This window comes from Bacteroides sp. (genome assembly GCF_028690125.1).
Taxonomy (GTDB): domain Bacteria; phylum Bacteroidota; class Bacteroidia; order Bacteroidales; family Bacteroidaceae; genus Bacteroides.
Genome location: NZ_JAQVBV010000013.1, coordinates 1 through 57,671, shown reverse-complemented (window position 1 = coordinate 57,671; position 57,671 = coordinate 1). Strand labels below are relative to the sequence as shown.

Annotated in this window: 37 protein-coding genes (1 of these 37 running past the window's edge); 7 read left to right on the top strand and 30 right to left on the bottom strand. The window is 38.1% G+C overall.

Annotation, left to right across the window (positions count from 1 at the left end; all coding sequences use genetic code 11):
• Both PHO71_RS10565 and PHO71_RS10560 read left to right on the top strand, forming a co-directional pair.
• On the top strand, nt 1–285 hold the final stretch of the coding sequence (locus PHO71_RS10565; RefSeq protein ID WP_300202823.1) for a M20 family metallo-hydrolase. The gene continues 783 nt to the left of window position 1, outside the view; only the last 285 of its 1,068 coding nucleotides appear in the window; its start codon lies off the left edge, out of view; the stop codon is at nt 283–285.
• Between the two features lie 159 nt (nt 286–444).
• Nucleotides 445–915 carry a hypothetical protein gene (locus tag PHO71_RS10560; protein ID WP_300202820.1) on the top strand — a complete coding sequence of 157 codons (471 nt, stop codon included), beginning with the start codon at nt 445–447 and terminating at the stop codon, nt 913–915.
• A 1,265-nt stretch (nt 916–2,180) separates the two neighbouring features.
• On the opposite strand, the gene PHO71_RS10555 is transcribed toward PHO71_RS10560, so the two are convergent.
• The 7 genes from PHO71_RS10555 to PHO71_RS10525 form a co-directional block, all read right to left on the bottom strand.
• The gene (locus PHO71_RS10555; protein WP_300202818.1) at nt 2,181–2,783 is read right to left on the bottom strand and encodes a hypothetical protein; all 603 of its coding nucleotides are present in this window, start codon (nt 2,781–2,783) and stop codon (nt 2,181–2,183) included.
• A gap of 128 nt (nt 2,784–2,911) precedes the next feature.
• Nucleotides 2,912–5,785: a glutaminase family protein gene (locus tag PHO71_RS10550; protein WP_300202815.1), complete on the bottom strand. Its 2,874-nt coding sequence runs from the start codon at nt 5,783–5,785 to the stop codon at nt 2,912–2,914.
• Nucleotides 5,786–6,121: 336 nt separating this feature from the next.
• Nucleotides 6,122–6,286 (bottom strand): hypothetical protein, encoded by a 165-nt coding sequence (locus tag PHO71_RS10545; RefSeq protein ID WP_300202812.1) that lies wholly within the window; start codon nt 6,284–6,286, stop codon nt 6,122–6,124.
• 93 nt (nt 6,287–6,379) lie between these two features.
• On the bottom strand, nt 6,380–7,339 hold the full coding sequence (locus PHO71_RS10540; protein WP_300202810.1) for a DUF1573 domain-containing protein: 960 nt from the start codon (nt 7,337–7,339) through the stop codon (nt 6,380–6,382).
• Nucleotides 7,340–7,404: 65 nt separating this feature from the next.
• The gene (locus PHO71_RS10535; RefSeq protein WP_300202807.1) at nt 7,405–9,009 is read right to left on the bottom strand and encodes an O-antigen ligase family protein; all 1,605 of its coding nucleotides are present in this window, start codon (nt 9,007–9,009) and stop codon (nt 7,405–7,407) included.
• Between the two features lie 150 nt (nt 9,010–9,159).
• Nucleotides 9,160–9,387 carry a hypothetical protein gene (locus PHO71_RS10530; protein WP_300202804.1) on the bottom strand — a complete coding sequence of 76 codons (228 nt, stop codon included), beginning with the start codon at nt 9,385–9,387 and terminating at the stop codon, nt 9,160–9,162.
• Nucleotides 9,388–9,580: 193 nt separating this feature from the next.
• Nucleotides 9,581–11,602, bottom strand: a complete 2,022-nt coding sequence (locus tag PHO71_RS10525) for a transglutaminase domain-containing protein (protein ID WP_300202802.1) — start codon at nt 11,600–11,602, stop codon at nt 9,581–9,583.
• A 948-nt stretch (nt 11,603–12,550) separates the two neighbouring features.
• Here PHO71_RS10525 and PHO71_RS10520 point away from each other — a divergent pair.
• Nucleotides 12,551–13,258, top strand: a complete 708-nt coding sequence (locus tag PHO71_RS10520) for a hypothetical protein (RefSeq protein WP_300202799.1) — start codon at nt 12,551–12,553, stop codon at nt 13,256–13,258.
• 288 nt (nt 13,259–13,546) lie between these two features.
• On the opposite strand, the gene PHO71_RS10515 is transcribed toward PHO71_RS10520, so the two are convergent.
• Nucleotides 13,547–14,344 (bottom strand): hypothetical protein, encoded by a 798-nt coding sequence (locus PHO71_RS10515; protein WP_300202797.1) that lies wholly within the window; start codon nt 14,342–14,344, stop codon nt 13,547–13,549.
• Between the two features lie 305 nt (nt 14,345–14,649).
• Between PHO71_RS10515 and PHO71_RS10510 the strand changes: the two genes are divergently transcribed.
• The gene (locus tag PHO71_RS10510) at nt 14,650–15,078 is read left to right on the top strand and encodes a DUF2231 domain-containing protein (RefSeq protein ID WP_300202795.1); all 429 of its coding nucleotides are present in this window, start codon (nt 14,650–14,652) and stop codon (nt 15,076–15,078) included.
• An 866-nt stretch (nt 15,079–15,944) separates the two neighbouring features.
• Nucleotides 15,945–16,658 (top strand): hypothetical protein, encoded by a 714-nt coding sequence (locus tag PHO71_RS10505; protein WP_300202792.1) that lies wholly within the window; start codon nt 15,945–15,947, stop codon nt 16,656–16,658.
• 292 nt (nt 16,659–16,950) lie between these two features.
• Here the strand turns inward: PHO71_RS10505 and PHO71_RS10500 are convergent, their stop codons facing one another.
• From PHO71_RS10500 to PHO71_RS10440, 13 genes are all read right to left on the bottom strand, one after another.
• Nucleotides 16,951–17,754: a hypothetical protein gene (locus PHO71_RS10500; protein WP_300202789.1), complete on the bottom strand. Its 804-nt coding sequence runs from the start codon at nt 17,752–17,754 to the stop codon at nt 16,951–16,953.
• 1,386 nt (nt 17,755–19,140) lie between these two features.
• Nucleotides 19,141–21,141, bottom strand: a complete 2,001-nt coding sequence (locus PHO71_RS10495; RefSeq protein ID WP_300202786.1) for a hypothetical protein — start codon at nt 21,139–21,141, stop codon at nt 19,141–19,143.
• Nucleotides 21,142–22,182: 1,041 nt separating this feature from the next.
• Nucleotides 22,183–24,246: a beta-L-arabinofuranosidase domain-containing protein gene (locus PHO71_RS10490; protein ID WP_300202923.1), complete on the bottom strand. Its 2,064-nt coding sequence runs from the start codon at nt 24,244–24,246 to the stop codon at nt 22,183–22,185.
• A gap of 39 nt (nt 24,247–24,285) precedes the next feature.
• Nucleotides 24,286–26,289: a glycoside hydrolase domain-containing protein gene (locus PHO71_RS10485; protein WP_300202783.1), complete on the bottom strand. Its 2,004-nt coding sequence runs from the start codon at nt 26,287–26,289 to the stop codon at nt 24,286–24,288.
• 10 nt (nt 26,290–26,299) lie between these two features.
• Nucleotides 26,300–27,433, bottom strand: coding sequence for an aldose epimerase family protein (locus PHO71_RS10480; protein ID WP_300202780.1), 1,134 nt, complete (start codon nt 27,431–27,433; stop codon nt 26,300–26,302).
• A 9-nt stretch (nt 27,434–27,442) separates the two neighbouring features.
• Complete coding sequence (locus PHO71_RS10475) at nt 27,443–28,906, bottom strand: glycoside hydrolase family 125 protein (protein ID WP_300202777.1); 1,464 nt, start codon at nt 28,904–28,906, stop codon at nt 27,443–27,445.
• Nucleotides 28,907–28,912: 6 nt separating this feature from the next.
• Nucleotides 28,913–31,399, bottom strand: a complete 2,487-nt coding sequence (locus tag PHO71_RS10470) for a DUF4965 domain-containing protein (RefSeq protein WP_300202774.1) — start codon at nt 31,397–31,399, stop codon at nt 28,913–28,915.
• 28 nt (nt 31,400–31,427) lie between these two features.
• Nucleotides 31,428–33,593, bottom strand: a complete 2,166-nt coding sequence (locus PHO71_RS10465) for a hypothetical protein (RefSeq protein ID WP_300202771.1) — start codon at nt 33,591–33,593, stop codon at nt 31,428–31,430.
• Between the two features lie 34 nt (nt 33,594–33,627).
• Nucleotides 33,628–34,887, bottom strand: a complete 1,260-nt coding sequence (locus PHO71_RS10460) for a glycoside hydrolase family 76 protein (protein ID WP_300202769.1) — start codon at nt 34,885–34,887, stop codon at nt 33,628–33,630.
• 205 nt (nt 34,888–35,092) lie between these two features.
• Entirely contained in the window at nt 35,093–36,097 is a 1,005-nt protein-coding gene (locus PHO71_RS10455) for a family 43 glycosylhydrolase (RefSeq protein WP_300202766.1), read from the bottom strand.
• A gap of 474 nt (nt 36,098–36,571) precedes the next feature.
• Nucleotides 36,572–37,690, bottom strand: coding sequence for a peptidoglycan bridge formation glycyltransferase FemA/FemB family protein (locus PHO71_RS10450; protein ID WP_300202763.1), 1,119 nt, complete (start codon nt 37,688–37,690; stop codon nt 36,572–36,574).
• A 492-nt stretch (nt 37,691–38,182) separates the two neighbouring features.
• On the bottom strand, nt 38,183–40,000 hold the full coding sequence (locus PHO71_RS10445) for a glycoside hydrolase family 2 protein (RefSeq protein ID WP_300202761.1): 1,818 nt from the start codon (nt 39,998–40,000) through the stop codon (nt 38,183–38,185).
• A 98-nt stretch (nt 40,001–40,098) separates the two neighbouring features.
• Nucleotides 40,099–41,199: a glycoside hydrolase family 43 protein gene (locus PHO71_RS10440; RefSeq protein WP_300202759.1), complete on the bottom strand. Its 1,101-nt coding sequence runs from the start codon at nt 41,197–41,199 to the stop codon at nt 40,099–40,101.
• Between the two features lie 329 nt (nt 41,200–41,528).
• On the opposite strand from PHO71_RS10440, the gene PHO71_RS10435 reads away from it, so the two are divergent.
• Nucleotides 41,529–43,598, top strand: a complete 2,070-nt coding sequence (locus PHO71_RS10435; RefSeq protein ID WP_300202755.1) for an alpha-glucuronidase family glycosyl hydrolase — start codon at nt 41,529–41,531, stop codon at nt 43,596–43,598.
• Between the two features lie 457 nt (nt 43,599–44,055).
• Here PHO71_RS10435 and PHO71_RS10430 read toward each other — a convergent pair whose 3' ends face one another.
• The 4 genes from PHO71_RS10430 to PHO71_RS10415 all read right to left on the bottom strand — a co-directional run bounded on the left by PHO71_RS10430 (nt 44,056) and on the right by PHO71_RS10415 (nt 48,940).
• Nucleotides 44,056–45,738 carry an arylsulfatase gene (locus PHO71_RS10430; protein WP_300202752.1) on the bottom strand — a complete coding sequence of 561 codons (1,683 nt, stop codon included), beginning with the start codon at nt 45,736–45,738 and terminating at the stop codon, nt 44,056–44,058.
• 298 nt (nt 45,739–46,036) lie between these two features.
• Nucleotides 46,037–46,885 (bottom strand): FAD:protein FMN transferase, encoded by an 849-nt coding sequence (locus tag PHO71_RS10425; RefSeq protein ID WP_300202749.1) that lies wholly within the window; start codon nt 46,883–46,885, stop codon nt 46,037–46,039.
• 176 nt (nt 46,886–47,061) lie between these two features.
• Complete coding sequence (locus PHO71_RS10420; RefSeq protein WP_300202746.1) at nt 47,062–48,411, bottom strand: DUF1080 domain-containing protein; 1,350 nt, start codon at nt 48,409–48,411, stop codon at nt 47,062–47,064.
• A 274-nt stretch (nt 48,412–48,685) separates the two neighbouring features.
• Nucleotides 48,686–48,940 (bottom strand): hypothetical protein, encoded by a 255-nt coding sequence (locus tag PHO71_RS10415; protein WP_300202743.1) that lies wholly within the window; start codon nt 48,938–48,940, stop codon nt 48,686–48,688.
• On the opposite strand from PHO71_RS10415, the gene PHO71_RS26195 reads away from it, so the two are divergent.
• Nucleotides 48,930–49,067 (top strand): transposase, encoded by a 138-nt coding sequence (locus PHO71_RS26195; RefSeq protein WP_367279894.1) that lies wholly within the window; start codon nt 48,930–48,932, stop codon nt 49,065–49,067. The genes PHO71_RS10415 and PHO71_RS26195 overlap by 11 nt on opposite strands.
• Before the next feature lie 72 nt (nt 49,068–49,139).
• Here PHO71_RS26195 and PHO71_RS10410 read toward each other — a convergent pair whose 3' ends face one another.
• The 5 genes from PHO71_RS10410 to PHO71_RS10390 form a co-directional block, all read right to left on the bottom strand.
• Nucleotides 49,140–50,201: a DUF4973 domain-containing protein gene (locus PHO71_RS10410; protein ID WP_300202741.1), complete on the bottom strand. Its 1,062-nt coding sequence runs from the start codon at nt 50,199–50,201 to the stop codon at nt 49,140–49,142.
• Nucleotides 50,202–50,223: 22 nt separating this feature from the next.
• Nucleotides 50,224–52,335 (bottom strand): RagB/SusD family nutrient uptake outer membrane protein, encoded by a 2,112-nt coding sequence (locus tag PHO71_RS10405; protein ID WP_300202739.1) that lies wholly within the window; start codon nt 52,333–52,335, stop codon nt 50,224–50,226.
• Between the two features lie 16 nt (nt 52,336–52,351).
• On the bottom strand, nt 52,352–55,447 hold the full coding sequence (locus PHO71_RS10400) for a TonB-dependent receptor (protein WP_300202737.1): 3,096 nt from the start codon (nt 55,445–55,447) through the stop codon (nt 52,352–52,354).
• 16 nt (nt 55,448–55,463) lie between these two features.
• Nucleotides 55,464–57,005, bottom strand: coding sequence for an IPT/TIG domain-containing protein (locus PHO71_RS10395; RefSeq protein ID WP_300202735.1), 1,542 nt, complete (start codon nt 57,003–57,005; stop codon nt 55,464–55,466).
• Nucleotides 57,006–57,063: 58 nt separating this feature from the next.
• The coding region (locus PHO71_RS10390; RefSeq protein ID WP_300202733.1) for a DUF1793 domain-containing protein at nt 57,064–57,671 on the bottom strand (608 nt) is incomplete at its 5' end.

Here is a 57,671-nt window from a genome sequence, read left to right as displayed (position 1 = left end):
CAAATCAAGAAAAACATCTCTTGTGAAGCCAAAGCACGTTCTTTCCGCCTCAACTCTTCACGAATTGACGAACAACATCCTTTTGTGCAAAAAGCAGTGAAGCAGGGACGTGTGCCGTTTGGTTCCCCTACCCTGTCCGACCAAGCATTAATGCCCTTTCCATCGGTAAAAATCGGTCCTGGACGTTCCTCTCGTTCGCATACAGCCGAAGAATATATTATGCTGAAAGAAATAGAAGAAGCAATCGGAATCTATCTTGAATTACTTGACGGACTAAAGTTATAAATCTACCGGACAAAAAACAGGAATTACCAGATTCCTACTACCGGTTACAATCAGAAAAGCCGTGTACAAATGCCCTGCCATGCAATTTGTACACGGTTAAGATATTGGTTTTTACATTCTCACACTCTATATTTGCCCAATAATAAGATCAATTAAATTATGGGATTTATTTATTGTACTTTTATCATACTATTTGCATTCTTCGTCAATAGAAGAGTTATACAACGTGCTTTGGCAAAATCAGAACGTGCAGCCCAATCTGTAGCGTTTGATGCTTATATGAATTCTCTCCGTGAGAAGAGCAATAGTATTATAGACAAAAATGAAATAGATCAGTTACTTCATTCTGCATCAAGATTAACAAAAGGCAACTGGAACCATCTGGAAATATACATAAACCAGTCTCAAGATTACTTTGCCGCAAAATTACGCCAAAACTACTCTTCACTTACTGAAGACGATATCCATATCATTTTATTAATGAGAATGGGGTTGGATCATAAAGAGATTTCAATATTCTGTAATATATTACTTAGTTCATTGCGAACAAGACGTAGTCGCCTAAAAAAGAAAATGAGGGTGAATTGCGACTCTATCTCAGAATTCATTAGAGAACTTTATAAAAACTAACAAGATATACTTTCAAAATACCATAAAAAAACAAATATGAAAAGTTTCTTTTTATTTATGTCAATGCTCATAATAGAAGTTGGCGGAATGTTGCTCATACAGTTTCTTTGTCCCATAAATATGTATATTACAAATTTTGCTATTGCAGGAATTTTATTACTTGCAATCTTTTTACTATATATGTACATTATAGACAAAACACTCATTCCCAAAATAAAAAAAGTTCTTTTGATTACCTTTATGACGATTATAACTACGGTCCTTTTCTACTTAGTTTTTAAGTATGCAGTAAAAAGAGAACTAAATACATTTGCTGTATTATATTTCGCAACAACATCAATGGTTGCCAATTTTTTTCATAAATACATTTATGCACCCAAAAAATAAAATCATATATGAATGCCTAAACCTGGAAGAAAAGAAATGAAGAGTAAAAAACTAAATCTGAAATTGTTATTTAAACTGAAGAAATAGAATATAACAGAACTGCTTCCAGTTTTATATGAAAAGTGCAAAATAAAAAGGCTGGCAGGAACTACAACTGTGAAAAATACCCTTCTCGACGGACAGAGATAAGCAAATGACTTACGACTCCAATTCGAAAAGAAAGAAAAATCTCACAACATTGAACATGTCTCCCCCATGTTGTTCCTGCCAAACCTTAATATCAAACATATATTATACAATATATTTTCTACTATCAAGAAGTGAGTGCCTTTTTTATTTCAAGCCATTCTACAAATAACTTGATTTGGAACTGACAAAATAACGATGAATCAGCACGATCAATGCTCTCATCTAGTTATTTTAATCTTTTGCAAAGATAGGGCTGTTTTTTCTACCAAACAAGATACTGTTACAACACATATCCCAATACATATCTGATTATAAACAAATTAGCAAACAAACAATTTACGCTTTAAACTATATTGTAACATTCAAAAAGCATCCTCAGTTTACCTTTGAACAAATATTGTTATTTTTGAGTAATTATTTCCATTAGAAATCTGTTCGCGCCTTGTTTTAATAGCCAAATAAAAATAGAAGTCATAAACAAATATATTAAATACCCATTTATGACTCTCTGCAAAAGTTCTTATTTTATAGGCTATGTACTAAACTTCTAGTAGAACCGGTAGATACTCCCAAATTGGTAAAGCCAGTTCCTCCCATTCCAATAATACAAAAAGAAGATAAGTATATAGATATCCCCATGCGAATTAATGGAACTTTAAACGAACCATATGATCTGTGTTCGAAAAATATTACTGTCTTTTATTGGTAAAATTCCGGCTATTTATAATCGTTTTACCGCCTGTGCGCAACCCCGAGGTAATAGGATCGACAGGAATACCATCATTCGGTATGATACCCAGAGAGCGGTATTTCTTCCCTTTATAGCTCCAATCCATTTCCAGATAACCGTCGCCAATTCCGACATTTTTGTAGAGCCGTTTTTTGAGCATCGCAATAGAATCTTCGGTGAGTTTACCCCCATCCACCATCTGGCGGACTGTAACTATTTCAAAATTGGGATATATTTTCTGTTGAATCTTAATATCGGTATCCGTAAACGTTGTGTCACTTATAACCAAGTCTGACAACACCGAAACGAAAGGTGCCTTGTCAGAATAGATAGCCTCTATCACTCGGGACTTATTCTTTTCAGACTTTATTTCACCTTTGTAAGTGTAGTTCACCAGCTTCAAATGATTTAAATCGCCCACGCAATTTGAAGTCCAATCATTCAAATATTCCAGAAATTTCTGGCAAGTAGTCTGTGAGTTTTGTGTATGACTTACGGGTACAAACAGGAACAAACTCGCCAAAAGAAATATGGATATAGTGGAAACATCTTTCTTATTCATATTTATCATGTTTATTAATATTAAAAAGCTTTTTTAAAAACAAGAGTGCAACATAACACATTAAATGTCGGTTTATTAATTGAGTATCATTTGCAAATTTACACTTATATAACATAAGTTATGAGTAGTTATTCCAATAACCGAATAAAATACCCTCCCACTACCGAACGTCCACGAAAGTCCACCACCGTAGCACGGTCCGTATTGATTAAATCTGCCATCGGAACACGATCCCCGGTCTCATTCATAAACTTGTGGAGCGGCAAAATAAACTTGCGGAAGGTCATACGATCCCTACTCATAGCACCGGTCCATACTGTCCAATCAGTTTTCGTATAACTATGTCTGCTATCCAATGGACAGCCAAACTCATTCATCTTAGTAAGATAGAAATTCACATCCTTACGAGTAACCCTTTCCGGGAAAACATTCAAGTCAAGCAATCTATCCCACACTAAATTATACTTCATCCCCCAACTATCCGGTTGATCAAAAGCCAATCGGTAATGATCTCCGTCAAAAACGGCAACCTCCCACTCTTTGGCCATTCCATGAGCTAAATCCATGTACTTTATTGCTTCTTCTTTTTTATTCAGCATTTCAGCCAATTTTGCATAAGAGGCAATACCTAAAATAACCTTAACCGATAGATTTGCATGATGATCACACCTTCCGGCGAAATTATCCGTTGTCAATTGATCTTCCGTATCCGGCCCGGTTTCCCATAAATACTCAACCCACTGTGTCAGAGTATTCCAATGTTTTTCTGCATAAGAGGCATTCTTCTCCATTATTGCAATAGCAGCAGTCATTATCAGTCCGTTTCCCGCTTCTTCAGCAGGCATATCACCACCGATTGTTTGTCCGTTCACTATCGGGTAACCACCCAAATCATGTACAGGATACGGTTTTCCCCATTTCCCACTTTCACTATAATAAAAGAAAGGATTCAACATTGCTTCCACTAACTTCGGATTGTAATGAAGAAATAGCGGAGAAGCCGGATAATACTCGTCCAACGGACCAACCTGAGGAGTGAAATAAAGCAATTCACCTTCCGATGACTCCGACATCTGAAAAGCAGAAACTGACTGTCTATAAGCCAAAGCGCACAGTTCAGCATATTCTTTTCCACCTGCAAGGTAAGCATCCGTCATCAATTGACGGTCAAACGCATAACACCTTGCCATTACTTCTTTATACTCTTTTTCGGCTTCCTCATATACATCTTCGATAGTCTTTTCTCCATCCTTATTCCAATAAGGACGTAAGTCCTCACCAAAATAAGCCATTGTGTACAGACCGTCGAAAGCCGCAGTCAGATGCTGAGGGAAATTGCTATTCACATCCAACTTCTGTGCGAATGCGGCATAACGTTTTTCATTCGATTTTCTCATCTGTTTCAGATCACCTTCCTTCATAAAGCAAGCACGCATCTCAGCAGCATCTCCCTGTGCACAAGTGACATTATCCTTTGTTCCCAAATAGAAATATCCCCATGCACGATCTTCTCTATCCTTATCGACCCATAGTTTCTGATTCTCTTTTCCGGTTTTCATCAATACCAATCCATCTTTTTCATACATCTGTGTAGATTGTCCGGCATCAAATGCTTCGTGCGGATCCATTTCAAAATAGATGGCAACATCGTGTTCTTTATCATCCAGTGCCTTCACCTGATAAGAGATGTAATTGACCGGACGAGCAAGTGTCTCTAAATCATCCAGTAAATAAGGAGCGGTAAAACTAAGTTTCAGCTCCACATCTCCACATCCAAAAGTATAGTGCGTCTGGGTAGCTTGTACATCTACCGTTTTTTGTCTGGCTTCCTTCAATTCGGCATACAAACCGAAATCTACCAATGCACCTCCCATCCGATTCTCACAATGGACGGCAATCACCGCCTTCCCGTCTTTCATGGTTTCAGCTATCGAATCCGGAATATCCACTCGCAGGTCACTCTTCCATTCATATCCGGTACTGACCAATCGCTTGCCATTGACGTACAACTGGAATACATCATCATGAGAATAGCGTAAATAGAGCTGTTTATTCTTTACTAGTGCCGGATCGAACGTAAGCGTTCTCCTTACCCAAATATTGGGTGAAAACCATGAAGTATGAACATTCCGCTGGTCATCTGTGCCGAAAGCTGCCTGTCCTTCAGTCCACGCAGCATCATCAAAGTCTGCTGCTTCACATTTTTCTTTAGGTTGTTCCATTGTATATTTTCCGGTCCATTCCTTTTCATAAGAAATCGGAGCCAACGTTTCCACAGGAATAGTCGATTCTTCGGCAAAAAGTCCGAAGTCTACCAGTCCTCCCCCCTCACGATTCTCACAATGAACCGCAATTACAGCCTTCCCACCTTTCATGGTTTGCAAAATAGAGTCAGGAACTTCCACTTTAAAATTCGCTCCCCAATTATATCCGGTGCTTACCAATTGTTTTCCATTGATGTATAATTGAAATACATCATCGTGGGAATAACGCAAATAAATCTTCTTATGCTCCAACAAAAACGGGTCTACATTTACTTCTCTGCGTACCCAAATATCTGATGAAACCCATTGTGTCTTTGCCTCCCACATACCGGGAGTGCCGAATGCACCTTGAGCTACCTGCCAACGCTTATCATCGAATCCGGGCTGTTCCCAACCATCATCAGGAATCAGACAGGTAAATTTTCCTTCCCATTTTTCATGATCGAGTGCCATCGGAGCAATAGCTTGCATCGGTAATTCTTTGCTTCCCATAAACCGATACATTACACCGTCTACCCGCAAAAATCCAATAAAAGGAAACTGTTTGCTTCCGCCAAAAGTTACATTCTGTTTATTCAATTGATCTGTCATAGACCAAAGTTTCATCTGCGGATGCAAGGTCAGTAGTGGATAAGCCGGTGCACGAAGGTCGCTTTTCGTTGTTTCATCGGAGTAAGGTGTGTTTTTACAAGCCACTAAGAGGATGCAAAATAAACAAATAGTAATGTATCTCTTCATATAAACAATGAGTTATAATTTAATTAATCGATATCAGATATTTGATCAATCATAGTGTTATACAAAAAATTAATAATACGAAATAGACAAACTTTATAAAAGTCTCAATATAAGAAACAAAATTATATTTTATTTTTTTTATCCATATCCCATTTAGAAATGTTCCAATACCTAGAAGTGCACACACTCCCATAAGCAAAAAAATTCCTAACCTAGTCCAATAAAGATGGGTCACAATATTCTCACCTCTATAAATATATACAGCTAACAAGAGAATCGCAACTATATATGCCAGATCAAAAAAAACATTACTTTTAATTTCCATAAACAAATCCATTAAATATCTATGCACAAAAATACAACAACATCTCTTTCTAAATTAGTCTCTTGATTAGACATTTCATCCATTTTTACTTCATCCGAAATAAAATTGTCATTACCACACGCACCCATAATAACAGAAGCAAATAATGCTCCACAAAAACTAAAAAATGATTTCATAATTGTAGTCAATAATAAAATTATACATTAATTTTATATTGATTTAACGATTTCCCATATTTACTTCACCTAAAATACTCAAAACCAAATTATTTACTTGTGAATTTGAATTAATTCGAATCTGTTTATTAAAGAATCCTGTAGATAATGCTTTATAGAATCTTTTCTCCCAGGTAGAATAGGATAATGAGGCCAACTAACCGCAGTACACCCACACGTTGTTTCTACATTATAAATAATAGATGTAACTTTGGACTTATTTAATAAATAAAAAGTACGTTCAATTGAATCATTAAATTCAATTTTCCCTAAATTAGCAATATTATTATCAAAAACAAGATTAGATTTCTCATTAGAACCAATATGACACCGCTTCATTTGTAATTCCTTTACATATAAATCATATAAACTTCTTTCCCACCTATTTAAACTATCCAACCAAGTATAATCTAGGTCAGTAGATTCATTTATTTTCAGATACAAATATCTGTTATAAAAATATGGAAACTTTTTTATACATTTCAGCAAATTATCTTTATGTTTTTGAACTGAAATCATATTCTTTTGAAATAAATTTTGCGTCCTAAATATTTGATTTATAATAATACTTTTCACTAAGTCATCACCTTTTAATAAAGATATATCTTTTACACATTTTTTTAATGGATAATTTTTGTAGTTGCTAATTCTCTCATTTATAGAATCACAAGAATTAGATTGTACTATAACTGATGCTATAGAGCCTTTATCAATTATAATAAAACAATTCTTAGCAAAAGAATAAAACAGATGATTAAAATACTGATTATCAATAATATTTTCTTCTACTAGTTGAAAATTTTGCAGTATTTTCTTTGACTCTTTGGTATTGAGCAATTCTTTTGTTCTTCGATAATTAATCGAAGAAGTGTCAGAAAGGAATAACAAAGTCGGTCTGTCATATTCAACATCTTCACCCAACAAATAAGATATTGGAATTTCTGGTTTTTTATTACATCCAATTAACAAAAAAGCTAGTATCCACAAAGAAAATATTTCAAAATCAATATACATAAAAAGACAAATTAAATTATGTGAGAAAAACAAGAATTTAAATAGCAACTTAATATTGCTTATAGTCATGGGCTTGAAACAAATTCCCTATATCCTGCACCAAGTAATGTTTTCTTTGCATTTCGTTTCATCATTAAAATAGAAGAGGTCCTAATTTTCACAGGTTTATTAACTATTAATTCTGCAATATCATACATCTGCTTCTTTTTTCCATTTTCTTTATATAAAGTAAATAGTTTATAAAAAGGCAAGAAGCGAGATGGACACATCAAAGCAGCATTATTATAATACGCTTCTGCTCGTCTGTCCTCTCTTAGTTGCTGATAAGTCTCTCCGATAATTAACTCCAAATCATAATCAGCCCAATACTGACGGCATTTCAAAGAAACCTCCAAACTCTTTTCATATTGCTTATCTTCCAATAAAACAGCGGCATAGTTATAAAGAAAATAAGGATTGTCTGCAAAAAACTTTTCCAGTTTTTCATAAGCAGGAAGAGCTTCACTATGTGCCCCACAGAGCGCAAGCTTAGAGATTTTTCCCCACTTCAATTCAGCCTGTATACGTTCTACCAATTTATAAATGCCCACAATTGAACATCCTAGCACCAGAATACATATCAGATTCCTTCTCCATGACATAGCAAGAAAAGCTTCAATATATTCCCTGATTATTATAAAGACGGACAAGAAAACAATAATCCACGTAAAAGGATAAGTAAACGGATAAGAGAATAATGAAAATGTACCTATCGAGATTAGCGCATAGAGGGCTATTCTCTTTTCATTAGTGACATTCTTTTTATAGCAATAAAACAGTAAGAATATGATTGCAGCCAAAACCAGCAAACCAATGATCCCAAAATTCAAAAGAACTCCCAGATATTCATTAAAGGGTTGCTTTACATTATCAGCTAACATAGCATAGTTATTCTGTTGCCCGTGCATACTGAAATATTCAGCCTGATAATCCATATAATGAGCTTCAAAGCTACCCATTCCATGCCCGATCCATGGAGAATCTTTTACCATATTTATACCACATTGCCAAATCAATAATCTTCCATCGGCAGAGTCCTTCTTCATCCAATAGCAACCTACTATAACGAGAACCACACTGCCCAACAATATATATTTCCATATTCGTTTTCGAATAAATCTCGAATATAGAAAAAGAGCACAAATTACAATTACACTAACAATTCCGGCCCTCGAATATGAGAGAATGATTGCTGTTAAAAGAATAATTCCCGTAGCCCATCCTACATACTGAAAATATTTAGAATTACCTTTCTGTATTAAGAACCCAATAAAAGGCAATCCGGCAGAAAGAGTAATTGCAAATCCGGCAGGATTATCAAAGCTGCCTGTTATTCCATAAACGGAATTAGAAGGCAACAGAGAAAAATATTGTAACAGACCATACAACGCTTGAAAGCAACAAATGATAGCCATACTTTTTCCAACCAAAGATGTATTCATTGTTACTGATTTACCCAATAAAGTTGCGACAGAGAAATATATCCCCATCCCTAAAATGATTAATATTGCAAACAGCCATTTAGGAACTATATAAGGATCCGTAAACAGTGATGAATGTAGAAATATGCTTATCAAAAATAGTATAGCGAAACCACTTTGAATAACTGTTTCTTTAAAACTTGTTATCATATCATCTTACTTTATTATAATGCACTCAACACAATATCTATTCCTTTACTATAAGATTCTCATCCTCCAATATTTTTTTCAATCGCCGATAAGTTTCAAGTTTACGATTCCACATCTCCGGAGTATCATTCCTAAGTTTAAATGCTTTCTTTAACATAGACTTATCACTTTCCCCTTATCTGTCTCGACAATTCTTACCAAGACTTTATCGCCCTTTACCGGTCCCCAATCAAACCAAGTAAGCATACGCAGATCATCACTTCCTATAACCGAAACTTCATCACATGAATATCCATGTGACAAAGCTATAAAGGTAAGACCATCAGAAGCGGCAATTATGGGCTCCTGATCGTTTATTATTATTCCTAAGCCTATCATAATAGTCTAATTCTAAGATTTAATTAGGTATAGGACAATACCTGTACTTATTCAAATTCCATTTTGACAAACATACGCTAAATATAGTAGTCCCCCATCCTCCAGAATTTTCTTTACCCCACTCATTATCTTTCATTATACATTGTAATTTATTATAAAATAATACTCAATATACATATATTAAAAATAACTCTTACTTCCAGTATTGAATACCTTTTTCATATTTAAAAATCCGTTCCTGTATCCCCCGTGAATGATTTTTCAACAACAATAACGTATTAGCAGGAACATTTTTATACGCCAATGAATCAGCTTTGGAAATTTGCTTCCCAAGAGATTTCCATCGATTTCTTTTTGTACAATAAAATAATTCATACTCATCTCCCGGACGAATATAGTTATCATAACTTCGGGGAGTATAAAGAATCTTCTCAATTCGTTTTGGAGTGCCCAGATCAAGTCCGGACCATCCACCGGAAGGTTCAATATAATCATAAGAAGTACTCACATCACCATCGAAAACATTCGTATATTCATGTGAACCATCTTTCTGAAAACATCCGGGAGTACCTATAATCCTCCCTTTTAAAGGAATCGTATCTCCTGATGTATAAAACGCAACTTCCGCAATATTGCAATGCGAATCTTTCGGTCCGATGTATCTTACGTAACGATAAGTCTTTGAAGAATAAGGTTGAACCACCGTTTGCAAACGTTCAGGTCTGCGATCTATCTGATACAAAATATCTTTCTCACGAAAAGCGGGATCATTACTTCCCTCAAATGTTCCACCTATCATACGATTACGAAACATTTCCTCCGTTCTTAGATTATATTTAGCGAATAGAGTAACATCCTGCACACTATCCGACGGAGTGAAGAAATGAAAATCACTAGAGACATTGATCTCAAACGGATCTGTCCAGAAACGAAGTCGTCCCCGTTCGTAAGTAGCAACTCTCATAACAGCCCCCTTTTGTATATCAGTAAAAACAAGATTCCTTCCATCGAATTTCGTCCATGCCACAGGCTCCCACTCCATCAGTCTGCTTGCACACAGATAAGCTATTCTTGAACCTGGTTTACCTTTATAAATAGCAGATTCAGGTATTTTCAATTCTTTCTTAAAATCTTTTGTATAAAAGGAAGTGACATCTGCTAAATGAGGATTCTTAAAAAGAGGTACAATGACTGTATCCAGCTTCTGCAATTCTTCTTGCATGGAGTGATTCAGACTAAACGTATTACGGTAAACCTTTATCTTAGGCATTTCGCATATCCCATCTTTCCTAACCTCACTTACGCCGTTAGGAAATTCATGATAATAAAGTGTACCGTATTTATCGATGAATGATATCCATTGATGGCTGTCATTCTCGTCACCGCGAATTGGCATAAAATCTATTGCACAAGGAATACCTAATGCGCGGCAAACGTAAACAACGAAATCTGAACTCTCGCGACAACTGCCGGTTTTAAATTGAGCAACTTCAGGGCCTACATGGGGAAGGTCGGCAGGAGTCACAGTCGTGAAAACTGTTCCATCTTTACGTATTGAGTCGAGCAAACAACGTGCAGCTACAATCGGGTCTCTTTTATCAAGCACTGCGGATGCCCGCAAAGAATCAAGCAAAGGATTGTACTTCTTATAAATGTTTTCCCGCCAGCTACTCAACGTCTCATCTCCAATACGATATGGAAGCATATATTCACAAAAGACTGCAAACGAAACATGACTCCCCCATGGTTGTTCCTGCCAAACCTTAAATGCCCATTCAATATTATTACATAGATAAGTAGAATCTATTGTCTCTATATCTTTATAAGATTGCAAAGAATCTGATTGAAACGTTCCATACATATGGCGAACAGAATCAGCTATTAAATTAGGAGAGATCCCCATACCACGTGTTTCCTGCAATATAGTATAATAGGTAAGATACTGTTCTAATTGTTTCCCCTTATAATAAGTATAATAAGGCATATTCTCTATCAAAAAGCATGCCGCACGATATTTCAAACTGTCTGCCGGATCAGCTTGATAACGGCACAATACTTTTTCCAGTTCCGTACGATTTTCACCAGCTTGCTGAAGGGCATTTTCTAATAAAGAAACTACCGGAATATTCTTTTCTACCTTTGAACAAGAGAAAAAAAGGAAATCTCCAATAACAGCTAACAAGCAAACAAGAAATAATTTTATCAATGCTTTCATTGTACCTGAAATATTTAATCATACCTTATTTTGTAACCATGAAGTGTTTATGGCAACAACTGTTAAGTTTCCTAACGGTTGTATAACATTCGCAAAGATACAGACAATCTTATCATCACGCAATAGTCCGTTACATTATCATTTATCCATATCAATTGTGTATTAGCACATTAGAACCGTCTAAAATAGATTTTAAATATATATTGTAACATTACAGAGAGAGAGTATCAATTCATCTCTGAAGCTGCTGCTTTCTTGAGCTTAAAACAATAACATCTATAAAACAGAATGTTACGTGTATAAGTGTGAATTACAATACAGAAAGAAAAGAAGTTATTTTATTAATCTTTCTAAAAATAGTTTGATGAACAATCTATAAACCGAAAATATCGAACATTTATTGTTTTAATACTATATTAGAAATAAAAGGTTGGCGGGAACAGCAGTTGTGAAAACATTTCTCCTGATTTAAATAGAGCCTGGTAAACAACAAGCATCACATTTGTTACTCTATGTTTTGTCTCTAAGACAAAGGAGAAAAAGCGATTCACAAAATGCATAATGAACATTTCCCCCATGTACGTTCCCGCCAAACCTTAAATTATCGTTCAATATATACAATAAACATAATAAAACTATTATTTCATAAAACAAGACAATTCATATTGATGTTATCAGTTATCTTTGTTCTGATCAAGTTTTGTTTCTTTCCGCTAAAGTACTATACATTTTAACACGGTGCAACAGTCCGTTACAGGCAGCAAAGATATACCTTACTGATTATAAAACAATTAGCAAATAAAAATAATCATTTTACACTTATATTGTAACAATTGCAATATATGTTTGATATACATAAGAATTGATTTTTTCATTTTTAGAACAAATATTATCCTTCCAAATTCTTTTATTTCGCTTACTTTGCATCAAATTTAAAATTAAAAAATCATGACTGGAAAAAAAATGAGAAACATCTCCTATGTAATAGTACTTACCTGTGGACTATTATCCACTTTCTTTATCTATAGCTGTAGTACAGATGAATATTATACGGACGAAACCCGGAAAGAAGATAATGGGGTAGCCAAAACACGTGCACTTTCATCTAGAATGATGGGGATAGGTGATACACTTATTGATTCTATCGCTGCTTCTGATGAGTTTTGGGAATTTCAAATGAGTAGCGAACTTCTTGCCCAGAAATTTGATACTTATGCTTCATCATTAGGACAGGAAGAATATGATGTACTTATGGAGAATCTCAATAATGACGATTATACAACCGAATTCATTAAAACAGCTAACTTAGAAGAAGTATTGCAACAAATGAATAAAGCAAAAGAGAATCTCCTCAAAAACACAGGATTTTCAAAATTAAGTGAAGAGGAAAAAACACAATTATTTATGCAGTTTGCAGAAAGTCGTTCAAATACAAAGATAGAATCTTTGAAAACGCGACAAGAAGGAGGAAATGTATCTGAATGTGAAAAGAAACGAGAAGCCGAAATTCAGCAAGCTGAAGCTACTTATAACCATAATGTGCTATTTTGCGATAGTATATTATTTCCATATCCTTGTTATATTCAAGCAGCAGCTAGACGCAATTGTGACTTAGAATGGGCAAAAAAGCATTACGAAGAATGCATAGGTAATTAATATAATGAAATTAATTAAATATATCACTCTTTATTGCATAATTTGTGGTATTAGCATTGTAATATGTTATTCAAATTACTTCATAAAGGATATTAATTATATTCTTCAATATGTCTTGCTTATTTTTTTCCAATTCCTTTCGTGGATAGTTCTTATAATAGGTGCAGTCAGAACATTTCCAAGACATAAATCATCTAATAAAAGAGTCTGGTTCTACTATACAATAATGATGAGTTCGGTTGCTGCGATTGATTCATTTATAAAATTAATAAACACACTAATATAGCATTACTTCAAATTTTGCAAGAACACTTCCCAATCATCATTTTCGATATTGAATCGTTTTTTTGCACGAGATTTCATAACACGATAAGAGCCATCATTAATACGTAAGATAGATAATATCTCATTTTTACTTTTTCTCATTCGAATAAGAACACATAATATGATGTCACGTGGTGTAGGTTGAATATTTTGCTTTTTTAGCCAACCGAAAAAGATCGGATCCATCGTATGGCATCCTTCTATTAGCAACGAAATTTCACTTGCAGAAAATCGGGCAATAGATTTATTTTCAATTAAACTTCGAAATAACAAAAGTCCTTTCTGTGTAGGCAGAGGAGAATCTATCAATTCTTTAATTCGTTGTGTTTGAAGAATTGTCTGCTGTCGTTCCACTACCAACTTCCTATTTAAAGTTATCGAAAGCTTAATTATACCGGCCACCACCAATCCGCCAATGATCAATGCCGGCAACATATAAGTAGACAGGACCGGATCCATTACCCGATGAATTTCTTTCGGCATCACTTCAAAAACCCTATTTGATGCAAACAGGAGAAAAGCAGCAATAAATTGCCAATCGGTTATTTCAGCACCCAATCCTTGAGCACTCGGTTCGCGAATAGTCCAAAGCAATGCTCCTACAAATAATACCAGCCATAATGTGAGATAAATAGAAGAAGAAAATGCATCAACATACCATTCCGGGAAAAATATCTCGGACAAATATGCCACAACTATGACACCACAGCATAACAAACCGCCTGACAATAGTTGTTGAAAGGAATAAGCTACTGACTTCATATATCTCTGATTTTCACGTGTCCTATTTTGTACAAAGATAAAAAATAAAACTGAAAAATAGCGTGAAAAGGCGAAGAAGGTTATGGATAAAGGACTTTGAAATAATCGGATTTTATGAATAAACCAGCAGAAACGAAAAAGGGCCAATTGAAATCTGAATTACATTACTAAATTATTTTTCATACAACCCAGAGTGGAATAAACTGCACAATTAATTAAGACCGGGGTATGCTTCAAATTCATTTTTATTTAGTGCATATTACAGTGAACATAATAATCTCATATATGTTATTTGAAAAAAAGATATGTTTGATACTGCCCATATTCATCCGATGTTAGTCCACTTCCCAATAGCATTAACTTTATTGGGTGTACTATTTGCCGCATTACGATTATTCAAACCTAACAAATTTGCATATCCGTGTGGAGAATATATTTTGTATTTTGCTACACTTTCTGCTATATTGGCAGCAATAGCCGGCGGTATATTTACCCCAAACTTTACTGAACCGGTTTTAGCTCAAGCTAAAAATATCCATAGCACATTTGCCGGTGTAACAGTAACATTCTTATGTATTGCATCTGCGTTTTATTTAGCTAAGCATTTATTAAAAAAATATGCTGAGAAACTCCATAAGTTTGGATTTCTCTTTTATATTTTGGCTGCTTTTTCTGTTGCTGCTACCGGTTTTTTAGGTGGAGTACTTGTTTACAATGATTTATTAAAAATGTAACCACATTTATTTGTTTATCATATAGAACAAAATCTTGAAATATATCTATTTTGAGGGAGTTACGGTAACTTTATTCTTCACCCCCATTCATCCTTATATAAATTTAGTATTTTCAATGAAATGCCTTTATGCAAAGAAGTAAAGACTGAATCATCCGCCTTACTTTTCCTACAAAAAAAATGCAGAAAAGGCATTTGAGCATCAAATAAAAAACTTACTGAAATAATAATGGTTATAGATAAAATGAAAAGAACAACTATTTTTTAATTTATTGCGGAACACCTCGATGAGTACTTTTTAAAACTAACATATCAAATATTGTAATAAGGATTTTTAGATTTCTAGACTACAATAAAATAAAAGGCTGGCGAGAACTACAAATATAAAAAACACTTTTCTTTTTCAACCAGAGTTTAACCTCTAAGACGATAAAGAAGTAGCATTTATACAATGTTGCAAATGAAACATGCTCTCCCCTCAGAGTGTCCTCGCCAAACCTTAAATCTTCATTTAACATAATTATATATACACACTAGTATAATAAAGTATATCCTCTATTAAAAAACAAAACAACATAGCACTGATAAACATTATCAATATTTTTCTGTTCCTATATTGCTTTTTACTTTTGCAAAGATACCGGTCTTTACAATACAATGCAATAGGGCGTTACACGACAAATTGAGTTATTAAACTCATTACAAACAAATTAGCTAAACGAAAAAAATTGGTTAATGCTTAATCTGTAACGGTTAAACGAATACTTAATTTAATAAGAACACTTTTTTTTATTTTTAGAGCAAATATTTTCCTTCAAATTTCTATTTTTTAGCTTACTTTGCAGCAAATCTAAAATCAAAACAATCATGACTGGAAAAAGAATTAAAAATCTATCGTATGCAATAGTATTTGTTTGTGGAATATTAGCCACATTCTTTATTTATAGTTGTAGTAACGATGACTATTATGCTGATGAAACAGAAGTGGGAGCAAATGGGGTAGCTAAAACACGTGCATTTTCATCAAGAATGATGAATGGGGAATACACCCTTATTGACTCTATTGCTGCTTCAAATGAATTTTGGGAGTTTGAAATGAGTAATGAACTTCTAGCCGAAAAACTGAAAGCCTATACTTCTACATTAAGCGAAGAAGAATACGATCAGCATATGAGCAGCATAAATAATGATGATTATATGGCTGACCTCATTCAAAAAGCGAATATGAATGAGGTATTACAGCAAGTAGACCAAGCTAGGGAAAAGCTCTTCAATCAGACTGGATTCTTGAGATTAAGTGAAGAGGAAAGGACACAATTATTCACGCTATTTGCAGAAAGCCGTTCACAAATAAAGACGAACTCTTTAAAAACGCGTCAAGAAGGGGGAGGAAATACTTCTGAGTGTGAAAAACAGAGAGAGGCGACAAAAGATGCAGCTAAATTAAAATTTGATAATGCAACTGCAACTTGTGGAAACTTCCCAGCAGTTGCACAACTTTGCTATATGAATGCTGCATCAATATATAATTTTGAAACAAGAATGGCTGATAAAGCATATCAAGAATGTATCGGGAATTAAAAATAGCTCTACGATATATCATTCTATATGGTATAGTAAGTAGCATAATATTCTTTTTATGCTACTTAGACCTATTTATCAAAGACATAAATATTGTTATTCAGATATTTATGATCAACTTATTTAATTTACTTTCATGGATAATACTAATAGCAGGTGCTATCAAATTATTCCCTAAAAATCAATACTCCAATAAAAGAGTATGGTTTTATGTTGCTATAATAAGCGGGACTATTTCTGCCATGAATTCTTTAGTAGAATTAATAAATGGATTAACACTTTAGAGATAAAATTATTTTATTTCCTTCAAGAATGTTTCCCAATCTTCATCTTCAATGCCTAAACGCTTCCGAGCACGAGATTTCATAACCCGATAAGTGTCATTAGTCATATCAAGAATAGTTAATATCTCCTCTTTCGTTTTTAGCATCCGAATCAGTACACATAAAATTATGACACGTGGAGGAGGAGTCTGTGGAAGATTCTGTTTCCTCAACCAATTGAAAAAAGCTAAATCAATTATCTGACATTCCTCTACCAATTGGAGGTTGTCACTTGCAGAAAGCAGAATGATAGATTCATTCTTTATAAGTTTACGAATCAATAGACAACTTTTATATTGAGTTGGAGGAGAATCAAGTAATTGCTGAATTCTTTGTGTTTGAAGTGCATTTTGCCTCCGTTCATCTTCTAACCTCCGGTATAACGATGTGGAAAACTTGATTATGCCTGCTACTATTAAACTCCCAATAATCAATATCGGTAATGTATATGTAGACAATACCGGAGCTATATCTCGGTGAATTTCTTTTGGCATAGCATTATAGATTCGGTCTGATACAAATAAAAAGAAAGCCGCAATAAGTTGCCAATCTGTTATTTCAGATGCTAATCCCTTTACTCCCGGTTCACGAAATGTCCAAATCAAGGCTCCCACTAAAAGAACCATCCAAAATGAAAGATAAATAGAAGATGAGAAAGCGTTCACATACATTCCAGGGAAAAAGATTTCAAATAGATAGGCGACTATTACAACACCAATGCATAACAGACCACCTGATAATAATTGCTTGAAAGGATAAATTATTTGTTTCATATCGCTACTTTTCTATCTCATTAGTAATTGCGTCTCAGTTATCTTGCGGCTACAAAGGTATAAAATAACTAATTACGGGAATCAATACCTGTTATTTATATTTCGAGTTACCAATTCATGATACTTTAGTTCACTAGTCTATTCATGCGATGGAAAGAAACTTATGGTAGTTCCGTGTATGCCAAAGCGGGAAGAGTATCATAAATATGTATAGTGAATTAGAAAGTAATAACCAATCTGTGTAAAGTGTTTCCAGACATAATCATAGTTACTTAACATATACAGTTGTGCCATCATATTGGCACAAGAATACCCTCCTATTGTCACAGTTGTGCCACCTCGCTGGCACAACTGTGACAATAGGAGGGCACAAATATAGTTACTAATAAAGGGATACATCATCACAAATAATGTTTTCCTTTGAATCTACTCTCTCTTGACATTAAAAAGAAGAGATGCTTTGCTACGCTCTGGATGAAAGAGAGCAGATTAATTACTAATTTTGAGATACTACTTATTAATAGGCGTTTATATAAATGCTACTTAATAGATATTTATACAAATAGATCTTTCAATACAAACTTCCAACATTCCACTACTAAATAAATAGTAATTGCCCAACTGGATATTAGCCACAGTGCAAAACGTATATGCGTACCCCGTTTTGTTTTGAGTTTCTCCCAAACAGGTTTTACATAATATATATTCAACACAATAGATATTACCATACAAATCAACAATATTAATTCTGAACCTGACATATTACTAAGCTTTTAATCATTTAAATAGTTTATCTATAACTTGACTTAGACCTTTGCAGTAAAAGTATGCCGTAAAGTTAATGTTTTATTCGTTCAGCAAGGCATAAACGCCATAAAATAGGTGCTTGCCTATGATAATCTCCCGCCATATGCCAATGCAACAGCCTTAGATGCGCACAGGCTGTGGCTATAGAGACTGCAGCACCTGATAAATATGAAGAATATCTTATTAATTTTATTAATGCTTTCATCCTACCGGAAATATAAATCTACATATGTTAATAAAGTATCTCACAGTTTCTAAATCACAACTATTTAGTCCTCTAAATTGTCGTATAACATTCGTAAAAATACAGGCAGCCCAAACACCTGACAAGAGTCCGTTACACGCCTTCAACAAACAACACTTATTATCAACAAGTTAAATAAATAAGCAATATTATTTATCTGTATATTGTAATAAAAAGCACAGCTTCCAATTCATACTTAAACAAATATCAGGACTCATTTTGAAACGCTATTCTCCTAAAACCTTAAATCCGCAACCACTAGCGTAATGCCTAAAAAAAGATATCTTATAACTTTTTACACACAATGTTACAGATTTTAGGGTATACTTTTTTAATCACCACCATACTTGTTCTTCATTTTCGTAGGTGAATATTCTTTCTTCTTTTCCCTTTGTTAAATTTTTCAGAAGTAGTAAAGCGTTAGTCGGCACATTTTCATATTCTAATTTAACAGAAGCAGCTTTTTGCTCACCTAATGATACCCAACAATGACGATCCCAATAAAAAAGTTCATACATATCTGATATTTCGATTGTATTTCCATCTCCTCGAGGTGTATACATGATCTTTTCCATTTTTATGGGTTCGCCAAAATCCATACCTACCCACCCGTCGTCATTGAGTGGGGCGTCAAAGTATGTTAATGCATCATTATCAAATGCCGCTTCTCTTGTATATTCAGGCCTATTACCAAATGATCCTTCTGTCCCTATAATGCGCCCCCTGATTATCTGGTGAGATTTACCTCCAACGAATACTACTTCTGCAATGTTACAGTGTCCTCCGTTCGGTTTATAATATCTCCAATATCTATAATTTCCCAAAGAATCAGGTACTTTTATTTCTTCCCCATGAGTTATCCAATTGTCTACTTCGTAAATGGTCACAGGATTTTCGAAATTTTCGTTATCTGAAGCTTGCAGTTTTCCTCCCATGATTCGATCGGCAATTTCATGTACATGCTTAAATACGGGATATTTTCTATATAAAGTTACAGTTTGTAGGTGATTGGTGTCAGGAATGAAAGGTCTAATTTCTCCAGTTGATGTCAGAATGAAAGGGGGAGCTACCGGTTTTATCCGTGCTTTTAGATAACATACCGGCAGATAAACGATATCACGTCCCATGTCTTTAAAAAATGCGACCCCTTTGTTGATTTCTTCAAAAGAGACTGGCTGCCATGATTGGTTGTCGAATACTGCTAAATATGCATAGTTGGTTTTCTGTTTTCCAACGTTAACTTGAATATCACTGGTTATCATGTATTCAGTAGTGACATCTTTTATAAAAGGTGTGCTAAAAGTTGATGGTACGCTTTGTTCTGTTTGTATTAAGCGCTTTACCGCATGATTGATAGCATATGTTTTCCTATATACCTTCGCCATTTTTTCATCCAATTTATGTGGCTCACCGGGGTCACTGTCGATTCCCCCAAAAGGTATGAATTTGCCATTATTAGCTAGAATGGCATTCCATGAATGTCCTAGACTACGAAACGGCCATTGGGGAGTAAAATCGATCATTGCAGGAACACTGTTACTGCGTAGAATAGCAGTTTCCAATTGCGAGTAGTCCTCACAAAGACCGAAAGGAAAACGCATTTGAGTTGAAGGGCGTAATATAGAGATAATTTGTGAATCCCAGACTATAGGTTTCACATAAAATCTCAATTCATGATTTATTTTACATGTAGTCCAAAGAGCAGAACGTTTAAATAAATCACAACAGCTAAGTTCTTCCAGTTTGTAGGGATAGAATGTTTTTAAATAATCTCTCCAATTGTCTAAAGACTGTAGTTCTGAAGATTTATAAGGCAGAATATATTCACAAAAATCATTGAATGAAATATGTGCAGCCCATTTTACAGATTTCCATTCGGTAAATGCCTTTTCTATATTTTCAATTAAAAAATCCGATTTTATGATTTCTATATCTTGAATGGTATCAAGTTTCGTTTTAAATTTATTGGAAAGTTCTTCTATTCTAACTTTTAGAGTATCAATGGGATAGTTTATAGTTAATATAGAATCTACAGCATCATAATATTTTTCAATTGTATTTCCCTGATAAGAATAGTGTCCAGGCATATTTTTTATTAGAAATTTTGCTGCTTCTAATTTTAGAGAGTCATTTTGATAGAAATCTAATACTTTCTCTAATTCGGACCGGTTGTTTTTGGCTAATATTAATGCCTCTTTCAATTGCGAATCACCCCTATTACATCCAGATAGAATAAATGGAATAAAAAAGAAATATAATATAGCTTTTATTATAGCTACGAATCTTTCATTTAAATTGTTAGTTGTGCGAATAAAAAACACATTCGAACTATTCATGTCACTACTGTTGATGATGGTTTATAATATCTCTTTTTACTAAGAGGGTGTTTAAAAATGGCTGAAATCTTATTTATTAAAGTTTCTGTTACGATTTTCGGCATATCCCAACTGTTACTGCCAAGTAGTGGGAAATGACACAGTTTCATCAAAACGTAAAGGTTCCTAGTCCAGAAAAATATCCGCATTACAAGAAACTAAAAACAAATCTACAACAAATAAAAGAGTATTTTCACTTTTTTCATAATGAACAAATTTAATTTATATCAAAAACATATTACTATTTCTTATTGATAGACATAAATAGTCTATTTAATTAATATTATAATTACACTTTAGTGAACAAAATATCTCATTCTAAGTACCATAAATTCTATAATCATAAATCTAATTTATTGCAATTAGATTTACCTGCCACACTAATCAACCCTTTTTCTATAAATAAGTACATTACAACACAATCATTCTTCTCATATATAAAAATCGGTTTAAAGATACAGGTATTCCAACCATTCCACAAGAGCCCGTTACACTTTTTCCAACAAATATACACTGGTTATCAAACCATTAAGCAGACAAACAATATTACCCATCTATATATTGTAACAAAAAAACAGCTTTCAATTCACATTTGAGCAAATATTATTGTTCATTTTGAGTCAATATTCTTCTAAAAATAATTATCTCACCCTTTTGGGTTATCCAATCATTATTTTCTACTATTTTACTAGCTGTTTCCTCCACAGAAAATAAATAGATGCTCTTTGTACATAAACCACCCAACATGGCTTCGCTTTCTTCGGAGCTTTTATAATGCCAGTGAACAAAAAGTACACAAAAAAGAAGTTATTAATACTAAAAATTGAGGCTTCACATTCTCAACATCTTGATAAGGAAATTATAAGAAAGATAATATCCTACTCAAGGCGTACATTATCATGAGCTTACAGCCATAATAATACACGCCTTGTTTTTTAATCTAATGTTTTTAGCAGGATGATCCTAATATATAAAAGTGCCGATGTTGTTTGCTTTCTATTCTTATTCCCTTGTATTGGGGAAAGCGGAAATTCTTAATCTTGCTGCTCCCATGGGAATCAAAGTAATCTCTTCTTTTGCACCTTTCACTGCATTTTCTTCGGGCAATACACCGCAAAGTCCGGTTTCATCTATTTTCCAGCCGGGCACTTGACGACCGTATGCTTTCACTTCCAAAGGTACGCTGCCTACAGTGAATGGAAAGTTGTCTGCCGGCCAGTCTTTACGTACTACTTTGAAATTCTTCAACGGTTCTTTTTGATCTAATACCAATGAATAGTTCCAAGGGCTATTTGCATAAATCTCGGTAGTAGGCCATTTCTTAGAATCTGCACCTTTCTGCCATTTAGAGTCACCGATAGCAGTTTCGCGACTATCTTTCTCTACATAGTTTTCGTCTATCTTGAGAGACATTGTCAATGGTCCGTAATCCACACTTACACTATTCTTATTTACCTGCCAAGTGCGCATAGAAAGAGACATCGGTAAAGTCAGCTCCACTTTATCACCGTCAGTCCATTCGCGTTCGATACAAAGATATTTTCCTGCTACAGGCTTAGCACTCACTTTCTTGCCATTCACACGTACTTCAGCATTCGAAGTCCAGGTAGGAATACGGAGATAGAACGGGAAAGCAACCTTTTCACCGGTAGAAACGGTAAAAGTAATACCTTCTTCGAAAGGATAATTAGTCTGTTCGTGAAGAACGATTTCTTTTCCCTGACCTACTTTCACTGTTGCCTTGCAAGCCCCATAGATAGCAGTTGCCACACCATTATCAGGAGTTGCCAACACGAGGTGTTCTGAGAAGTAAGGCCAACCCTGAGCATGATTGTGCTGACAGCAACGGCTGCTGAACGGGTTCATTGAAAGAAACGGACCACTATTGTCGATGCCCGGATGATGATTCTTTGAATCGCTGACGGTATGGTTGGGACAAGTGATATAACGTAATGATTTGAAATCGGGCATCACGGCAGCAGGATAAGAATTGAATGCTACTTCTTCACAGTGTTCCGCCCACATGGGATCACCGGTCATGCAAAGCATAATTTCATCAGAAGCCATTTGTTCTACCAGTCCGCAAGTTTCTACTCCCTGGCGGGGATCAATGAATCCCATGCGAGCATTTTCGTCAGCACCAAACATACCGCCCGGTACTTGACCAAAAGTACGACGAATCAGATTATGTACATTATAAGAAGCATTAAGCATAGCAGAATCGCCTGTCTGCATATAATAAGTGGCGGGTTCGCGGAAGCATTGGGCGATATTCACATTATGCCAGTTAGGCAAAGAGCTAGGCTTCGTCCAGTTGGCCGTATTGCGGTGAATCTTTTCTGCCAGTTCAAGCAGGAATTTATCTCCAGTGTGGTTGTATAGCCAGTAGATACTGATGATATTATCACCGCCACGGCTGTTTTCCCAATAATCTTTGAGTAATTTATCGTCGGGCACTGTCATCTGCCATTTAAAATAATTAGTCATCAGGTCAATTACCCGCTGATCATTGGAGTATTCGTAATATGATTGCAGACACCAGAGCATAATCATTTGTGCCCAGAGTTCACGTTTGCCGTTACGCTCGTTTACAGGGCCGAAATAGCCATCGGGCTGCCGGCTTGCAAAGGCTCCTTCGAGCCAAATCTTTGTTTCGGCTATCATTTTCGGATCGTTCAGGATGTAGGCCAAGTTTCCATATCCTTTGAGCCAGTAAGGGACTTCTTCCCAACCATGATCTCCGCCTGTAGTGAGCCATGCGTTGTTTTCTTTTTCCAGCCAAGCACTGATTTCTCCCAGATGTCCGGTCAATCCTTCACGTTGCAGTTCGAGGTATTTCTTCACCCATCCTTCCGGGCGGACACTGCCAACCGGTAATTTGATAAAATTCAATGGCTGAAGCGGAGCACGGTAGCTTACATAATTTACGTTAGTCGATTGTGTGTCGGGACGGTCTACTACCTTCACCGATCCATCGGATGAAGGAGCAGCACAAGCGGTAGTAAACAGACTTGCTGTCAACAGAGCACCTGCAAAGGTTACTTTTAAACGTCTATTCTTTTTCATCATAATATAGATAGGTTATACAACCTGTTAATTAAATAACTACTTATACTTAAATATCAAATGTCCTCCTTTCAGAAGTTCGAGATGAGAAATACGATAATCATCAATGAGCTTTCCATTGAAATGGATACTTTGAATCAAATCATCTTTCTTTTTCCTGCCTTTCACCTCAACGGTCAATCTCTTCCCGTTGGACAGGCGAAGCTGTATTTTATTAAAAAGAGGCGAAGTCAGTTCATAATATTCATCACCTACCAACAGCGGATAAAAGCCCATAGCTCCAAACACATACCAGGCACTCATCGTACCGTCATCTTCGTCCATTTCGGGACTATACCCTACGGGGTCATTCTTAAATGCTTTGCCAAAGTAAGGAGTAGGAAATTCCGAATTGCCTCCGTACTTGTGAATCATTGGTTGGGTCATTAAGTTGCGTACAAGCTGTTGGGTTTCTCCCGGCGCTCCGAGACGGTTGAACAGGTAAGGGACATGGATGTCCGGTTCATTGCCCTGATTGTACAGATGATGATCGAAGAAGTAGCTGAGCTGCGAGCGGAGTGAGTCCTGCCCTACCCATTCTATCATCTTGTCGATATATTGTGGGGCTGCCCATCTGTATTGCCAGCGGGTTCCCTGATAAAGTCCATTATTCTTCATCACTTCAAAAGCCGGAGTGACGGTCATAAATTCTTTTTTCCAAATTTCTTCAAATAGTGTGACAGAACGTTGCTTATAAAGCTCGGCATCTGCTTTTTCGCCTATAATATCTGCGATCTGAGCCATTGCCCAAAGATCATAAGCCGATTCCATTTTCTGATCGGGCGAACGCATCGGCAGGCGTTCCATCTCTTCTTTCATACCGGCATAGCCTTTACGGAAATCAAGGTTCGTTATTCCTTTCCGATATGAATCCAGCAATAAAACTACAGTATGTTCGGTACGAACGGTGGGAGTCGATTCGAATCCCGTAGACCAGTCTTTTTTACCGGTGGCATACAGGTGAATCAGAGAAGTAGCCATGTCGCGCATCTTCACTGGCTCGGTCAGTACCAATAGAGGGAATTTAGTGCGGAAGGTATCCCACAATGACCAATTACTGTAATAACGAAAATCTTTTGTAACATATTTCTTCCCGTCTGTGCCCAGATATTCGCCATCGGGAGAAGTGACATCAACCGGGCTCAGGAAAGTCCGGTAAAGTGAGGTATAGAAAATTACTTTATCATCTTCCTCTCCTCCTTTCACGTCTATATTTTGCAGTTGTTTCTCCCATTGAGTGCAAGCCTGATGTTTCAGGTCGGAGAAGTTCATCTTTTTCCAACGGGAGCATTCTTGTGAAGCGAGTTCTGTACTCAACGGCGAGAGTCCGATGCGAACTTCTACAGTACGTACTATTTTGTCGAACATCAGAGCAGCTGTAGTTGTCTGCTGTTCCTGCAAACGGAAAGGGTGGTTGGTGTTGAGAGAGAAGTAGAGTTTGTATTGACCATGTCCGCAAACGTTTCTTGCCTGTACATATCCTTCTATACAGGTGTCTGATATACGTTCGTAATGACAGGTAGCCACACCTTCGAAAGTGGAAGCAAAGTCCACCCACAAGGCGGCGGGGGTATTCTGATTAAATTGGAAAACTTCTGCTGCCATAGCATTGGTTGCCGTCAATTCGGTTTCAATACCATTAGTGAATGCAGTTGTATAATAGCCGGGAATTGCCTGTTCGCTTGACTTATCAATATGCAGTTCCTGTGAAGGAGCCACAGGACGGATACGCAAATTTCCACCACCTCCGCTGCAACCTACTCCGGAGAGACGATTAACAGAAATGCCGGATACTTTTGTCACTGCATAATCATAACCGGCATGAGTGCGCGGATCGCTGTCAGGACAGACACATACCATTCCGAAAGGAACAGTGGCCCCGGGTGCTACTTGTCCGTTATCGCCGGACGTTCCGATAAACAGATTCACATATTTAGTGTTCTGTGCAACGGCTATCGTCGTGCATAATAACAAAAAGAGCCAAAGACCACTGTACCTTCTCATGATTTTATAATTATTTAGCTACAGAGAATTTGTAGATACATTCACTTGTATACTTCTCTCCCGGACGCAATACAGCTGACGGCCATTCCGGTTTGTTAGGAGTATCAGGGAATTTCTGTGTCTCAAGACATACAGAAGCACGCTTGTTATAAGTAATGCCTTTCTTTCCGGTCAGAGTTCCGTCGAGGAAGTTTCCTGCATATACCTGAACACCCGGTTCGCTAGTATAAAGATCCATTACAATACCTGTTTTTGGTGATTGCAATGTAGCAGCTTTGCGAGTTACATCACCTTTAGCATTCAGCACCCAGTTATGATCGTAACCGTCACCATTTTTCAATTGCTCGAAATTATAGTCGTTGATACGCAAACCTACCGGAGTAGCCATACGGAAATCCATCGGAGTTCCTTCTACTGTAACAATCTCACCTGTAGTCATAAATGTGCTGTCCACCGGAGTATAAGTATCAGCATCTACCATCAGCAGGTGATCGCTATTGCTACCTGCATCACCGTCGAGGTTGAAATATGAATGGTTAGTCATATTTATAACAGTCGGTTTGTCTGTTTCTGCTTCATATTTAATATCAATTGCATTGTCGTCAGTCAATTCCATCACGATTTTGCAAGTAAGGTTGCCCGGGAATCCTTCTTCGCCATCTTCAGACTTACCAATCAGTTCAAGTTTTTGAGGAGTCAGCAGGTTTGCATCAAATATCTTGTATTGGAATCCTTTCGGTCCGCCGTGCAGACAGTGTCCGTAGTTGTTTTTAGGCAACTGATATTCTACGCTATCTAACGTAAACTTAGCCTGGCCGATACGGTTGGCATAACGACCAATAGTTGCGCCAAAGTCAGAAGGTTTAGAGATATAGTCCTGGATTGAATCGAATCCTAATACTACATCACGCATTTGTCCGTCCTTATCCGGAACCATTACAGAAACGATACGTCCACCGAAGTTGGTAATACAAACTTCCATGTTGTTCTTGTTACGCAACACATACAAGTCTGTTTTTTTTCCATCTACTTCCGTCTGGAAGTTACTTTGCAATAAACCGGAATCCGTTGTTTTTTGCTCGGCTTTCGGTGTACAAGCTGCCATTAAAAGGGCGGCAACTGCCCATACACATAACTTTTTCATGATACTTTATTAATTAATACTGTTCAACAAATCCACTTTTCCTTCATTTACCAATTTTAGAATCAGTTCTCCGAAGAGTGTGTTTTGCCATGCAAACCAAGCACGGGTAAATTTCTCCGGATTATTTTTGTGGAATGATTCGTGCATAAATCCTTTTCCGGCATCGGTATCCATCAACATTTTGATGCAAGCCTTGATTTCTGCGTCATCTTTACTGGTAAATGCTTTCATCATAATACTCATCGGCCAAATCATGTCATATCCGATATGTGGACCGCCAATACCTTCGCCGGCAGTACCTTTGAAAAAGTAAGGATTGTCTTCACTCCAAACAAACTTACGGGTATTCTGGTAAATTTTGTCGTTCACATCTACGTCACCCAGATAAGGCATTGCAAGCAAGCTAGGCACATTGGCATCGTCCATCAGCAGTTGATTGCCAAAGCCGTCTACTTCGAAAGCATAGATCTTACCATATTTAGGGTGTTTGTAAACTGCATATTTCTTTAAAGCTGTTTCTACTTCTTTGGCCAATGTTTTGCATTCTTTTGCGAGATCATCTTTCTTATTGACAGCTTCCAGAATCTCGGCAGCTTTGCGCAAAGAAGATACGGCAAAGAAGTTAGAAGGAACCAGATATTGCAAAGTAGTAGCATCGTCTGAAGGGCGGAAAGCAGACACAATCAGTCCGACAGGGTTTACAGGAGCTCCCAATCCATCGTTGTTCAATGTATCCAAAGCACGTTCGGTCTTGCGTTGGAATTTATAAGGTCCGACTCCCTCTTTGCGTTGTTGTTCCTTAAACGTCTTCAGAACCTGAGTTATTGCCTGTATCCACTCTTCAGTGAATATGCTTGCATCACCTGTTGTTTTCCAGTAATGATAGGCCAGACGTAACGGGTAACACAATGAGTCGATCTCCCATTTACGTTCGTGCAGTTCCGGTTTCATAGCCGTCAAGTCTGTCATCCATTCGTTGTCTTCTACCGGACCATCATTAAATGCATTTGCATAGGGATCGATGTTGATACATTTGAACTGGCGGAGGATTACTCCCGCCAGCATTTGTTTCAGTTCAGGATCAGAATTTGCCAACTGTACGTATGGCCAAACCTGTGCTCCGGAGTCACGAAGCCACATGGCATGTATGTCTCCCGTATAAACAAAGGTATCCGGTTTGCCATCTTTACCCATGCGGAAATGTACGGTTGTATCCAGTGTATTGGGGAAACAGTTTGTAAACATCCAAGCTAATTTGGCATTTTTCAGCAACTTCTGTACACGGAGAATTTCTTTTTCTACTGCATCTGAATGGAATAAACGTTCGGAAACTTCCGGACGGTTATCTTTCTGAATGGCATCTACAGCACAAACATACATCTCCGATACACGGTCAGCAGCCTGTACTTGTCCTCCGCAAAGCAGCATAGCTGCCAGCATACCTGTACTAATATATTTTACTTGTTTCTTCATAATTATTTATTTGTTTGAATTATTAAGTTTACCTTCTAGCATTTTAATGAAATATCCACCGACTACGGAACGAGCTTGGAAGCCTCTTTGGTTAGGAGCATCTGTAAATACCCAGTCAGACATCGGTACACGGTTCGGAGTTTCGTTCATGAACAGATATACAGGGTCGATGAACTTTTCGAAAGTAGCTTTGTCATTAGCCAATGTAGCTGTCCACATAATCCAGTCTGTCTTAGTATAGGCTTCCCGATTATCCAACGGAAGACCGTATTTATTCTGTTTTGTCAGGTAGTAAGCGATTTCCGTATCAGCAATCTGTGACGGGAAAATCTGTAAATTCAACAGTTTATCCCATACCAGATTATATTTCTGGCTCCATGTTCCCGGTTTGTCAAAGGTCAGACGATAATGATCTCCGTCATTTGCCATTTTCTCCCATTCGGCAGCCATTTCTTTTGCTTTTTTGGTATATTTCTCTGCAATGTCTTTTTTGCCTAGCATATCTGCCAGATAGCCATATGAAGCGACACCCATAATTGCTTTAATAGAAAGGTTGGCATTGTGTGCAAAGTGTCCGGCGAAGTCGTCTGTACAAAGTTGGTTTTCGGGATCCAAACCGTATTCAACCAGATAGTCTGTCCAAGTTGTCAAAGTTTCCCAATGTTTCTTTGCATAATCGGCATTTCCTTCCATAGCAGCAATAGCAGCAGCCAATACTACCATATTACCGGATTCTTCTATCGGCATATCTCCGCCATAAGTCTGACCGTTAGCCATCGGATAAGTACCTACATCATGAGCAGCAAATGGTTTTGTCCATTTTCCACTTTCACTGTAATAGAATATATGATTCATGGTAGCCTTCACCAGCTCAGGATTGTAGAGTAAAAGCAACGGAGCTCCCGGGTAAGTCAAATCGACTGTTCCAATGGAACCATTACTGAAGTTTTCTTTAGAGAGGAATACAAGGTCACCATTCGGAGCTTCTACTAATTTATGAGCTGCAAGTGCCTGACGATAAGCTAAAGCACAAAGTTCGGCATATTTACGTCCGCCGGCTGCTGTTGCTTCCTGCATCATTTTCTTATCGAAAGCTGCACAGTTTTTCATCTGTGTGTTATATTCTTTTTCGGCTTTCTGGAATTGGGAAACGATTGTTTCATTACCGGTGCGATTCCAATATGGACGCAGGTTCTCACCGAAATATTGGATGGAATAAATATCATCATATCCAATCAACAGATGACCGTTAGCTTTATTTGTTTCGCCTAATGAGCGTACCAGAGCCATCTTATCATAACCTTCCGAAGAGGGTGCTTCCAGTTTGTTTTCAGTAAAGCTCTTACGCAATTTCTTGCCTTCGCCAATGGCATAAGTGCTGTTTTCTTTTTCTGCAGCCAGATAGAAGTGTCCCCAGTCAATACGTACATCATCACCTTGCTTTTTCAGAATTTCCTGATTACGGCTACCGGTACGGAGGAATAACAAGTCGCCTTCTGTAAAGCTGTCAGCTACAGATTCCTGGTGAGGCAGGTCGAGTGCCCATTGAGGAGAAGCTTCGAAGTATAATTCTACTTCATGTTTCTTTCCATCGTTGGATGCTACTTCATAAGAGATATAATTAACCGGACGAGTCATCAGATCCAGATTATCCATAAATAAAGGAGCAGTAAATGTGAGATTCAAATCTACCGGACCACAAGTAAAGGTGTAATAAGTCTGCATGGGTTGCACATCGGCAGATGTTTGTGTAGCTGTCTGATTGAAATAACGGCTATCGTCCAATTCTACCAACAGTCCGAAATCAAGCAATGCGTTTGCTCCGCGATTGTTGCAATAAGCGGCAATTAAGTTATCTCCTTTCTTCAAAGAAGCAATAACCTCATCGGACAATTTTACTTGTACATGCTTTTTACAAGCATTTCCTGTATCTACAACTTTGATTCCATTAATGTAGATAATTACATCATCGTCATGAGAATATTCCAGGTATACGTTTTTGCCTGTCAGGTCTTCCTGGATATCTGCTACGCGACGTACCCAGATAAACTCTTCACCCCACTGTGTTTTTGCGGCAGGCTCATTTTCTTTTGTACCGAAAGCGCCTTCTCCTTCTTTCCATTTGCTATCATCGAAATCAGCATTTTGCCAACCGTCAGCAGGTTTCTCGATTGTATATTTTCCTGTCCAAGTACCTTGTTCGGAGGTTTTCACCAAAGGTCTCAATTCAAGTTCTTCCATTCCCAGGAAACGGTAGAATTGTCCGTCTACTTTGGCTACACCAATCAAAGGAAAATCTTTTCCTGTCCAGTGTTTCACGGAGCCATCATACAAATTGTCTGTAAATGACCAGGCACTGGTATAAGGGTCTATCGTCACCAGCGGGTAAGCCGGAGCACGCAACTCATTTTTCTCGTGCTGCTCAATCTGGGTGCCACAGCTAGAAAGTACAGAAGCTGCTCCCAGAAACAGCATCGTCAGTTTTTGTTTCATAATTTTAGTTCGCATTTATTTTATCTATTTACCATTCAATTGATACATTTACTCCAGCAGGATCATTTTCGAAGGTTAGCAGAAGCGTTTTCGAAGTTTCGTCCCATTCCGGTTGTTCTGTCTTTCCGTTCACCTGTACTTTTTGCGGTTTGCGAGGCAGGAGGACCCTTGATACATTGGTGGTATGCAAAGGGCTTTTCGCAACGAACGAATAGTTTTGTTTTCCTACTTTCTCGTCATAGATGCGGGAAGCACCACAGAGTACTTTCGCTTTTACTTTGCGAGATACCTTATTCAAATCATACAAATATCCCTGCTCACCCGGTTGAAATTGTTTTTCGGTCAGTATCGGCAGGTCTTTGTCGAACAAATCAATATATAATCCGGATAGTGTCAAAGGCTCTTTCGAAACACTTTCATCCATGACTGCTGCAATGGTGTAAACTCCTCTTTCTACTAAGAAACTATTCTTAGTCTCTATTTTTTTACCGGTTTTCTTCTGAAAGGCAGATGCAATTGTCTCAAAATATTTTTGATCATTTCCTGCTTTTAATACAAAGTGTTTCGGATCTTCACGCATGACGATGACTGTACCTTTACCATAATGATAGGTTCCATCAACAGGGTTAAGAGATAGATTCATCATTTCGAACAGATGTTCCGAAGGAGTTTTATAATGATTATTGTCCGTATTCCACCATTCTAATACAGATTGATAAGGATCAATATCTTCTCCGCAATAAACCAGTACCCCGCCATTCTTTACCCAATTTGCGAGGTAAGTATGGTATTCAGGATTCATCGGTTTCATATTCGAATAGGACATTATAAGTACTTGAAGTCCTTTGAATGTCTCTTTAAAGGGAGTGTTTTCTATATGTACCAATTCTACAGGAACGCCTCTTTTCAACAGTGGTAATGTTTGTCCATAGAAACTGGAGAATTGAGGATCATCGTATCCGTTGTGAGTGGGAAAACGTTGAAACATCAATGAGTTAGCCATCAATACACCAATACCATGCGTTCCGCTTATCTTTTTGTCGGATGTACGGATATCGTTCAGTGTATTAATCATGATTTGCATTTGAGTGGAATATGAACGTGGAATACGTTCTTTTTTATCTGTTCCGGCTACTTGGTACAATCCGAGATAGATACGGTCGGGCCAAGGCATTACTTCGTAGGTATCTATCATGGGGTACATGAGTTGTGCTGAAAAAGTAGCCTGATAATTACGTTTAAAATCTTGCCAGTCTCTTGGAAAGTCCTCTATCGGATCTGTCAAGAAGTACATTTTCCGGTTCAACGGTGCAGTCATCGACTTCATACAGCCATATTCAAGGAAAGCATTCTCAAATACCCGTTCTTTTCTTACACCGTTAAAATAGTTGGATTCACGCGCAGTACCTGTCCAGACTTGCGCAATATATCCATCAACGCAATCCAGTGAAGCCAAGCTGGCTTCCGGGCTTACAATCTGCCAGGAAGTATAGTTTATTAATGAATGGGTAGGTACATAACATTTGATATCCAGACCTTTTGATTTTCCATATTCTTTGGCATAGGTAAATATCTTGTCCAGTGCATTATAATACAGATGATATTTCAGTTTATTTGAGAGATAGGTATTTTCGGGCGATTCCTCCTGATCTCTCCACGGGAATTTATAATATTTTTGCCATTCTGATTTAAAGGCTTCACTATATCCACCGCGCATCCAGAATTCCGGTTCTTCCAAAAAGATAGAAGTGATCCCGGCATCAATTACGCGTTTTATCTGCGTTTCTTGCATATAACGGATGAAACTCTCAGTAGGCACAATATACGGTACCATATGTCCATGAGCTATCTCTTTTCCATTACGTTCTCTTTGCCCTTCTTTGAGGTGATCATTTATTCCATCCCACTTTCCCAAAAAATAATCTTGATAATTTCCCCACGCTACACCTGTCATGAATTGTGCCTGATAGCCTTTATTCGTCCATGACTGTACTCTTTGTTCAAAGGTAACACCCGGCCTATCTGAAGTACCATATACAATTGCTGCATCGGCACGTACATCCGTTTCCGGCTTCCAAGGGTCAGATGTCTGGAAAGTCGTTTTCGTCTCTTGATGCTTTATCTTTTGTGCATTGACTGAGTAATTAGAAATCAACAAAAGACAAGAAGCCAGCAGTAGTCGTATATTATTCATGATATTTCAGTATGTATTAGATTGATATATCAAATTATTCGTCCGTTGGGAACAGAAGCATCAATGCCGGTATACCGGAGGCTGAATAGCTATCGATATCTGCTCCATCGGGTAATACTTGCCAGTATCTACCTCCACACACATTGCGTGTTTTATCTCTATTCGCCCAGCCGACTTCAATATTACGTTTCAGAAATGGGACATATTGAATTTGTCCGCAGTCATTTACCAACATGGCCATATATTGGGCAAAAATAGCTGTATAAATACCTTGTTCAATTCCTTTTTCAAAAGGTAGTAAGTTGTGTTGAGCAGACATTTGATTGACTGAATAATCTGCAGCAAGTATAGCATTGTCCAGGTAGCGTTTTTCACCGGTTGCTTTATATAATAAAACTGATGCTCCGATGAAGGTAGCTTGATTATAAATATGTGCTTTCCAAGCAGGTGTGCCTTTCCCATGACGGCTGTCAGCTACAAGCCCGGTTTTCTTATCCAACAGGTTTTCTACTCCCCATTCATAAATTTCTTTGCCTTTAGCCAAATATTGAGCTTTTGTCTGGTACTTGGGTGATTCTTCTGACGACTCTTTTCTGCTCTTCGGCACGTTGTTATAAAGAGTAAGTGCAGCTACCGCCACCGGGAAGTTGATGCAGGCCATTTTACCGTCACCCGGTTTATTGGGATTAGGATTGTGTATAGGTTGCCATTGCCAGAACATTCCTCCATTTTCTTTGTCGTAAGAACCTGTGTCTCCTACTTTCTTTGATCCATACCATACCCGGCTAAAGCTTTCTTCGGACAAGCGCAGGTATTCATCGACTTCAAACAGTTCGTAGGCACGAGCCAGCGTAATAGTCCACCACATGATATCATCGTAAATAAACCACCCGGTATTTTCATTGTTATCGTCAAAATCGAAATGAGCATACTGAGCCTTATTCCCTGCAAATATCTTATCACAGAGTTCTTTATAGTATGTTGCTTTCTTCTTGTCTTTTTGAGTTTTAGCAAGCTTGTAGGCATTCATCGCCATATCCCAATAGGTAGGTTGGCACCAGATAGCTGCTGCGCCATTAAAACGGTCTGTGGCGTTTTTATCTGAAGAATTTGTTTTATAGATATATTTACCGGAATCAAGAAGTGTTTTATTGAATCCTTCGTATGCTGCCCACACGTCGTCGTTAGTATATGCAAATGTTTTTTGCGGTGTTTGTGCCAGAACGTCCATTCCTATCATTGTTGTAGATACTACGAACTGCAAAATTAGGGTCAAGAGAGTCTTGTTTTTCATGATAATTGATTAATTAAAATATTTTTCCAGTTACAAAGATTGCAGAAAATAAGGAGAGTTAATACAAATTTTTATTCAATAAAGGATAAAAACTAGTCAAAACATCTTTTATATGACATTATGACAAGTATATGACATAAAATCGCCCTTATTTGGAATGACGAATAAGGGCGATCTTATTTATTAAATATTCAAATTTATCTGTTTAAAATTCCGGTTTATCTCCTTTCAATGAAGGGCTAGCACCTTCTACATACGGCCAACCATCTTGCCAATTAATGCGATCTAACATCAAAACGCGTCCTGTGGGATTAGCTGTACTAACAGCATGATAAAGCATCCAATCTGCTCCATTGTTATCTGTTACTATCTCAGCGTTATGTCCGGTGCCGACAAATGAATCATTTTTTCCAATCAAAATCTCATGATTGTTCTCTAACATGGGACGACCGCTTTTATCTACATAGGGGCCAAATAGTTTTTCTGAGCGCCCGACTACTGTAGTATAAGTGCTCTTCAGCCCTTCACAACAGCTACCGATGGAAGCAAAGAAATAGTAACAACCATCCCGTTTATGAATATAAGTACCTTCATAGGCAGTACCGGCCACCTTCAAAATCGGAGCATCTTTTTTCAAAGTTAGTCCGTCTTCTGCCAGTTCGGTTCCATATATCCCGCGGAAACTACCCCAAAAAAGATATTTCTTACCATTGTCTTCTATATAAAAGGGATCGATGCAATTCTGTATATTAATCTCATTGCTCCGAAATAGTTTACCATGGTCAATAAAAGGTCCTTCCGGGTGATTAGCAACAGCCACACCAACGCCACAAGTCCATTCTCCACCCCAGACGGACATTGAATAATATAACACATAATGATTTCCTATCTTATTAATATCCGGTGCCCAGATTCCACCTTTGGGTTCGAACGTGGGACGAGTTGCTTTAGTAAAAGCAGTTCCTACAAAGTCCCAGTTTACAAGGTCTTTTGACCGATGAATTGGGACATTTTTGATATCTTCGGTAGCATATAGATAGAAATAGCCGTCATCATCTTTGACAACTGTGGGGTCGGGCAAACTATAATTAATGACCGGATTAGTATATTGTTTTTTATCATTATTCAATTCTCCGGCCGGTACAGTTTGAGAAAATAAAACTGCCGAATAACCTACAGCCATTGAGAAAAAGAGTGATTTAAGCTTCATACAACACTGTTTTTAAAATTTTGGCAAAGATAAGAATTAAAAATGAGACTTAGCACAAAACGAAGTAATAAGGCTGATGAATAGCGGTTTAGGCGAGAGAAAATAGAGTTGAACGTCATCCGAAGCCAACAAAAAGCCAAGTAAGGACAAAGTTACGTTACTATCCCATTACTTTCTTTTGGTTGGCAGATGATTTAATATGGTTTTCAAAGAGCTGATTTACATGGATTTCAAACGCTATTGGCTTACAAATGTAATCGAATTTTCGAGTAAGAAAAATGAGCTTGTGCCGGCCATGTGCCTTATAAGCGTAAACGGCAGACGAGAGAATTGAAAGCCAATACCATACCCTGCAAATACAACTTCAATGGCATTAGGAGGAACACAATCGCCAACCTATGGAAATACAAGCCAAGCACCGTAAGAAGGTGGATATATTAAAACCCACACAAATGGTTTCTAATGATTATATTTTTATCCATAATAGCCCTGCATACTCATTTCCCTTGCCGTGAAGCATTGATACTTATCCTCTTCAAACGGATAGTCCCAGCAACCCAACTGGTGATATATTTCTCCGCCAAAGCCGTGTTTGAACTTATACAGACCGTACATGGGATGCGAGGTGTCGGCATAGGGAGCGATGCCGAACATATCGTACTCGCTACAGCGGTTCATCTTGGCGAGTTGCATGGCCCGCCATTGCAGGACATAGGTAGGCATCAGGTTACGCATCTGCGACGACGAAGCGCCGTAAAGGTAGGTCGCCCGATGGGCGGACAGCACGAGGAACATCGCGGCCAACGGTATATCGTCGAAATAAGCGATCAGCAACTTTACCTGCACCTTCCTGTCCGGACACTCCATTTTCGAGGCTAAAACTGAATGGAAGTAGCTCATGTCGTTCAGGTGAAGCCCGTTTCGTAAGGCAGTTTCCGTATAGAGTTTATACCATACATCCAATGCCTCGATTCCCTCCGAACGCACCTCGACTCCCTTGCGTTGGGCGAGCTTGATATTATAGCGGGTCTTGGGTTTCATGCGAGCGAGGATCATCTCTTCGTCCGGCGTCAGATCAACCACAATCGTATTGGCCGGCAGAATATTGGTGTTGGCTTTGCGCAGGTTCCACTCCGCAGTGCCGTAGTTGAGCTTGAATTCCTGAAACTCCTTGTCGGGAAGACCTACCCAGTTGCCCTCTTCATCGAAATCCTCCTCCTTGCACCAGTGCGACTCCCAGTTCAGGTCATAGCGCAGAGCCACGCAGTGCTTGGGCAGGTAAGAACGCAATGACTCGGAGAGTTCTTCCAGAAAGCGACCGTGATTCTCTTTCGAGGGTTCGATCTCCGGACCGTAAGGAAAATAAGCGATATAATCCTCTTTGTTTAGGTATTGAAAAAACATGATGAAGTCGGCCATCGTATGAGCGTAACCGCCTACGTTGGAATAAATATCGCTGTTGTAGACCGAGAATTCGAACGCCCGGGAATCCATTCCCAAATGTTCCTTTACCTTCGACCAGAACGACGTTTGCTGAACGATCGGCGTGCTGTAAGCATCGACGACCTCTTTGGGTTCGAGTTGCAAGTACATGATTCAAAATTTTGGAGCCTGCAAAGGTAAACAATAAAAGCACACGAGTCAAGGGAATGCCGCTGCGACGGGATATCGCCAGGGAAAATCACTCGTTCGAAGGCTACTCGATACTCGAAATTGTCACATCTTCGAACTCATCCATAGAATCGATCAGCCGTTGGTTGTGATTACCCCGTTTTTACTTTCCTTTCCAGACTCACCTCGAAAATTTCACTTTGTGATGTGCGCCGGTCTTTGAGTTTATAAGAATAGAGTCCGATACAATACTACTTAACCTGACCCACCTCTTCGGCTTCTTCTAACCGAGGCGGGAGCATGGAGTTACACGCTATATCTAATATTTGAGCTTTAAAGTTCTTGTAATCAAGCTCCCATTCCATAAAAACGATAATAGACAAGGATAATAAAAAAAGGAAATTGAACTGACGGATAATCTCCGTTCAGTTCAATTTCATCAAGAAATCCGTATTAAAATCACAAACTTTTATCTTACTTATTCAACGAATTACATATTTTCGTATTAACTTCCTTAATCTTCGGTTCATCAATCTTGATAACTTTACGATCATAAGTCATTAAACCGTTCACCTCCATCTCTACGTCTGTAGTTTGCGTATATACAGCAGCCGAATAGCCACGAGGAATCAATTGATATAACTGATTCGCATATTTCACATACTCATCAGTCACTTCTTTAGAAGAGTTGAACTTAACATATCCCCAATTATGGTTAGGTTCCCACAAATGGCCTTCCAGAGCCAGACCGATACCACCGTATTCTCCCAGTACTGTAGCACGACCTGCGTCATAAAACTTAAGAGTGGGATTCGGATAATGGTGTAAGTCAAGAATATCTCCACATTGGAAGTGATTACCACCACTAGCCGGATTTACTAAACGAGAAGGATCATGTTTCTTTGTCCATGCAGTAATTTCTTCTGTCTTGAACTGTCCCCAGCGTTCATTAAACGGAACCCAAACACCAATACAAGGATAATTGTAAAGGTAATCCATTATTTCTTTCCATTCTTTGCGATAACATGCTTCTGATTCTTCCGTACGTTTCAGTTCGTTGCCTGTAAAGTAGTTATACATCTGCCATTCCGGTTCTTTATCACCGCTGGGCATATCCTGCCATACAATGATACCGAGTTTGTCGCAATGAGTATACCAACGTGCCGGTTCTACTTTCACATGCTTACGGATCATGTTATAACCGAAATCCTTTGTTTTCTGTATGTCGTAAACCAAAGCCTCATCTGTAGGTGCTGTGTATAATCCATCGGGCCACCAACCTTGATCCAATGGGCCAAACTGGAATACATCCTTATTATTTAACTGCAAACGAACAATCCCATTCTCGTCCTGACGAGTAGAATATTTACGCATAGCAGTATAGCTGTTTACTTTATCCGTCACTTTGCCTCCACAAGTCAAAGCAACTTCCATTGAATAAAGGAAAGGAGAATCAGGATTCCATAATTTCGCATCCTCAGGCATTTGAATATCAATTGTCTGACCGTTTAATCCTTTACCAACAGCTACTAATTGCTTACCATCAAACACTTTTACTTCAACAAATTCAGAAGATGGATTTACACTGCTGGTAGCTACATCTACCATAAGTTTTTTACGATCAATATCTGAAGCTGTACGAATATCTGTGATATGGCATTCTTCTACAGGTTCCAACCATACTGTCTGCCAGATACCTGTTACAGCTGTATACCAAATTCCTTCGGGTTTAGTAACTTGTTTACCGCGTGGTTGAGGTCCATCACTTGTCGGGTCCCAAACTTTCACAACAAGTTTGTTATCACCTTTTGCATTTAATGCTGGAGTAATATCTAAAGAGAAAGGAGTAAAGCCACCTGTGTGCTGTCCCACTTTTATGTCGTTTACCCAAACATCAGCCTTCCAATCAACAGCTCCGAAGTTAAGCATTACCCTTTTGCCTTTCCATGCACCCGGAACATCAAATGTCCGCTGATACCAGAGTTCATTATTCGGACCTACGGTTTTCCCTACTCCTGACAAGCTTGACTCTACTGCAAAAGGTACCAGAATTTGGCCTTCAAATGAAGTTGGTGTTTTACCTTTCTCAATAATTGCATATTCCCACAAACCATTCAGGTTTTTCCAATCATTACGTTCCATAATAGGACGGGGATACTCAGGTAAAACGTTCTCCGGATTGATTTCTTCCGCCCATTCTGTTTTAATTTTGTCACCTGCCGGTTTCCATTGCGCAGATGCTGCGGTAGAAAGTAAGGCAACAACACACGCTGCTAAGATACTTTTTTTCACTGTTTTAATTTAATAGTATGTTAATAATATGATATAATGTTCTCCCTTGACAAGTGATATGCACTTGTCAAATATTATAAAAAGTATATAAATATAACCTATTTCTTGACAGGAGTACCTGACGGCTTCGGCAACGGAACCCCCACAGGAACCGGCTTACCTAAATCCGGCATACCATTTGCATCCCATCCTATCTTTTGCAACCTCGTATTACGACTTTCCGGTTCGCCTGTAACCGAATTCGGCATACTTCGTGCATGATACAACAAATATATTTCAGTTCCGTCCGGTGAAGGAATAAATGAAAAACTACCCGGCCCGTAAATACGTTCTTTTGGCTCTTGCTGGAAGACCGGGACCTCTGATTTCTTCCATGAAGCAGGGTCTAATAAATCACTGTCTGCATCAGCTGTCAGCATACCTGTACAATAAAAAGGCGACCAACACCCACTAGCTGCATAGTATACAATCAACTTCTTGTTATCTTTCGAATGGAAGAACTGCGGAGCCTCATTCACATAAATAGGATAGGCTGTCCTACTACCGTCAGGATTCACCCATTGCCGTTCCCATTCATATTCCGGTCGCGAAATCAATACTCTCTCCGAATCGAGTGTCCACGGATCTTTCATCCGGGCAATGTAAATACATTGGGTTTCTGTATTAATTCTCCGGCTGGGCCAACCCGACCACAACAAATAAAGTTCTCCTTTATGCTCGAAAGTAGCAGGATGAATTCCCCAATTCCATCCAGAGTTTGTGACGATAGGTCCTCTCAACTGAAACTCCCCTTCCATAGGATCGGGAGAGTCATTTTCAACTACATAAAGTTGATGATTATCCGTATTTCCATCGTCAGCAGCAAAATAAATATACCATTTACCATTGATCAATCGAATTTCAGGGTCCCAAAGATGCCTACTATTCAAAGGATCTTTAGGAATCCACACCTTTTTGGATTTAGCATGAGCCAGATCTGTAATATCTGTAGTTTTCCACAGCACAATGTCTGATTCTGTTTCATGTGTATAATAATACTGCCCATTATGAAAAATGGCACTAGCATCAGAGCCTCCTTCTGCCAATAGCGGATTTGTATAAGTAGTATCTCTTGCTATAACATCTTGTTTCCCCGTGTTTTTGGGATTACATGACACTAACAGGACCAGAGACAACAACAAACTTAATTTCGTTTTCATAGTTTTCATAACTTCATTCATTTTAAGAAAATACAAAGAAAATGATTTTCAGATCATAGTCCGCCATATTTCTCTTAAATAGTTTTGAATTCATGGATATTATAATACGAATCCCGACTAATTCATATTGCAAAAATCGGAATAACATTAGAAAACATACAAAAATAACTATTCAATAAAGGACAAAAACTGACCATAAATGAAAAAAGATCCTTTCTTTTCCTTTTAACACGGGAATTACGAATAGAATTTGTCTTTTATTGAACAAAAAATAGCCTGCAATTTTCCTTTATTTTCTTTTCTTTGTAATATTCCTTAAAATATCCATTATGAATAAATATTATTTTCATCTCGGTATTATTCTACTCTGTTTATGTACCATCGGACATTCCCGGGGACAAGCTCAAACAGCAAACACCACAGATACAGGCTACGAACTTTGGTTAAACTACAAATCAGTTCACAACCTTGGTTTAAAACAGTCGTATATCCAATATTACAGTCAAGTAAATTTGCCCCGTTGCAAATATGATGAAGTAATAGCAGAAGAATTAAAACGTAGTTTAAAAGCAACGTTGGGAATAACCCCTGAATTCATCAATAATGCCAAAGCAAGTATTCAAATGAATTATTGTAAAGACAAAAGCCTGGGTAAGGAAGGGTATCTTATTCGCAACAACAACAATCAGATTATATTGCAAGCTTACTCAGATGCAGGTTTTCTTTACGGAACATTCCATCTGATCCGCCTTATTCAATGTGAGTATCCTCTGGAACGACTGAATATCAGAGAAGTGCCGGCATTGGAGTTTCGCCAGCTTAACCATTGGGACGATCTGAATGGAAATATAGAACGAGGATATGCCGGAAAAACATTATGGCAATGGAACGAACTGCCGGAAAAACTGGATAAGAGATATACAGATTACGCGCGTGCGAATGCTTCCATAGGTATCAATGGAGTAGTATTAAACAATGTCAATGCCGATCCTCGTATTTTACGACGTGAATATCTGAAAAAGGTTTCCGCTCTGGCACATATTTTACGCAAATACAATATACGTATCTATCTCGCCGCCAATTTTGCGGCTCCGATGAAACCTTCATCAACACCCGAAGTAATGAAGAGATGGGGAGGTGCAGGTACTCTCGATACGGCTAATCCGCTTGACCCTCAAGTACAGAAATGGTGGAATACTAAAGTGGATGAAATTTATTCACTCATCCCCGACTTTGGAGGATTTCTCGTTAAAGCAAACTCAGAAGGTATGCCCGGGCCACAAGATTATCATTGTACACACGCAGAAGGAGCTAATGTATTGGCACGTGCATTAAAGCCGCATGGAGGTATTGTGATATGGAGAACTTTTGTATATAACCCTCAAATAGATAATGACCGTATCAAGCGCTCATATAAAGAATTTCTCCCACTTGACGGAAAATTTGATTCCAATGTGGTACTGCAAGCTAAAAACGGAGCATTGGATTTTCAACCCGGTGAACCTGCCCAACCTCTATTCGGAGCAATGAAGCAAACTCCATTAATGCCTGAATTACAGATTACCCAAGAATATATCGGGCAATCTACTTACCTGGTATACCTGGCTCCGATGTGGAAAGAATTTCTCAATTTTGATACCTATTGCAAAGGTTCCGGTAGCAACATTCACAAAATAATTACAGGCAAGATTTATCCCCTCCGATACCGGGCTATGGCAGGAGTAGCTAATACCGGCGATTCAAGCAACTGGACAGGTCATCATTTTGCACAGGCAAATTGGTTTGCATTCGGACGTTTAGCCTGGGATCCGAGAGAAACAACCGAAAAGATTACCTCTGAATGGATTAAATCGACATGGAATTGTGACAAACCAACAGAAAAGGTGATAAAACAGATGATGATGCCAACATGGGATAACTTTGTCCGCAGCCATTCACCTTTTAGCCTCGGACTAACAACTCAAGTAACTTGTCATTACCAAGCCGGATTTGACATCCGAGCTAACAAGGAATGGAAAATAGATACTAAAGGGATCGGAACCAACCGAACGACTAGCGGCTCTGATTATGTTTCACAATATTTCCCAATCAACAGTACTCATTTCAACGATCTTAAACAATGCCCCGAGTTGTATCTGCTTTGTTTTCATTATGTGCCATGGAATCATCGAATGAAGTCAGGAGATACCCTAGAGAAAGAACTCACAGAAAACCTGAAACAAGGTATAAAACAAGTTGAAGAGAATATACAACTTTGGAAATCAATCCGTTACCAAATTGATTCCAGACGGTTTGATGAGGTTATGAAAAGCCTTTTAAAGGAGCAACAAGATGCAAAAGCCTTTTATGAATCTGCTGACAGATTCTTCTCTATTTATTTGCCTCATCAAGCGCAATAAAAACCGGAATGTGACAGATAGATGATTTACGGACTATATTTAATGAGCTTGGCTAGTAATATCTAGTCATTGCTTAGTAGTGTTTAGCCTTCTCGAGTGCACAAATTAGTTCGTAGAACTATAGTCCTTCGAAGCGACAACTATAGTCTTCCTTTCGTTGGACTATAGTTCTACGAAAGGAAGACTATAGTTCAACGAATTAATATTAGTACACGAAGTGGATAAAGTCTGGCTATCTTCAACTTATTTTATCCGGAACAGCAGATTAATATAAAAAGAATCTGCCGGTGAAATATGAGTTTCTCCCGTGCAGACATTGAATAATATAATAAGGTTCACACACTTGATAGAAGTTGTGAGCTTCGGAGAAGATTGTCACAGCAACGTCTATATAATCATCACTGCACCCAAAGACAAAGAAATTCTTGACATATAATTATCAATCATTGGTGTGATGCTACTTTTTCTGCCCGGGATAAGGCTCTACCATACAACGTTTGGCCCATGCTTCATAGGCCTTCACCATTTCAGTTATCTTTTCCGGATATTTATTAGCAAGATTATATTGCTCACTACGATCCTCATTCAGATTATATAATTCCCATTTTGCATTTTCGCCCGGACGAACAATTTTCCAACCATCATTGGAAAGGAAAGCACGTTCATTGAAATGTTCAAAACCAAGATAATCGTGTCCTTTACGATGACCTGTCTTAAAAACAGGTAATAAACTTTTGCCTTCGAGTGGAATAATCTCATGACCTTTATATTTTTCAGGATAATTTGCATCTGCCAGATCAATGCAAGTAGCCATGATGTCCATCACGTGACCTATTTCAGAAGTCATTCCACCTACATTCTTTTTGATTCCTTTGGGCCAATGTGCAATCATAGGAGTACAAATACCTCCTTCATAAGATTTAGCTTTCCAGAAACGGAAAGGAGTATTGGCTACATTTGCCCAACGTGCTCCTATGGAAGCATATGTTGTTTCCGGTCCAGGAAGTACTTCTTTATTATGCGGATAAACCATCACTTCTCCTTTACGCGTCATATCAGGACGGTCATTTTCACCGGGTGAATAGTTCTGGCAAATTTCATTACTACATCCATTATCGGAAAGGAATAAAATTAATGTGTTATCCAACTGTCCCGTACGTTCTAAGGCATCAATAACCTGACCTATTCCTTGATCCATACGGTCAATCATCGCTGCGTGTACTGCCATGGCACGGGCATCCCACTCTGCTGTAGGATTATTTTCCCACTTATCTTGAAACTGACGATCAGATAAAAAATTATCTATTCCGGGAAATATGCCCAATTGCTTTTGCCGTTCATAGCGAGCAGCACGTATAGATTCCCAACCCACTTTGTAGGTGTCTTTATATTTTTCTATATCTTCGGGTAAAGCATGAAGAGGCCAATGAGGTGCAGTGTAAGCCAGATACATAAAGAATGGTTTATCTTCTTTTGCATATTCGTTCACCTCCTTTACTGCACGATCGGAAAGAGCCTGGGTGATATAATATCCATCGGGTACTTCTTTTATAGGCACTTCTCCTTCTACCAGGCTGAAAGGGTCGAAATAGTCCACTACCCCATAAATAGTTCCATAATGGGTATCAAAGCCCCGGTTCACGGGATAATGGCATAAGTCAGAAAAAGTGTCATGAAAGACATGATGTGCTAACCATTCCCGTTGGTCTTTACGTAACGGAGTCTCTGCAACATGCCACTTACCCACCATACTGGTGGTATATCCTACTTCTTTCAAAACCTCTGCAATGGTTACAGCACCGCGTGAAAGCGTTCCACGATATCCGGGCAAACCTTCATCAAATGTCATACGTCCTATACCCGCCTGATGTTGATAAAGTCCGGTTAATAAAGAAGCACGTGTCGGGCAACTGCGACTAGCGTTATAGAAATGATTAAAACGTACACCTTGTTGCGCTAATTTGTCCAGGTTGGGAGTATGAATCTCACTGCCATAACACCCTAGGTCAGAATAGCCTAAATCATCTGCAAGAATCACCAGAATATTCGGTCGCTTATCAGTCTTTTTACTTTTGTCTTTTGCTACAGAGTTTCCGGTCATTGTCAATACAGCCGGTAGAAGTAATAATTTTGAGTTCATAAATATTAGATATTTAATTCTTTTTTCAATATTACAAATATCGGTATTGAATCTTACAAAATACAAAAAATACTATTCAATAAAGGAAAGAAACTGACCATTATATTCTATCTGCATTGTACCAAAAAAGTTTAAGGGGAAACTTGTTCAGTACAATACACAGAGTAATCCAGAAGTCGTACCCCGCCTGTCGCTACGGGCAACTACGAATACCAACCGAATAATTAGTAAAATACGGTGAAGCAACTAATCCTGAGCTGTTGCATAACAGAACAGGCCAATTTTACAACAATATTGTTTATAGTTCAATAACTGTTTTCAACCGGAATCTGTCAATTAATAAGGCGCGCTGCTCTTCATTTGCAACGAATAGACTGGTAGATAGAATTTCTCCAATGGCTCCATTGGCTGTCACTATAGCCAATTGCCTAAAACCTTCTATCAATTTTCCACTTTGAGGAGAAATTAGATGTTTGCGTTCGGCAGAATCATTTCCTGAAGTTGTGAGACATTCGTCAAATAAAAGCAGAGCATTATCTTTACCGTATGTTTCTGTATTGACCCGCTTTCCAAAATCAACCTTCCAACCTTTACCATTAGGGTGATTTCCCAAAGCGAATACCGAACTGTTTCCCATATTTATCAATGCATTTTTTATTAAATACTTTTCCAATATTTTTCTAATCTGCTCCAAAGCATATCCTTTGAGAAAACCGGATAAATTGATAGTCACACCTTCTTGCCAGAAAAAAACAGATCGATCTTCGGCAGACAATTGCACCGATTGTATAGTATCACGAGTATAATGTTCAGAATGGATAGTGACATCAAAACAGCCTAAAGTCTTCTTATGATATTCCAAACATAAGAAAATCATTTCATAAAGAGTCCGGCTAAGTTTCACGGGACGTAGAGACGCAACCTTATTTACCAGAGCAAGTTCACTAGCGGGATCGTAATAATTAGCAATCTTTTCCAATTGCTGTAATGTATCTTGTATAGCCCCAATCACTAACAACAATTCATCTTCCGAGTTCCGGCACGATAACATAATATCGATACGAGTATGCATAGATGGAAACCAGGCATAAAACAACCCGTCACCATCAGGAGATTGCCTGTAGAGATGTTGAATTGAGGAACACATTTCAATTTTTTTGTAAAAAAGGAGCTATGCTAAAAGTCTATAATCGCTATCTTTTAAACGCAGATAACGCAGATAAACGCGATTCTTTCCTAAAATCCGCGTTCATCTACGTTATCCGCGTCCAAAAATTATATATTGATAGCTTTAATAACTTCTGGCACAGCCTCTTTCATTTACTATTTCAGTTCTTTAATCTTCACATTTTTGAACCAGACTTCATCTCCATGATCTTGCAGAAGAATATTTCCTTCTTCAGGATTTCCGAAATTCGGCCAGTTCTTATATTTACTGTAAGCCACCAATGCATTCCACATATCATTGTTACGATCGTATTCAATCAGCTTAACGCCATTCAACCAGTGTTCTACATGATTACCCTTTACAATAATAGTAGCTGTATTAAATTCTTTCTTATTGAAGTTTTTCTTTGCAGGAGCCGGAATCAGATCATACAATGAACCCAGTTTTCTGTTACCATTAACACCTAGTTTTGCGTCAGGATGTTTGTCGTCATCAAGGATTTGGAATTCGCAGCCAATAGCTGAACCTTCTCCTTTATTCATATCCGGATTAACGAAGTACTTAACTCCACTGTTGGCTCCTTCAGTAATCTTGAAATCTACAGTCAGGATAAAGTTCTTATATTTACGGGTGGTCACTATATCACCGCCATTAGCAGATTCTGCTCCACCACTCTTAATCACTTTCAAAATGCCATTATCAATCTTCCAGCCCTTTTCAGGGAAAGTAGAAAGTTTTGCACCTCTCCAGCCATTAGTAGTCTTGCCATCCCAAAGCAATGCCCATCCATCTTTCGCTTCACGGGGAGAAATAGTATTAATTATTGCATTTGCTTCCGGTGCAACCTGAGATTCCGGAGTTTGGTAACGTTCAACATCTGTTGTACAGATACGAATATCCTTCCAACTTACCGTCTTTCCTTCATCGGCAGCATTACCGATAGCATGTACTTGCAAAGCAATGAATCCTTCAGGAGTCATATCATCCCAAAGATTTGCACAAGGTACGCCATTGATCCAGGTACGGATTGAATTACCGACAGCTTCTATACGAGCTTTGTTCCATGCATTATTTTTAAATGCTGTTTGTGCAGCCGGGTTCTTAGTTAAAGGATATAGCCAGCCTCGGCGTGCTTCATCATAAATACCTCCGGACCATGCACGTTTGGAAGGATCGATTTCGAATTGATAACCATGTACACGTCCTTTTTGGTAATCTTTTGTACTTTCACTACGAAGCTGTACACCAGAGTTCAAACCATCATCTACTTTGAAATCGAATTCGAGGATAAAGTCTCCATACTTCTTGGTCGTAGTAAGGAATGTGTTATCAGTCCCCATCTTAGATATACCGACAATAGCATCATCTACTATTTTATACTCAGCTGTGCCGTTCAGCTTTTTCCATCCTTTCAGGTTCTTACCATTAAAAAGAGGTTCCCAATTCTGTGCTGTCAGAGAAGCGGCGCAGAACAAAAGTAAAGTCAATAAAAAATTCTTTTTCATAATTAGTATTTTCTAATTTGTTAGACATTAGCAGTAGTAGCTAATCTCCGTTGGTACTAAATTTGGTTGTTATTTCAATATTTACAATTTCGTGTGCGCAAACGATATTAAACGAGTTAAACTTTATATTTGTGGCGTCAAAGTTAAGAAAGAAAATTCATTTAAAACACAAGATTCTGACCAACAAAGGAAAAAATCTATTCAAACTAACAATAGAAGAGAAGAAAATATCTATAATTTGATATTTTCTTCTCTTCTATGTTATAAAAAGTAGTTATTTACATTTCCATGATAATTTTCTTTTTAACAGTCTCTTCGCCTGCTTTACATTATATCCCCCTACTCGCAGAAAGGTAGTACCATCTATCTTATCTGCATCTGCTTGAAAGTGGATTTCTTTAGATTCACCCAGTGGAAAATGCAGCGTGGATTGCTCCGTGTGCCAGGCAAAGTTACCCCCATAAGCCAAAATAAGACTGCCCTTTATTCCAAATATAAAAACAACTCTTGCCGGATCAATGCACCCCATAGAACCGGAAGCTGTATTTGGGCAAATAAAATCAGGACATATGTTTAGGCTGTTTGCGCTAAGATCATTAGCTAAGGTTTATGTTGAATTTGGCTTGATCGCAATAGCTCATAGCACCAGAAAGTAAAATCAAAAAAAATCCGGCTAACTTTACATTGTTAGTCGGACTTTTTTATGTTAGATTAATAATTAATATAAATTACCATTCAATAGCTTGATCTTCATCCGGGATCTGAGTATTGATATCACGTGATAATGTCAATGTACCTTTCACATGGTAACGGATTGAGGTACCTTCAACTGGCATATAATTAAAATAATAATCAATATTATTAATAATTACATAGCGATGTTCCAGATAAGGCCTTGCCTCGTCCATTGATGAAGATACACGGAAAGAAGGTGTAACCTCCTTGTTTACTTCAAATCCGATTTTCTCTGCATTTTCACAATAAAGAGTTACGGGCCCATTCTTATCACCGTTAAATGTGAATTTAATCTTATAGTCCTTCCGGTCAGTATAATCTTCATCCACAATTCCTGCATAAGTAAAGATATTCTGCTCATCTACTACATAACCTCTTATCGAGGCTTTTGTGATGGATTCTGCTGTCTCTATTGGATTACCTTTATTATCATATCCTGTAACCACTTTATTAGTCAATCCGGTTCCAGAATAGTCACCCGAATAATCATTGAACGGGAAGATTCTTAATATGGCCTTAGCATAGTCTTTACGCGGATGAGACTGGTAACCATAAGACGGATCGTCTACGATTTGTAACGGAAGCACCCACTTCTCTGACATATCAATATTCCGGAAATCAAATTTAATATCTAATAGCCTTTTATTCTGCCCTGCTGTGATTGGCAAAGTTTCCGAATAAGAAGCATATTTCATTCCTTCCATGCCCATATCCTTGTAATATAACTCCTCACGTGTAGCATAACGAGCATAGTTTAATATACCCAGTGTGTCAGGATCATGTGCTATGTGTATGGTAAGATTTTGTGCATTATCAGTAGAACCACTTACAAGTACCGGCAACTGATAATTAGATCTTCCTTCTCCTCCTTCTGCATAGTTGCCATCTTTGTCATGGCGACTATAAGGTACATAGATATTTGTTACTCCCTTACTATCCAATCGTGAGCTGAAAGAAATGTAGTGCTCGTATTGTTCCTCAGTCCATTCAGAATTGCATGAAGCTCCCAATACAATCATTGCAGCTAAAGCTGCTAAAGTATATATCTTTTTCATATATCTGTCTTAACGTTTAAAATTAATCATACATAGTCCATCCCGGGTTCTGCGTCAGGCGCGAATTTCTTTTCAGCTCCCTATGCATGATCGGCCAAAGCCATAGCTTTTCTGAGAACGTAGACGGGAGATTGTAAATAGGAATTGGAGAATGAAAATCTTCTTTTTTATTAACATTTACAAAAACGTTACAGCCATAGATTTGCGCAGACTCTTCTAAAGGTGCATCTTTCCAACGGCGAAGGTCAAAATAGCGTTTCCCTTCTCCCATTAGTTCGATCATTCGCTCACGCTTTAAAGCCTTACGTAATTCTTCTTTACTTGCGTATTGAGCATCAGTGTAATCAGGGAGACCGGCGCGTATACGTACTGGATGTACACCAGATTCTATTTCATTTTTGTTGCGGCTGATTGTATAAGTCTCCGATTCATTCCAGGAAGGTATATTGTAAGTACCATCTAATTCATTTAATGCTTCTGCATAAAGCAGTAAGATATCAGCGTAGCGAATAGCCGTTTCTGCTTTTGCTACAAATTTACCTGGATAATCGTTTGGATGAATGAATTTTTTAATACCAATACCCGTACGTAAATAGAAACCGTCATTACGATAACCATCAGAACTTCCGAAGTAGTACCATACTTGTTGATTAATATCAGCAGGTTTACTTTGAGTTTGACTCAAATAATACCATGTGCAACCATTGTAAGCAACAGAAGCATAGAACCGTGGCTCACGTTTTACGTATTGTAAGGAGACATTCATACCAATTGGTGATTGTTTGTCATCAGCATTATTCGCATCATATTTCCAGCCTAATTCAGGATATTTGCCATTTTTGAGATCTTCTATCCCAGTAAACCCTGTTTTACGTGTATGTACATCCACACGACCTTCATAGCCAGCAATATTTTGGTACATAGAGTTCATTCCTGGAGTGTTACTTCCATCATTCATATAATAGGCATCCAGCATTTTCTGAGTCATACCGTGGCAATTCCAACCTCCATCATCTTTTGGCATTTGATGTTGTACCATTCCATTGATATCTGTATCACCGCGCGTAAAGATTAATTCTTGATTATTAGCAGGTAGTAAGGTTCCATCAAATATATAACGGTAAGATTTAACTGGATCAATATTTGCCCAACCATCTGGCCAATCTTTTGTCGAAAACTCACCATCAGCTGGTGGAGTAATAGTAGGACGATCAGAAGGACCGTTATCTGTTGTAGATTTATTAACATGAACTAAATCATAAACGCCCAATTTAATGACGTCGCGGCAAGCTGCTGCTGCTTTGGCCCATTTTTCTTCACTGTATTCCAATGATAGTAACGGACGATTTTGATCGTCTACCAATTGTTTCGCATATTCACTATTATTTCCATTGGCAAAAGGGCTAGCTGCAAAGATCAAAGCATAAGCACGAGTTGCCAATGCGGCTCCCCGAGTGGGGCGAGCTACGTTGTAGTTATCCACACGACGATCATACTTTAATTCTTTAGCAGCTTGTATCATTTCGTCACTGATATATTGAGCTACCTCTTCATATGAACTCCGGGGAGTCGCAATCTGTTCGTAGCTTTCTGTATAATCTACACCTTCATCAGGCATAATGGGTACAGGTCCGTAACGGCGTAATAGCAGCCAATAGTAATAAGCACGTATAAAACGCGCCTGCCCTTTATAGTCTTCTATTTCCCAATCTGCCATTTCTTTACATCGATAAACATTATGAATAAATACAGATGCTTGGTAAATACCTTTATAACAGGCTCCCCATGCGCCAACGTTATAAGAGTTCTCATCATATTCACCTAATTTAAACATATTGTATGATAACTCATTTTTAGTGCCATCAATCGCTTTATCACGGTCTCCATAATACATATCGTCTGCAAAACAGAAGGAATTATTGCCCGGATTCTTAGTTGTCACTTCCATATTTTCGCCTTTTACGAATGAAAAGGCATAAGCTAACCACTCTTCCACATGATCTTTACTTTCAAAAGTCTTTTCTAATGTCAGGCGGTCTTTGAAATACTTCTCCGAATTTAGGTAATCAGAGCAGGATGAAAAAGCTCCCATTCCCAATACGGCTAATAATAATATAGATATTTTCTTTATCATAATTTCAGATTGTATTTTATAAGTTAACGGTTACACCCATAGTAAATGATTTCGTCAAAGGATAATCCTCACCACGTGGATTGGTAGATTCCGGATCCCATGTTTTAAAGTCTGACCAAGTAATCAGGTTTGCTCCCGCAATATAGAAACGAATATTATTGAAGTGTATCTTGTTTACTAAGTTTTTAGGTAATGTATAACCAATATCCAAATTTTTTAGTCGGATGTATCGACCGTCACGCATCCAATAAGTGGAGGTCTGTTGATTATTTCTATTTTCTCCATAAGTTAAACGAGGATAAGATGCATTTGGGTTTTCATTGGCTTGAAGTCCTAGTTTCTCAGCTGTGTCTGCATCCACCCATCGATCCTGTATCATGTCTTTGAATATATTACCCCAGTCGCTTTCACTGAACGCATATACACATTTACCATAGATTGGAAAAGTAGATTTGCCAACTCCTTGGAAGAGGATATTAATGTCGAAGCCTTTCCATGCGAAAGAAGCGCCTATACCATAACCTAAGTTCGGTCTAGTTGTAGCACCGATAGCTACCCTGTCCTGATCATTAACAATTCCGTCACCATTGACATCTTTATATTTGATATCACCTGGCTGTACTGTACCCCAGTCTTGTTTTGGACTGGTACGGATGTCATCATAATCAGCGAACAATCCTTCTGCTATCAATCCTTTTACCTGATTTACGCGATAACCTTTTTCATACAAGTATGAGTAAACCTGATTCTCCTCGTCTTTCTCTATCACTTCATTTTTGCTATAAGTAATATTACCACGAAGTGTCATATTCACATCTCCTAGTTTCTGTTTGAAAGCAAAATTACCGTCAAATCCACGTGTTTTTACTTGCCCTACGTTTGCCTTCGGCTGACTTTCCAAACCTACAATATCTGGTAAGAAAGCACGTGACATGAAAATACCTGTACGATTTTCATAAAAATAATCGACTGTTGCAGTAAACTTATCATCAAATAAGGATAAGTCTACACCCAAATCATCTTTTGTCGCAACTTCCCAAGTTATACCAGTAGAAGCCATTTGTGTATAATGGGTACCAGAATATGATCTTCCATAATCACCAAATCCCCAATTATATCCACCTGCACCAGTTCCTATAGTATATAGATATGGAAAACGATTCCATTCCCCAAGATTATCATTACCTACTTTACCATGTGAATAACGTATCTTAAACATATTCATCCATTTGAGATTCTTCTTGACAAACGATTCTTCAGCAACATTCCAAGCAAAAGAAAATGCTGGGAAAAAGCCATATTGGTGTCCTGGAGCAAAGTTCTCTGAGCCTGTATAACCAAAGTTGAAATCTACGAAGTAACGGTAATTCCAGTTATAAGTTGCCCGTCCTGCCAAACCTTGATTTCGTTTCGCCACACCATTCTTAATATCCGATCCAATATCCACTGTACGCTTCTCAGCATCCTGTGTATAACGGAGTGTAAGCCCTGTATGATGATTACCGAAACCACGTTCCCAACCTAATAGAAGGTCAACAAATTCCCGGCGTCTACCAGAACTACCACTAGACTGTTGCATATCATATGCAGAGAACATTTTATCAAAGATTATTTCTCCGGTTGCTTGATCACGTCCATTTGCTTTGTACAAATCCGGCAATCGGAAGCGATTAATCCAGTTACTATTGTCTGTGTCGAATCCGAAGCGACCTACAAATTTCAACCCCTTAGTAATAAAATCGAAATTCTGTTCCAATGTAATATTAGTCTGTACATTGTTATCCCAGTTCTCTTTGTATCCACTTTGTGTTGATGCCACCCACGGGTTAAGTTTATTCACATTGTCGCGGTGAGAAATAGGAGTATATCCATTAGAGTAGTATACTGGTGAAGCAATAGAGTTGTATCCAAAAAGCATTCCCCATAAATTGTCATCTCCCAATCCTGGGCTATTACGTTTAGCTAGCGAACCGGCTACCCCCAATTTCAACAAAGTGGTTTTCGTGATATCTATATCTATATTCATTCGATAATTCCAACGCTTGTAATTGGCGTTTGTATCGTAATCTTTCCGTAGAGTTTCATCGGTTTTGTACATACCTTGGTCTTCCGTATAACTAGCAGAGACATAGTAGCGAGCAGTATTACCACCACCACTCATATTTAAATTAGCCCGATAGCGCCAAGCTCCATCCTTCAGAATAAGATCTTTCCAGTCTACAACTGGATAGAAGTCTGGGTCCATTTGTGTACGGAATAGTTCTAATTCTTCAGGTTGGTAAGCTACTCCCTTATTACGAGTTACCAAAGCTTCGTTCATTAAACTGGCATATGTAAGACCGTCTACAAATTCCGGAGTGATGGTACGCGTATCATAAGAGGTTTCTACTTTAGCATCAATATTGATCTTACCGGCTTTACCACGTTTGGTCGTAATCAATACTACGCCATTTGCACCTTTAGAGCCGTAAATAGCTGTAGCCGATGCATCTTTCAATACAGTAAATGATTCAATGTCTTCAATGTTAAGTTCGTCCAAACTGGCACGTTCGAATCCGTCCACCAGAATGTAAGCGCTTGAGCTAGCACCAAACGTGGAAATACCACGAATCCAGAATTCTGAAGTGCTTTTTCCTGGTTGCCCAGAAGTCTGTTGAGTGATAATACCCGGTACAGTACCTGCCAATGCATTTGACAGGCTAGAAGTAGAGTAACGTTTCAACTCTTCTACATTTACGTTAGTTACGGCTCCTGTTACAGTGAGTTTCTTTTGTGTACCCATACCTGTAACAACAACTTCATCCAATTCACTGGCTGCTGCTTCCTTCATCGTTACATTGACAACTTGTTGCTCTTTTACGAGTACATCTACATCTTCATATCCGATATAAGTAAACAGAAGTCGATGATAAGGCTCCATCTTGATGGAAAATTTACCATTGATGTCCGTAATGGTTCCCAAACCAGCTACATCTCTTACAGTAATGTTAACACCGATCATTGGCTCGCCTTGAGTGTCCTTGACCGTACCACTCACAGTCATTGTTTGCTGTGCCAGTACCATTAGCGGAACAATTAACAGCAACAAAAAGATGGCTAAATATTTTTTCATAATCTAAATAGTGTGTTTATTCGTTAGACTCTTCTGTTGATTCATCTTCTATCGTTACTTCTTTCTCCATCGAAATAGTACGAATGGTATGTCCTACTTGGTCGTGAACGTAGAATATCTCACTTTCGCTATCGTAAACGAGTCCGGTTACATCACGGAAACGAGCTACTTCACGTAGATCACCGTCGTCAGTTCCCCATTGATTCCCATCAGCTAAAGCTGTTGATGCCCCTCTTCCAGCATAAGTTGAAACAATACCTTCTGGAGTTACTTTACGAACACAGAAATTTCCTCTGTCTACAAAGTAAAAATCATAATCGTCATCTCCACCAGCATAATCGGAATTCCGCACAAATACACCTTGGCAAGGATTTGTCATACGGGATTCAGTCCCTACATCATCTTTATAACCAGCAACTTTATAGCCTCCTACAAAGTTATATGGAGTGATAAATTCCTTTTTTATCTCATCATAATCAGAACGCATAAAGTAGTGATTATTGATGACCCCGAAATAAGCATATTTACCAGTAGGATGAATAAAAATTTGAAATTCCCAACTTGGATCGGCAATAGTGAATAGTTTTTTGAAAGTATCTGGATGTTTTTTTACAATAGGATCCCATTCTTTACCACTTTTGACAGTCTTAAAATAATCGGCTAAATCCAAACGATACACCTGACCATTTTCATAACTGTTAAAATATAATTCTCCGTTAATAGGATGAATGCTGGCACCATTACATTGTTTATAAGCTGCTACTAATTGGATGTTAGAGTTATCATTGAATGTTCCATCTGCATTCCGTTTAATAAGAAATACACTAGCACTTTCGTCTCCTTTACCATCAAAGTCTACAGCTACAATCATATATTCTGCTTCATCAGCATATCCTTCTATTTTTTTATTAAAGTCAAGGCTACGAATACGCCCTGTAGGAATATCAGTAAGATTACTTAAAGGAGAAGAGAGATATCTTTTCTCCAAATCTATCAATTGTATAGCCTTGTGACCATCATAACAGATATAGATGTGATTCTTATTCAAGGGATCAATCGCCATTCGACCAGCATCGCTAAAGCCACAGCACTTCACACCTTCTGGTCCATCAAACGGACCATCTCTCCAACCTTGGTCGTCACGATTATTGCGGTAACCACAAAGTGTCGCCACAACCATCTTCTTCTGATAGTCAAATGCAGTACTTGCAGTAGTAGTTACTGCATTTTCTCCTTCACCTACAGTAATCTGGATTTCTCCATTGAAAGCCCCTGAAGGAACGAAGCAGTATACATAGGTATTTTTAACGTTAATAACAACAGCCTGTTTACCACCGATTGTTACTTTCACATTCGAAACGTCTGTACCAAAGTTCTCTCCTGAGATCAATAACTTTTGGTAAGCACCTCCCTCCTTTGGAGTGAAATCTGAAATTACTACAGGCTTTGAAGGATCAAAAACTCCTCCTCCAGTATTATCATCATCTTTGCAACTATAAATGCAAATCGTGAATAATGCCAGTAGTACCCACTGCCATTCTTTCAATACTTTTTTCATTTTACATTTCATGTTTTCCATTTTAGTTAATAATATATTGTATTGCTAATCAAAAATCTTATTGCATTTTATCCATTAATACCTGCATCCAATACCCCCCAATCACTGATCGAGCCTTAAAACCAACCCATTCACCACTATCCGTATGATGCCAGTCACTGATAGGCACACGAGATTCAGTCTCATTGATATATTTATAAAGAGGATCAATAAACTTCTCAAAAGTACTCCTGTCCGGGGCCATAGCCGCCGTCCAAATAACCCAGTCGGATTTAGTGTATTCTTTACGGGAATCAAGCGGTAGTCCATAAGGGTTTTGCTTGGTCAGATAATACTTGATTTCTTTGTCGATGACATTATTGGGGAATAAGTTCAGGTTCCACATCTTGTCCCAAACCATATTATATTTCTGGCTCCATGTATTCTCACGGTCGAAAGCCAACCGGTAATGGTCGCCCTCATTCGCCATGGCTTCCCATTTCACTGCCATGTTTTTAGCGATACCGGCATATTGATCGGCAACATCATTCAAACCGAGCATGCGTGCCATCTCACTGTAGCCGGCAACACCCATAATCGCTTTTATTGATAAGTTGGCATTATGTGCCCAATGCCCTGCAAAGTCGTCAGTGCAAAGTTGGTTCTCAGGGTCCTGTCCATACCGCA

Excerpts from the sequence above, each read along its gene's own strand:
- PHO71_RS10560 (WP_300202820.1), top strand. The coding sequence starts at position 445 with ATGGGATTTATTTATTGTACTTTTATCATACTATTTGCATTCTTCGTC.
- PHO71_RS10555 (WP_300202818.1), bottom strand. The coding sequence starts at position 2,783 with ATGAATAAGAAAGATGTTTCCACTATATCCATATTTCTTTTGGCGAGT.
- PHO71_RS10550 (WP_300202815.1), bottom strand. The coding sequence starts at position 5,785 with ATGAAGAGATACATTACTATTTGTTTATTTTGCATCCTCTTAGTGGCT.
- PHO71_RS10545 (WP_300202812.1), bottom strand. The coding sequence starts at position 6,286 with ATGAAATCATTTTTTAGTTTTTGTGGAGCATTATTTGCTTCTGTTATT.
- PHO71_RS10540 (WP_300202810.1), bottom strand. The coding sequence starts at position 7,339 with ATGTATATTGATTTTGAAATATTTTCTTTGTGGATACTAGCTTTTTTG.
- PHO71_RS10535 (WP_300202807.1), bottom strand. The coding sequence starts at position 9,009 with ATGATAACAAGTTTTAAAGAAACAGTTATTCAAAGTGGTTTCGCTATA.
- PHO71_RS10530 (WP_300202804.1), bottom strand. The coding sequence starts at position 9,387 with ATGATAGGCTTAGGAATAATAATAAACGATCAGGAGCCCATAATTGCC.
- PHO71_RS10525 (WP_300202802.1), bottom strand. The coding sequence starts at position 11,602 with ATGAAAGCATTGATAAAATTATTTCTTGTTTGCTTGTTAGCTGTTATT.
- PHO71_RS10520 (WP_300202799.1), top strand. The coding sequence starts at position 12,551 with ATGACTGGAAAAAAAATGAGAAACATCTCCTATGTAATAGTACTTACC.
- PHO71_RS10515 (WP_300202797.1), bottom strand. The coding sequence starts at position 14,344 with ATGAAGTCAGTAGCTTATTCCTTTCAACAACTATTGTCAGGCGGTTTG.
- PHO71_RS10510 (WP_300202795.1), top strand. The coding sequence starts at position 14,650 with ATGTTTGATACTGCCCATATTCATCCGATGTTAGTCCACTTCCCAATA.
- PHO71_RS10505 (WP_300202792.1), top strand. The coding sequence starts at position 15,945 with ATGACTGGAAAAAGAATTAAAAATCTATCGTATGCAATAGTATTTGTT.
- PHO71_RS10500 (WP_300202789.1), bottom strand. The coding sequence starts at position 17,754 with ATGAAACAAATAATTTATCCTTTCAAGCAATTATTATCAGGTGGTCTG.
- PHO71_RS10495 (WP_300202786.1), bottom strand. The coding sequence starts at position 21,141 with ATGAATAGTTCGAATGTGTTTTTTATTCGCACAACTAACAATTTAAAT.
- PHO71_RS10490 (WP_300202923.1), bottom strand. The coding sequence starts at position 24,246 with ATGAAAAAGAATAGACGTTTAAAAGTAACCTTTGCAGGTGCTCTGTTG.
- PHO71_RS10485 (WP_300202783.1), bottom strand. The coding sequence starts at position 26,289 with ATGAGAAGGTACAGTGGTCTTTGGCTCTTTTTGTTATTATGCACGACG.
- PHO71_RS10480 (WP_300202780.1), bottom strand. The coding sequence starts at position 27,433 with ATGAAAAAGTTATGTGTATGGGCAGTTGCCGCCCTTTTAATGGCAGCT.
- PHO71_RS10475 (WP_300202777.1), bottom strand. The coding sequence starts at position 28,906 with ATGAAGAAACAAGTAAAATATATTAGTACAGGTATGCTGGCAGCTATG.
- PHO71_RS10470 (WP_300202774.1), bottom strand. The coding sequence starts at position 31,399 with ATGAAACAAAAACTGACGATGCTGTTTCTGGGAGCAGCTTCTGTACTT.
- PHO71_RS10465 (WP_300202771.1), bottom strand. The coding sequence starts at position 33,593 with ATGAATAATATACGACTACTGCTGGCTTCTTGTCTTTTGTTGATTTCT.
- PHO71_RS10460 (WP_300202769.1), bottom strand. The coding sequence starts at position 34,887 with ATGAAAAACAAGACTCTCTTGACCCTAATTTTGCAGTTCGTAGTATCT.
- PHO71_RS10455 (WP_300202766.1), bottom strand. The coding sequence starts at position 36,097 with ATGAAGCTTAAATCACTCTTTTTCTCAATGGCTGTAGGTTATTCGGCA.
- PHO71_RS10450 (WP_300202763.1), bottom strand. The coding sequence starts at position 37,690 with ATGTACTTGCAACTCGAACCCAAAGAGGTCGTCGATGCTTACAGCACG.
- PHO71_RS10440 (WP_300202759.1), bottom strand. The coding sequence starts at position 41,199 with ATGAAAACGAAATTAAGTTTGTTGTTGTCTCTGGTCCTGTTAGTGTCA.
- PHO71_RS10435 (WP_300202755.1), top strand. The coding sequence starts at position 41,529 with ATGAATAAATATTATTTTCATCTCGGTATTATTCTACTCTGTTTATGT.
- PHO71_RS10430 (WP_300202752.1), bottom strand. The coding sequence starts at position 45,738 with ATGAACTCAAAATTATTACTTCTACCGGCTGTATTGACAATGACCGGA.
- PHO71_RS10425 (WP_300202749.1), bottom strand. The coding sequence starts at position 46,885 with ATGTGTTCCTCAATTCAACATCTCTACAGGCAATCTCCTGATGGTGAC.
- PHO71_RS10420 (WP_300202746.1), bottom strand. The coding sequence starts at position 48,411 with ATGAAAAAGAATTTTTTATTGACTTTACTTTTGTTCTGCGCCGCTTCT.
- PHO71_RS26195 (WP_367279894.1), top strand. The coding sequence starts at position 48,930 with ATGCACCCCATAGAACCGGAAGCTGTATTTGGGCAAATAAAATCAGGA.
- PHO71_RS10415 (WP_300202743.1), bottom strand. The coding sequence starts at position 48,940 with ATGGGGTGCATTGATCCGGCAAGAGTTGTTTTTATATTTGGAATAAAG.
- PHO71_RS10410 (WP_300202741.1), bottom strand. The coding sequence starts at position 50,201 with ATGAAAAAGATATATACTTTAGCAGCTTTAGCTGCAATGATTGTATTG.
- PHO71_RS10405 (WP_300202739.1), bottom strand. The coding sequence starts at position 52,335 with ATGATAAAGAAAATATCTATATTATTATTAGCCGTATTGGGAATGGGA.
- PHO71_RS10400 (WP_300202737.1), bottom strand. The coding sequence starts at position 55,447 with ATGAAAAAATATTTAGCCATCTTTTTGTTGCTGTTAATTGTTCCGCTA.
- PHO71_RS10395 (WP_300202735.1), bottom strand. The coding sequence starts at position 57,005 with ATGAAAAAAGTATTGAAAGAATGGCAGTGGGTACTACTGGCATTATTC.